The organism is Streptomyces brasiliensis (assembly GCF_014647875.1).
Lineage (GTDB): Bacteria > Actinomycetota > Actinomycetes > Streptomycetales > Streptomycetaceae > Streptomyces > Streptomyces brasiliensis.
In genome coordinates this window covers 54,712-111,475 of record NZ_BMQA01000022.1, presented here as the reverse complement: position 1 = coordinate 111,475, position 56,764 = coordinate 54,712, and the positions used below count along the sequence as shown (strand labels likewise).

Here is a 56,764-nt window from a genome sequence, read left to right as displayed (position 1 = left end):
CCCGCTCCGACCCAGCAGCCGGAGAGCAACGGGGCGAGCAGCGTCCCTGCGGCGGCCATGGCGAGCGTGGCTCGCGGCCTCCGTCGGCTCTGGGTGCGCATGGATCGCTCCTGGATAAATGGGGGGATAAGGGGCGTCGCTGGGCGCGGAAAACCCCTGGTGCGTCATTGAGTTGAGTATTCAGACCCTGATGACCTGCGGCCCGAGCAGCGAGTAGCGATGGGCCTCGGTCGCCGGAAGCAGCGTGCTCGTCACGATCGTCTCCAGCGCGCCGATCTCGGCGAACCGGCAGAAGCTGACCGCTCCGAACTTGGTGTGCACGCCCGCGAACACGGTGCGCCGGGCGGCGCGGACGGCCTGCGTCTTGACCTCGCTGACCGCCGGGTCCGGGGTGGTCAGACCGTGTTCGCGGGAGATCCCGTTGGCGCCGATGTAGGCGAGGTCGACGACGAAGCCGGCGAGCATCTTCGTCGTCCAGTGGTCGACGGTGGCCAGGGTGCCGGGGCGCACCCGGCCGCCCAGGAGCAGCACCGAGACGTTCTCGGCCTCGACGAGGGCGCCCGCGACCGGCAGGGACGCGGTGACCACGGTCAGCGGCCGGTCCGTGGGCAGGGCCTCGGCGATGAGCTGGGGGGTGAAGCCCTCGTCGACGAAGACCGTCTCCGCGTCCCCGAGCAGCTCGGCCGCGGCGGCGGCGATCCGGCGCTTCTCGGGCACGTGGCTGGTGGCCCGGAACTCGAGCGTCGTCTCGAACCCGGCGCTCTCCACGGGATACGCGCCGCCGTGGGTGCGGCGCACCAGGCCGTGGTCCTCCAGGGCGCGCAGATCGCGCCGGATGGTCTCCTTGGCCACGCCCAGCTCGGCGGCGAGCGCACTGACGTCGACCGCGCCGGTGGCGCGCGCGGCCCGCACGATCTCCCGCTGGCGTTCTTCCGCCGTCCTGGTGCTCATCTTCGTCACCCGCCTCCCTGCCGGACTGCCCGTTCGGGCCCGGTGGGGCCCTTGGGGGAAGTTCTACAGCGGGTGTGCGGGGCTGACCAGGTCTGTTGCGGGCCCGATGCTGCCCGTATGTGCCCGTTCACCGAGCGGTGTGCCCGGCTCGGACCTGCGCGGCTGCACCCGGGGAGGTGGGAGCGGGCAGTGTCCGTGCCCGAATACGAGGGCGGGCGGGCCCGTTCGGTGCCCGTCCGCCCTGCTGAACGATCGTTTTCCGCCGACCGGCGGCCTCCCGGTGTGTGCCGTCAGTACGGCCAGATCGGCGGATCGTTCACGAAGTGGCCGCCCAGGTGGCTGTGGGCCGGGTTCTCGGGGTCCGGTTCCCCCTGTTCGGCGATGAGCTTCTCGGCATACGGCTCCGAGTCGTCCCGGGACTCGTAACCGAGCGCTCGCGCGGACGTCAGGTCCCACCACAGTCGCGTGTTCGCGGAGGAGCCGTAGACGACGGTGTGGCCGACGCCCTCGGCGGTCAGGGCCGCGTGGAAGAGGCGGGCGCCGTCGGCCGGGCTCATCCACACCGAGAGCATGCGCACGCTGGTCGGCTCGGGGAAGCAGGAACCGATGCGCACGGAGACGGTCTCCAGGCCGTGCTTGTCCCAGTAGAGCTGGGCGAGGTCCTCGCCGAAGGACTTGGACAGGCCGTAGAAGGTGTCCGGGCGGCGCGGGGTGTCGATCGGGATGAGCGCGCCCGGATCGAGAGGTGTGTCGCCGCGCGGGGCAGGGGTGAAGCCGATCGCGTGGTTGGAGGAGGCGAAGACGATCCGGGGCACGCCCTCCTCGCGGGCCGCCTCGTAGAGGTTGTAGGTGCCCTCGACGTTCGACTTCAGGATCTTCTCGAAGGGTGCTTCCAGGGAGATGCCCGCGAGATGGAGGACCGCGTCGGCACCCCGTACGGCCTCGCGCAGCGCCTTCTTGTCCGAGAGGTCCGCGGTGATCGCGTCCGGCTCGCCCTCGACGGGGCGCACGTCGAACAGGCGCAGGGTGTAGCCGTACTGAGGAAGCAGGGACCGCATCAAGGTGCCTAGCCCGCCGGCGGCGCCGGTGAGCAGAACGGTGCGGGGAGCGGGCATCCTCGGTCTCCTTGAGTCAACAGCCGCGTGTGTGGACAGTATTCACATTCGTGGACACGTTAAGGACTGCCGACGCACCCGGTCAAGTGTCGCGTGGAGTGCGGGAAGGAGGGGGAGAATCCGCTCCTGTGTGGGTGTGATGTCCGCTTGACCCGTCACGAGTGGGCCACGTAGCGTGGGCGTGTTCAGAAATATAGACGCCAATCATGAACGTGCACCGCCAGGGAGCGCCCGTGACGTCAGCCCCTCTCGCCGCTCGACTCCGCGGTCCCCGCGGGCCGCTGTTCTTCCCCGTCACCGCCTACGGTCCCGACGGCTCCGTGGACCTCGACGTCTACCGGGCGCATGTACGCCGCGGGGTGGAGGCGGGCGCCGCCGCCGTGTTCGCCTGCTGCGGCACCGGGGAGTTCCACGCGCTGCTGCCCGAGGAGTTCGAGGCCTGCGTCCGGGCGGCCGTCGAGGCGGCCGGGGGACGGGTGCCGGTCGTCGCGGGCGCCGGGTACGGCACCGCGCTCGCCGTCCGCTACGCACACCTCGCACAGGCCGCCGGGGCCGACGGCCTGCTCGCCATGCCGCCCTACCTCGTGATCGCCGGGCAGGAGGGCCTGCTGCGGCATTACAGGGAGGTGGCCGCGGCCACCGACCTGCCCGTGATCGTCTACCAGCGTGACAACGCGGTGTTCACCCCGCCGACCGTGGCCGAACTCGCCCGCACGGACGGGATCATCGGCTTCAAGGACGGCCTCGGCGACCTCGACCTGATGCAGCGCATCGTCAGCGCCGTACGCACCGAAGTCCCCGGCGACTTCCTCTACTTCAACGGACTGCCGACCGCCGAGCAGACCCAGCTCGCCTACCGGGCCCTCGGCATCACCCTCTACTCCTCCGCCGTGTTCTGCTTCGCGCCCGAGATCGCCCTCGCCTTCCACCGGGCTCTGCGCGAGGGCGACGAGTCCACCGCGCGCCGTCTGCTGGACGGCTTCTACCGCCCGTTCGTCGAACTTCGCGCTCAGGGCCGCGGCTACGCCGTCGCCCTCGTCAAGGCGGGCGTACGGCTGCGCGGTCTGGACGTCGGCGAGGTCCGCCCGCCGCTGCACGAGCCGAGCGAGGACCACGTCAAGCAGCTCGCCCAGATCATCGAGCGTGGATACGCCCTGATCGAGGAGGAGGCGTGAAGGCGTCGGCGTTCGTCTACCCCTGGGACGTCAACGGGGACCCCCGGGCGGCCGGGCGGATCGCCGTGCTCGGTGTCGCCCAGGTGACCCTGGCCGCCGCCTACCACTCCACGCGCGCGCTGACCCCCCGCCATCCCCGCCACCGCATCGTCACCGCCGAGCACGCGGCCGTGCTCTACCCGGCGGGCGACCGCTGGACGGGCCGCGCGATACGCCCGTACCCGGCGGGGGACTGGGCGCCCGGCGACGCGTACGGCGAGGCCGCCGAGGCGCTCGCGGCGGCCGGCCTCGAGGTGCACACCTGGGTCGTCCTCGCCCACAACTCCCGCCTGGGCGCCGAGCATCCGCGCACCTCGGTCGTCAACGCCTACGGCGACCGCTACCCCTGGGCACCCTGCATCGCCCAGCCCGCCACACGCGCGTACCTCGTCGACCTGGCCGCCGAGGCCGCCGTACGCCCCGGCGCGAAGGGCACGGAACTGGAGTCCCTCGGCTGGTACGGACTGGCCCATCTGCATGCCCACGACAAGACCGGCGGGGTCGGTCTCGGGGACGCCGGGCAGTACCTGATGTCCCTGTGCTTCTGCCCGCACTGCCGGGCGGGGTACGCGGAACACGACCTAGACGCCGACGAGTTGGCCGTCGCCGTACGCACCGCCTTGGAGCCGCTGTGGCGGGGCGCCCCCGACGACGGCGGCTGGGCCGGCGTGGAGAAGCTCCTCGGGGAGGAGACGGCCGCCGCCACGCGCGCGTGGCGCGGCACGACCGCCCGTTCACTCCAGGAGGCGGCCGTCGCCGCGGTCCGCGCCGCCGCGCCCGAAGGCTTCCAGGTGCTGCTGCACGCGGACCCGGTGTCGTACCACTGCGGTGCCAACGCGGGCGTGGAGCCCGCGCACATCCTGTCCGTCGCGGACGGTGTGGTCGTGCCCTGTGCGGGCGGTACGGGACTGCTCGCGCCCTTCGCGGAGCAGGCGAGCGTCGACGCGGTCCTGGCCGCCAACTTCACCGTGGTCTCCGGGATGGGCGGCAGCCCGGGCACCCTGGCGGCGGACGCGGACCGGGCCCGGGACCGCGGAGCCACGGAACTACGGCTGTATCACGCGGGGTTGGCGTCGGACGGCGACCTGACGGCCGTACGGGGGGCAATCGCCCGGCTCTGAGCGAGCGCGGTGGCCGTCACCAGCAGCCCCAGGCCGAACAGGACCAACAGCAGCCGGTGGTCGACCAGTTCGACCAGGCCCGCGCCGACGGCCAGACCGATCACGTTCGGCGTGAAGACCAGCGTGCTCGCCGTGGCGGCGGTACGGCCCAGCAGGGCGCTCGGTGTCTCGCGCTGCACGGCGGTGAACGCGGCGATCAGCACGCACGGCAGCCCCAGCCCGATCGCCGCACCGCACACCAGCGCCACCGGCTCGGACGGCACCGCCCGCGCGGCCACCCCGAGCGCCGTGAGCGCGATGCCGCACACCGCGAACCGCCGCTCCCCGAGCCGCCGCAGCGCGGCCCCGGAGACCAGCCCGACCGCCACGGAACCGGCGCCCTGGACTGCGTACAGCACACCGGCGTAGGCGGGGGAGCGGCCGAGGGCGTCCACGACGGCGTAGGTCGTCGTGCCGTTCAGGGCGGCGAAGAACATCGTCGCGCCGCCCGCCCGGACGAGCGCACGCAGCACGGGATGCGCCCACAGGTGGCGCACGCCCTCTCCGGTGCGCTCCTGCCAGCTGTCGGTGGGCCGCTCGGGCCGTTCCTCGTGGACGTGGACGAGGGCGCACAGCCCCGCCGCCAGCACGAAGGTGACGGCGTCCAGGAGGGCGACGGCCGCGCCGCCGTACGCCGCGTACAGGCCCGCGCCCGTCAGCGGGGCGACCAGCTTCATGCCCTCGGTGGCGGTCGTCCGCAGTCCGTTGAAGGCGCCGAGGAGGTCCGTGTCGACGGCGGCGGCGACCAGGGCCGACTCGGCGGCCTCGGCCACGACGCCGGCCGCGCCGTACCCGAGCAGGACGGCGAACAGCAGCCACAGCCCGTCCGGGGAGTCGACGGCGAACAGGCTGGGCAGGAGGGCGGCCAGGCCCAGGTTCACGGTGATCAGGAGGGGCTTGCGGCGGACGCGGTCGGCGAGCGTGCCGAGCGCCGGTCCCGCCAGGGCCGGCGCCCACATCGCGAGCAGGCACAGCGCCGCCAGCCCGTTCGAACCGGTGAGGTCCTTGACCCACACGCCCGACGCCAGCCACAGCGAGGACGTACCGAAGCCGGACACCACCACACCCGAGAGATACAGCGCCGCGTTGCGGTCCCGCAGGACGCGCGTCACCGTCCAGGAAGTCGTCATGCCTGGTCATCGTGCGGCTAAGGCGTACGGCCGCACATCGGGCAGGTGCCTCGGACGCGAGGGTCCGGACACCGCGCGCGGAGGCCGTCGGTGCGGATTCTTCCGTAGCGATGAGTTTCGCCGCCCTCACCGGTCAACCTCCTGAAGGAACCCGAACCCTGGAGGTGGCCGGCATGAGTACCGGCACGATGTTCGACCTCGGTCCGCAGGCCCGCGTCGTGGCGCGGCTCGCCGAGGGCGTGACCGACGAGCAGCTCGCGGCGGCGACGCCGTGTCCGGAATACGCGGTGCGCAACATGCTGGGGCACCTGGCGGGGCTGTCCGTGGCCTTCCGCGACGCCGGCCGCAAGGACCTCGGCGCCACGACCGCCGGTGCTCCCGACGCCACGGCCCCGGACATCGGCCCCGGCTGGCGCGAGGAGCTGCCCAAGGCACTCGACGAGCTGGCCGAGGCCTGGCGTGACCCGGATGCCTGGACCGGCATGACCCGCGCGGGCGGCGTGGACCTGCCCGGCGCGGTCGCGGCCGCGGTCGCCGCCGACGAGCTGGTGATCCACGGCTGGGACCTGGCCCGCGCCACCGGCCAGGCCTACGACCCCGACCCGGTCGTCCTGGAGGCGTCGTTCGCCTTCCTCCGCGCCGCGGCCGACAACGACGACCGGGGCGGTGGCATCTTCGGCCCCGTCGCCCCCGTCCCGGACAGCGCGCCGCTGCTGGACCGGGCGGTCGGCCTGAGCGGTCGCGACCCCGACTGGAGGCCGTGACCTCGCACGGGCCCTCGCGTCCGGTTCACCAACTCCCTTTGCCAGAGGCATTGACGAACCCCATGCACGCTCCTACTTTCATCGCGTCGTACTTCGTACGTCATATATGAGACGCGATATCTGAGAGGCGTGCATGTCCTCCGTGCCCATCCCGATCCCGTCCCGCACGCAGTACGTGTTGGACGCGATCAAACACCGCATCCTCACCGGGCAGTTGACGCCGGGCCAGGCCCTCGTCGAGACCGAGCTCGCCGCGCAGTACGGGGTGTCCAAGACCCCGGTGCGCGAAGCGCTCAAGACCCTGGCCGGGACCGGACTGGTGGTGATGAGCCAGTACAAGGGCGTCACGGTGCGCACGGTGGACGCGGACATGGCGCGCGAGGTCTACGACGTACGGCTGCTCCTCGAGCCCGAGGCGCTGCGGCGGGCGGTGCGCCGCGGCGCCTCCCTCGACGCCGCGCGCGACGCGCTGACCCGCGCCGACCGGGCCGCCGACACCGCCGAACGTTCCCTGGCCAACCGCGAGTTCCACCGCGCCCTCTATCTGCCGTGCGGCAACCCCCTGCTCGGCCGGATGCTCGACGAGGTCCGCGACCAGGCCGCGCTCGTCTCCGCCGTCGCCTGGTCCGCCGAGCCCTCCTGGGAGCGGGAGGCCGGCGAGCACCGCGAGATCCTGCGGCTCGCGCTGGAGGGCGACGCGGACGGCGCCGCGAGCGCGCTCGACGCCCATATCGCGTCCTTCGTGCGGCGTGCTTTCCCCGAGTCCCAGCCAGCGGAAGGTCAGGCATGAGCGGCGTGTCGTTCGAGACCCAAAGGGCAGCCCTGGCCGGTGTGGTGGCGATCCCGGTGACCCCGTTCACCGCCGACGGCAGCGTCGACCAGGACGCCCACCGCGCCCTGCTGCGCCGACTGCTCGACGGCGGCATCACCACCCTCACACCGTGCGGCAACACCGGCGAGTTCTACGCCCTCACCCCCGAAGAGCGGCGCCTGGTCACGGAGTCGACTCTGGACGAGGTCGGCGACCGGGCCGCCGTGCTCGTCGGCGTCGGGCACGACATCCCGACCGCCGTCGCGGCCGCCCGCCACGCCCGCGAACTCGGCGCCGGCATGGTGATGGTCCACCAGCCCGTCCACCCCTACGTCTCGCAGCGGGGCTGGGTCGACTACCACCGCGCCGTCGCCGAGGCCGTCCCCGACCTGGGCGTCGTTCCCTACCTCCGCAACGCCCAGCTGGCCGGCGCCCGGCTCGCCGAACTCGCCGACGCCTGCCCGAACGTCATCGGCGTCAAGTACGCCGTCCCGGACGCCGCCCGCTTCGCCGCCTTCTCCCGGGACGCGGGGCTCGACCGCTTCGTCTGGGTCGCCGGCCTCGCCGAGCCGTACGCCCCCTCGTACTTCTCCGCGGGCGCCACCGGCTTCACCTCGGGACTCGTGAACGTCTCCCCGGCCGTCTCGCTGAACATGCTCGAAGCGCTGCGTTCCGGCGACTACCCGGCCGCCATGAAGGTCTGGGTGCAGATCCGCCGCTTCGAGGAACTGCGCGCCGCGAACGGCTCCGCCGACAACGTCACGGTCGTGAAGGAGGCCCTCGCCTCCCTGGGCCTGTGCCGCCGTGACGTACGCCCGCCGAGCCGGACGCTGCCCGAAGAAGCGCGCGCCGAGGTCGCCGCCATCGCCGCCGGATGGTCCGTATGAGGTCCCCGGAAGAACTGAGAAGCCACCAGTGGTACGGCACCGACGGGCTGCGCTCCTTCAGCCACCGGGCCCGCACCCGCCAGCTCGGCTATCTGCCCGAGGAGCACCTGGGCAAGCCGGTTGTTGCGATCCTCAACACCTGGTCCGACATCAACCCCTGCCATGTCCATCTGCGGGACCGGGCGCAGGCCGTCAAGCGCGGGGTGTGGCAGGCCGGCGGCTTCCCGCTGGAGTTCCCGGTCGCCACCCTCAGCGAGACCTTCCAGAAGCCGACCCCGATGCTCTACCGCAATCTGCTCGCGATGGAGACCGAGGAACTGCTGCGCTCGTACCCCGTCGACGGTGCCGTGCTGCTCGGCGGCTGCGACAAGTCGACGCCCGCCCTGCTCATGGGGGCAGCGAGCGTCGACCTGCCGACGGTCTTCGTACCCGCCGGGCCGATGCTGCCGGGGCACTGGCGGGGCGAGGCGCTCGGTTCCGGCACCGACATGTGGAAGTACTGGGACGACAAGCGCGCCGGCCTCATCGGCGACTGCGAGATGTCCGAGCTGGAGAGCGGCCTGGCCCGCTCGCCCGGCCACTGCATGACCATGGGTACGGCCTCCACGCTCACCGCCGCCGCGGAGGCGCTCGGCGTGACCGTCCCGGGCGCGTCCAGCATTCCGGCCGTGGACTCGGGGCACGACCGGATGGCCGCCGCGTCCGGACTGCGCATCGTCGAACTCGTCCACCGGGACCGGGCGTTGTCCGACATCCTCACCCGTGAGGCCTTCGAGGACGCCGTCACCACGGTCCTGGGTCTGGGCGGTTCGACCAACGCGGTGATCCATCTGATCGCCATGGCGGGCCGGGCCGGCGTACGGCTCACCCTGGACGACTTCGACCGCATCGCCCGCACGGTCCCCGTGCTGGCGAACGTCCGGCCCGGCGGACGGACGTACCTCATGGAGGACTTCCACTTCGCCGGCGGACTGCCCGGGTTCCTCTCCCGCATCACGGACCTGCTGCACCTGGACCGGCCGACGGTCTCGTACGACACCCTGCGCGAGCAGATCACCGGTGCGCAGGTGCACGACGACGACGTCATCCGGCCGCGGGACAACCCGGTTGCGAGCGAGGGCGGGGTCGCCGTGCTGCGCGGCAACCTCTGCCCGGACGGCGCCGTCATCAAGCACATCGCCGCCGAACCGCACCTGCTCAAGCACACCGGTCCGGCAGTCGTCTTCGACGACTACCGGACCATGCAGCGGACCATCGACGACCCGGGCCTCGGCATCACCGCCGACAGCGTGCTCGTGCTGCGGAACGCCGGGCCGAAGGGCGGTCCGGGCATGCCCGAGTACGGCATGCTGCCGCTCCCCGACCACCTGCTGAGGCAGGGCGTGCGGGACATGGTGCGGATCTCCGACGCCCGGATGAGCGGGACGAGTTACGGCGCCTGTGTGCTGCACGTGGCACCCGAGTCGTACGTCGGCGGACCGCTGGCCCTGGTGCGCACCGGGGACACCATCACCCTGGACGTCGGGGCGCGCCTCCTCCAACTCAACGTGGACGACCAGGAGCTGGCGCGGCGCAGGGCGGAGTGGACGCCGCCGCCCGTGCGTTACGAGCGCGGTTACGGCGCGCTCTACACCGACCAGATCACCCAGGCCGACACCGGCTGCGACTTCGAGTTCCTGGCCAGGCCGGGCAAGGTGCCGGACCCGTACGCCGGCTGAACCCGCGCATCTCCTCCGGTGAGGAGCTTCACCCATGTGTATGTAGCAAGCGCTTCCTGTGCCGGCCCGCCGCCCGACCACCGCCCCGCACGGACGCCCTTCGGGTGGCCACTCCCCCTTGCGAACGGAGAACAGTCATGGCCCAAGCCGCAGCCGTGGCGAAACCGCCCGCGTCACCCCCGCGGCGCCGTGCCTCCGCGACGCCGCGCAGCCTGCCGTACCTGCTGATCGCCCCGGCGGCCCTGCTGATGCTGGGCTTCATCGCCTACCCGGTCCTCAGCGTCTTCTCCTACAGCCTGCAGAACTACAACCCGACCAAGCCGTGGCGGAACGGCTACGCGGGCTTCGACAACTTCGTCCACGCCTTCACCGACGACCCCCAGTTCTGGGACACGCTGACCTTCAGCGCCCAGTGGGTCGTCGTCGAGGTCGGACTGCAACTGCTCCTCTGCGCGGGGTGTGGGAGTTCAACAACGTGGACCTGCTCTACACCCTCACCGGCGGCGGCCCGGCGGGCGGGACGACCACGCTCCCGCTGTACGTCGCCAACACCAGCGTCGACGCCCACAACTTCGGCTACGCCTCCGCCCTCACCACGGTGGCGTTCGTGATCCTGCTCTTCTGCTCGATCGCCTATCTGCGGCTGAGCAAGTTCGGAGGCGACCGCACATGATCACCGAGATCGCCCCCGCCCACGAAGAGGCCCTGGCCGCCCGGCCCCGGCAGCGCCGGCCCCACCGTGCCTGGGACGAAATCCCGCGCTGGCAGATCTATGTCCCCTTGTCGATCTATCTCCTGTTCACGCTGATCCCCTTCTACTGGATCCTGCCCTTCGCCCTGCGCCCGGCCGGCTCGACCTCGCTCGTGCCCTGGCCGCTCACCTTCGACCACTTCGAGAAGGTGTGGACCGAGCGCAGTTTCAGCACCCACTTCACCAACAGCGTGTACGTCGGCGTCGCCACGCTGGCGCTCACGACGATCGTCGCGCTGGCCGGCGGCTACGACCGGCATCGGGATGGAGTCCCGACTCGTCGCGGAACACAACGCGTTCACGCTCGCCGACGGGATCGGTGCGGGCTCGATCCTGAAGAAGTGGAAGGAGGCACCGCTGACGGCCGGCGACGACTACGTCAACGGCACACGGACCGACCTGATCGTCGCCCACAACGCCGAAGTGCCCGGGGAGATCCTCCAGCCGGGCGCGGGCTGGACGCCGGTGCTGCGTACGAAGGTGGATCCGGCGAGGGCCGTTCCCGGCATCGTCGACCACCGGGCGGGCGCGGGCCGACTGCGCTGACGCACCGGGTCACGCCTACCGGACGTACAAGCTGCCGAACCCGACGTACTTCGTCAGCCGAGCAGGGAGGCGCCCCGCCGGTCACCACCGGCGGGGCGCTCCGCGATTCCGTAACACCGGGAAAACCTGAAACAGGTGCGACGCGGGAACAATCCAGCCAGCAACCGCGCACCGATCACTCAGGCAACGAGGAGTCGCCCATGTCCGAGACGCAGACCGTGGCGGGCCGGCCAAGTGCCCCGCCACCCGGGGCCAACAGCGTCGACCGGTACTTCAGGATCACCCAACGGGGCTCCACCTTCGGCCGCGAGATACGCGGTGGCTTCGCCACGTTCTTCACGATGGCGTACATCCTTGTCCTGAATCCGATCATCCTGGGCAGCGCCAAGGACAAGTTCGGCCACCAGCTCGACACGGGCCAACTCGTCACCGCCACGGCCTTGGTGGCCTGTGTGATGACGATCATCATGGGTGTCGGCGGCAACCTCCCGCTCGCCATCGCGGCAGGCCTCGGCCTCAACGCCGTCGTCGCCTTCCAGTTGGCGCCGCTGATGAGCTGGGACGACGCCATGGGGCTCGTCGTCATCGAGGGCGTCGTGATCTGTGTGCTCGTTCTCACCGGACTCCGCGAAGCCATCATGAACGCGATCCCGCAGCAGCTGAAGCAGGCGATCGGCGTCGGCATCGGGCTGTTCATCGCATTCATCGGCTTCGTCGACGCGGGGTTCGTCAGCCGTGTCCCGGACGCCGCCGACACCACCGTGCCCGTGCAACTCGGCGCCGCCGGACGGCTCACCGGCTGGCCCGTCCTCGTGTTCTGTCTCGGCGTCCTGCTGACCGTCGCACTGCTCGCGCGCAAGGTGAAGGGCGCGATCCTCATCAGCATCGTCGCGATGACCGTCGTCGCGATCGTCGTCGACGCCGTCGCCGACATCAAGAGCTGGGGCCTGACCACCCCGAAGGTGCCGGACAAGGTCGTGGCCACCCCGGACTTCGGACTCTTCGGCCACTTCAGCCTGTTCGGCGGCTTCGCCGAGGCGGGTGTGCTGACCGCCGTCCTGCTGGTGTTCACCCTGGTCCTGTCGGACTTCTTCGACGCCATGGGCACGATCGTCGGGATCAGCGCGGAGGCGGGGCTGCTCGACGAGAAGGGGCAGGTACCCAACATCGGGCGGGTGCTGTTCATCGACGGGGCGGCAGCCGTCGCCGGCGGTGTGGGTTCCGCCTCCTCCAACACCGCGTACATCGAGTCGGCGGCCGGCGTCGGCGAGGGCGCCCGCACCGGGTTCGCGAACCTGATCACCGGTGGACTGTTCGGGCTGGCGCTGTTCCTCACGCCGCTGCTGACGATCGTGCCGCTCCAGGCGGCGGCGCCCGCGCTGATCGCCGTGGGGTTCCTGATGATGACGCACGTCAAGCACATCGACTGGGACCGGTTCGAGATCGCGATCCCGGCGTTCCTGACCATCGCCGCGATGCCGTTCACCTACTCGATCACTGACGGGATCGGAGCGGGGTTTCTCGCCTACGTCGTGATCAAGGCGGTGCTGGGCAAGGCGAAGGATGTCAGCCGGCTGTTGTGGGTGGTTTCCGCTCTGTTCCTGGTGTACTTCGCCATTGATCCCGTGGAGCAGATTCTCGGGGTGAAGTGAGGGACGCCGCGTGATCAGTGCGGCTTCGTCGTGGCTGGTCGCGCCCACGCGGCGGAGCCGCACATCGATACAGCCCCGCGCCCCCTCGGAGCGCTTCCCTCAAGGGCGTTCAGGAAAGCGCCGCCTTCATCATCGCCCTGGCCACCGGCGCCGCCAGGCCGTTGCCGCTCACTTCAGACCTCGCGGCATTCGACTGTTCCACCATCACCGCCACCGCAACCTCCTTGCCCGTGGTGCCGGACTTGCCGTACGACGTGAACCAGGCGTACGGCGTCTTGCTGTTGTTCTCGCCGTGCTGCGCCGTGCCCGTCTTGCCGCCCACCGTCACGCCGTCGATGCGCGCGTTCGTGCCGGTGCCGTCGTCGACCACCGTCTCCATCGCCGACCGCAACTGCTCGGCGGTGGAGGAGCTGACGATCTCCTTGGTGTCCGTGCTGTCGTCGTAGTTCCTCAGTACGTCGCCGCCGCTGTCGGTGATCTGGGACACCATGTGCGGCGAGACCAGCTTGCCGCCGTTGGCTATGGCGGCCGACACCGTCGCCATCTGGAGCGGGGTCGCGGTGACGTCGAACTGGCCGATGCCGGTCAGGGCGGTCTGCGCCTCGTCCATCCCCCGCGGGTAGACGCTGGCGTAGGCCCGCACCGGCACGTCCAGCTTGTCGTCGTCGAAGCCGAACTTCTCGGCCGTCGCCCGCGCCTTGTCCTGGCCCAGGTCGACGGCCATCTTCGCGAACACGTTGTTGCAGGAGTAGCGCAGGGCGACGCGGATCGAGGCGTTCTCGCAGGGCGCGGCCGTGTTCTCGTTGGCGAGGACCCGGGTCGTGCCCGGGAGCGTGTACGGGTCGGGGCTGTCGGTGTGCTCGTCCACGTTCGCGTACAGCCCGTCCTCCAGGGCGGCCGCGGCCACGACCAGCTTGAACGTCGAACCCGGCGGCAGCGGCTGCCGCAGCGCGCGGTTGGTCAGCGGCTTGTCGGGGTCCGCGGTGAGCTTCTTCCAGGCCGTGCCCGCCGTGTTGGCGTCGGTCAGCGAGGACGGGTCGTACGACGGGGTCGACACGGCTGCCAGGATCCGGCCGGTCTTCGGGTCGATCGCGACGGCGCCGCCCTTCTTGTCGCCCAGTGCGTCGTACGCCGCCTTCTGCACGGCCGGGTCGATCGTGGTGACCACGTCACCGGCGTCGGCGCGCTTGCCGGTGACCGTGTCCACGACCGTCTTCAGCCGGGTGTCCGTGCCGTTGAGCAGGTCCTGGTAGATGCCTTCCAGCTGGGTCGGGGCGTAGCTCTGCGAGGCGTAGCCCGTCACCGCCGCGTACAGCGGGCCGTCGGTGTACGTGCGCTTGTACGCGAGGTCGCCACCCTTCGTCCGCGCCGAGCCGGTGATCGACTCACCGGCCACGACGATGTTCCCGAGCGGAGCCGCGTACGTCTCGATCGCGCCGCGCCGGTTGTCCTTGTCGTCCGCGAGGGCCTTGCCGTCGTAGAACTGCACCCAGGTCGCCCTGACCAGCAGAGCGAGCACGAGGAGCAGCGCGAAGACGGACGCCCGCCTGATCGTCTTGTTCATCCCGCCCGAGAAGACGAGCGGGACGGGGGAAATCGTTCCCGTACGACCCGTTTTCTCATCCGGCGTTCAGGAAACCGGCGCCGTACGCCGCGCTCAGAGCCTGCGCGTGGCCAGAGTGAGACGGTCGCGTGCGTCGAACAGCGCGTCCTTGATCATCTGCTCGTGGGCGGGGGTCAGCCGGGCAACCGGCACCGAGCAGCTGATCGCGTCCCGGGCCGGGGTGCGGTAGGGGATCGCGACGCCGAAGCAGCGCAGCCCCAGCGTGTTCTCCTCGCGGTCGACGGCGAAACCCTGCTCGCGCACCTGGTGCAGCTCCTCGATGAGCTTCTCCCGGTCGGTGATCGTGTGCTCGGTCAGCGCGGGCAGCGTCTCCGGCAGCAGCTTGCGAACCTGCTCGTCAGAGTGAGTGGCCAGCAGCGCCTTGCCGAGGGACGTGGAGTGGGCGGGCAGCCGGCGGCCCACGCGCGTGAAGGGGCGCAGATAGTGCTGGGACTGGCGGGTGGCCAGGTAGACGACGTTCGTGCCGTCCAGACGGGCGAGGTGGATGGTCTCCGTGGTGTCGTCGGAGAGGCGGTCCAGGGTCGGACGGGCCGCCGCCACGACCTCGTCGCCGTCGATGTACGAGGTGCCCACCAGCAGCGCCCGCACCCCGATGCCGTACCGCGTGCCCGTCGCGTCCGTCTCCACCCAGCCCAGCTCCACCAGGGTGCGCAGCAGCATGTAGAGGCTGGACTTGGGGTAGCCGACGGCCTCCTGGACCGCCGCGAGGGAGTGCATGCCGGGCCGGCCCGCGAAGTACTCGAGCAACTCAACGGTCCGCACCGCGGACTTGACCTGCGCGCCGCCGCCTGTCTCGCCTGCCGACATCGCCCTTGACCCCTTCGTTCGACCAGAAACCGAAGATATAGTCTCCGAGAGCGTATTCATCATCAGAGACAGCGTTCAGTATATCGAACGAACCTGGTGAATGCCCCAGATACGGCAACACATGTGGAGGGACCCGCGGTGGCAGCAGCACCAGTCTGGAGTGTCGACCCGCGTACCGGGAAGCAGCGGGAACAGGTTGCGGTGGAGGCCACAGCCCAGGAGGTGGACACCGCCGTCCGCGCGGCCCACGCCGCCCGCGGCGCTCTCGCCGACCGCACGGTCCGCGCGGCCTTCCTGCGCTCCGCCGCGGCCGGCCTGGACGCGGCCCGTGACCAGCTGGTCGAGGCCGCCGACGCCGAGACCGCGCTCGGCCCGGTCCGGCTGACCGGGGAACTCGCCCGTACGACCTATCAGTTGCGGGCCTTCGCGGACATCGTCGACGAGGGCGCCTTCCTCGATGTCATCATCAACCACCCCGACGCCACCGCGGCCCCGCCGATCCCGGACCTGCGCCGGTACAAGGTGCCCCTGGGTGTCGTCGCCGTCTACTCGGCGTCCAACTTCCCCTTCGCCTTCTCGGTGGCCGGCGGCGACACCGCCAGCGCGCTGGCCGCCGGCAACCCGGTCGTCGTCAAGGCCCACCCCGACCACCCGGCTCTGTCCGAGCTGGTCGCGAAGGTGCTGCGCCGGGCCGCCGCCGGGCACCACATCCCCGACGACGCGATCGGCCTGGTCCACGGCTTCGAGGCGGGCATCGAGCTGATCAAGCACCCGCTGATCGCCGCCGCCGGGTTCACCGGTTCCGTACGGGGCGGCCGTGCCCTCTTCGACGCGGCCGCCGCCCGCCCGGTCCCGATCCCCTTCCACGGCGAACTGGGCTCCCTGAACCCGGTCCTCGTCACCGAGGCGGCGGCCGCGGAGCGCGCGGAGGCCATCGGCAGCGGGCTCGCCGGGTCGATGACCCTGGGCGTGGGCCAGTTCTGCGTGAAGCCCGGCCTGGTGCTGGCCCCGGCGAGTGCTGCGGGCGACCGGCTGGTGAAGTCCCTGACCGACGCCGTCAGCGCCACCGAGGCGGGGGTCCTCCTCGACCACCGCATGCGGGACAACTTCGTCGCCGGGATCGCCGAGCGCACCGGCCTCGACGGTGTGGAGTCCCCGGTGACGCCCGGCGCGGGCGGCGAGCACACGGTGAGCCCGGGCTTCCTGACGGTGCCGGCCAGCAGGCTGACGGAGGCGGGGGCGTACGACCTGCTGCTCGAGGAGTGCTTCGGCCCGGTGACGGTGGTCGTGCGCTACGAGGACGAGGCCGAGGCGACGGCCGTGCTGTCGCGGCTGCCGGGGAACCTGACGGCCACCGTGCAGCTCTCCGCCGAGGAGGCGGCGGGGGAGGGGCGTGGCGCGGAGATCCTGGCCGAGCTGACGCCGCTCGCGGGGCGTGTGCTGGTGAACGGGTGGCCGACCGGTGTGGCGGTCGCCCCGGCCCAGCACCACGGCGGCCCCTACCCGGCGACCACGTCGACGTCGACCTCCGTGGGGGGTACGGCGATCGAGCGGTGGTTGCGGCCGGTGACGTACCAGGGGGCGCCCGAGGCGTTGTTGCCGGCGGAGCTGAAGGATGACAATCCCTTGGGTCTGCCGCGTCGGTTCAACGGGGTTCTGGAGCGGTAGCGCCGTTGGGGTGTCGCTGGTTCGGCGGGTGCGGGATCGTCGTGGCTTGTCGCGCCCACGCGGCGGTGCCGCGTATCGATCCAGTCCCGCGCCCCTGGGCCGGCTGCCCCGCGTCGGTTGCACGGTTCGGCTGCGAGAATCCCGCCATGGACCTCGAACTTCCCGAACTTCCCTTCCCTCTGCGTACCTACGGCCCCGACGGCAACTGGTCCTACGAGGACGGTGTGCTCACCGGGTGGGCAGGGCCCCGGACCGATCGGTTCGTGCCGCCCACCGGTGAGGCCCTCGACCCCGCCTCCGACGCGGCCCGGCTGCTCGGGGCGCCCGAGGGCGACTTCCAGTTGATCGCCCGGGTCACCGTCGGGTTCGCCACCGCCTTCGACGCGGGGGTGCTCTACGTCCACGTCGGCGACCGGGCCTGGGCCAAGCTCTGCCTGGAGTACTCCCCGGACGTGCCCACCGTCTGCACGGTGGTCACCCGGGGACACTCCGATGACGCCAACTCCTTCACCGTGGACGGCAGTTCCGTGTGGCTGCGGATCAGTCGCACCGGGCGCGCCTTCGCCTTCCACGCCTCCCGGGACGGCGAGCGCTGGACCTTCGTGCGGCTGTTCACGCTGGGCTCGGAGAAGGAGACGGACGCGGCCCTGGTCGGCTTCCTGGCGCAGTCGCCGATGGGGGAGGGGTGCGTCGTGACGTACGACCACGTCGAGTTCAGGCCCGCCTGGCCGAGCGACCTGAGAGACGGCAGCTGAGGGCGAACGTCACCGCGAGCACGGCCGGGCCGACGACCAGACTCAGCCGCATGGACTCGACGCGGTGGGCGAGGCGGACACGGTGCTCGTCGCGGGCACCGGGGAGCCCTACGAACCCGACCCGAAGATCGTGGCCGCCCTCCGCGAGGCCGCCGCCGACGGCAAGCGCATCGCGTCCCTGTGCACCGGCGCCTTCCAGCTCGCCGAGGCGGCCTGCTCGAGGGCCGCAGGGCCACCACCTACTGGGCACACGCCGAGGAGCTGCGCAAGCGGTATCCGCGGGTCGACCTGTGCGGGGACGTGCTGTACGTCCAGGACGGGCGGTACGTGACCTCCTCCGGTTACGCCGCCGGCATCGACCTGTGCCTGCACGTCGTCCGCACCGACTACGGCGCCGCCGTCGCCAACGAGGTCGCCCGGCAGGCGCTGGTCGCACCCGTACGCCCCGGTGGCCAGACCCAGTTCACCCAGACCCCGCTGCCGCCCGAGCGGGGTGGGGCCTGCGGCGACACCCGCGGCTGGGCCACGCGCAACCTCGACAAGCCGCTCACCCTCACCGGCCTGGCCCGGCACGCGGGCGTCAGCGTCCGCACCCTCACCCGCCGGTTCCACGCCGAGAGCGGGGTCAGCCCCCTGCAGTGGCTCCTCCACCAGCGCGTCGAGCGGGCCAAGGAACTCCTGGAGACCATCACCCTGCCGATGGACCAGGTGGCCCAGGCCTGTGGCCTCGGCACGGCCGACTCGCTGCGCGCCCATCTGGTCCGCCGCACGGGCCTGACTCCCAGCGCCTACCGCACCCAGTTCAACCGGCTCGGAACCGGAACGGCGTCTGTCACGTCCTCGGTTGCATGATCAGTGACCGACTCACCGGACACCGCGTGATCCGCACCGTCCTGCCCGCCGAGGCGGAGACCGTCGCCGCCCTGCACGCCCGGGCCCGGTCGACGTACTACCCGAACGGCCTTCCCGACGACGGCACCGACTGGCTCGCCGCCTGGCGGGGCGCCATCGAACGGCCCGACGGACACGTGCTGTGCGTGGTCGAGCAGGGCCGGATCGTCGCTCTCGCCTCGTTCCGCACGCCGGAGGGCGCGCCCGTGGAAACGGTCAAGCTGTACCAGTTCCACGTCGACCCCGACCACTGGCGCTCCGGCGTCGGCACGGCCCTGCACGCGGCCTGCGTCGAGGAGTGGCGAGCGGACGGCAAGCGGACCGCCGTGCTCGACGTGCATGCCGACAACGCCCGCGCCCAGGCCTTCTACGCCCGGCAGGGCTGGGTACCGGACCCCGGGAGGCCGGCCGCCGAGGGCGACCACCACCGGTGCCTGCGGTACACCGTGACCGGGGAATGAAACGCGTCGCTTGAACGCTCAACAGGTTTGCGGGGAGAGTCTCCGTGCTGACAACCTGGAGAGAGCCGACATCATGCGCGTCGAGATCTGGAGCGACATCGCTTGCCCCTGGTGCTACGTGGGCAAGGCCCGCTTCGAGAGGGCGCTCGCGGCCTTCCCGCACCGTGAGCAGGTCGAGGTGGTCCACCGCTCCTTCGAGCTGGACCCCGGCCGCGCCAAGGGCGACGTCCAGCCGGTGCTGGCGATGCTCAGCAAGAAGTACGGCATGAGCGAGGCGCAGGCGCAGGCCGGCGAGGAGAACCTGGGCAAGCAGGCCGCCGCAGAGGGCCTCGAGTACAGCACGCGCGGGCGCGACACCGGCAACACCTTCGACATGCACCGCATGCTGCACTTCGCCAAGGAGCAGGGCCGGCAGGACGAGCTGATCCAGATCCTCTACCGCGCCAACTTCGCCGAGGAGCGCTCCCTCTTCGGCGAGGGCGACGAGCGGCTTCTGGCGCTCGCCGTCGAGGCCGGCCTGGACGCCGACGCCGCCCGCACGGTCCTCGCCGATCCGGCCGCCTACGCCGACGAGGTCCGCGCCGACGAGCGCGAGGCCGCGCAACTCGGCGCGAACGGCGTGCCGTTCTTCGTCCTCGACCGCAAGTACGGCGTCTCCGGCGCCCAGCCCGCCGAGGTGTTCACCCAGGCGCTCACCCAGGCGTGGGGCGGGCGCTCACCGCTGAAGCTCGTCGACCAGGGTGACGCCGAGGCCTGTGGCCCGGACGGGTGCGCGGTTCCGCAGGCCTGAGAAGCCGTACTGAGAAACGGCAGGTCGGCGCGGACGTATAAGCGGTGCTTAGCGGATCCACGTAAGAATTCGCAATGGACGGGGACCTCCCCGGGCCGCAGAGTGGTCCCATGGAGACCTTCGAGACTCTCGTCCGCGCCGAGTTCGCCCCGAAGAACACCTTCCTCAACACGGCCAGCAGCGGGCTGCTCCCGGCCCGCACCGTCGCCGCGCTGCACGAGGCCGTGGCCGTCCGGGCAGAGGGTAGGCCCCTGGGCCCACTGTGGGAGGACGTCGAGGCCGCCCGCGCGTCCTTCGCCCGGCTCGCCGGGGTCCCGGTCGCCCGGGTGGCGGCCGGACCCTCGGTGGCCGCGCAGACCGGCCTGGTCGCCGCCTCGCTGCCGCCGGGCGCCGAAGTCCTCACCGCCGAGGACGACTTCACCTCCGTCGTCAACCCCTTCCACGTCCGCGGCGACCTCAAGGTGCGCGCCGTACCACTGGAGCGGCTCGCCGAGTCGGTCCGCCCCGGCACCGCGCTCGTCGCCGTGAGCGCCGCCCAGTCCGCCGACGGCCGGATCGCCGACCTGCCCGCGCTGCGCGAGGCGGCCACCGCCCACGGGGCGCGCACCTACGTCGACTTCTCGCAGGCCGCGGGCTGGCTCCCGATGGAGGCCGAGGGGTTCGACTTCACCGTCTGTACCACGTACAAGTGGCTGCTCGGTCCGCACGGGGCCGCCGTGCTCGTCGTACCGGAGGACCACGGCGACCTGACGCCGATCCTGGCGACCTGGGTCTCGGCGGAGAAGCCCTGGGACAGCTGCTACGGCCCCGTCCAGGAACTCGCTCACTCCGCCCGCCGGTTCGACGGACCCCCGGCCCTGTTCAGCTACGCCGGACTGCGCCACTCCCTCGCCCTGATCGAGGAACTCGGCGTGGCCGCCGTACATGCCCACGACCTGGCCCTCGCCGACCGCTTCCGCGCCGGACTCGCCACGCTCGGCCGCGAGGCGCTGCCCGCGCCCGGCTCCGCGATCGTCTCCGTGCCCGGACTCGGCCACCGGCAGCCCGAGTTGGGCCGCGCGGGTATCGAGGTGTCGAACCGCGCGGGCAACCTGCGCGCCTCCTTCCACCTCTACAACACGACCGCCGACGTCGATCGCCTGCTCGACGTGCTTTCCGGCTGAACCCACTGGCGCGGTCCCGCCCGGGACGCTAGGAAGGGCACCGGGGGTGGTGACACCGGTGACGGAACCCGCACACGGCACGGAGAAGTCCTCGTCCGGCGACGCCGGCCTGCACCGGCGGCTGGTGTACGGCGACGAGCGCGCGCTGGCCGAGGTGTACGCGGAGTACGGCGGGCTGGTGCGCCGGGTCGCGCTGCGCGTCACCCGCAGCACGGGCGCCGCCGAGGACGTGGCACAGGAGGTCTTCGCCCACCTGTGGAGCAGGCCGTACGCCTACGACCCGCGCCGCGGCTCGCTGCGCACCTGGCTGTCCATGCTCGCCCACCGGCGGGCCGTGGACTGGGTGCGCGGCGAGGCACGGCACCGCAAGGACATCCGCGCCGACGACGACGCACTGCACGCCATCCCCGAGCCCGGGCCCGGCCCGGACGAGACGGTCGTCGACCGGGAGCGCTCCCTCCTGCTGCACAGTGCTCTCGCCGAACTCCCCGAGTCCCAGCGGGAGGTGGTGCACCTCGCCTACTTCGCGGGCCGCACCTACCGGCAGGCCGCCGTCGAGCTGGGCATACCCGAGGGCACCGCCAAGACCCGGCTGCGCACCGCGCTGCGCTCCTTGGCCGAGACTTTGGCCGACCCGCCGGACCCGGCACTGGAAAGGGGCGCATGATGAATGGGGAAGGAGGCGTCCGGTGACCGCTGAACACGACGACGTACGGGACCTGCTGGCCGCCTGGGCCTTCGGCGCGCTCCCGCCCGACGAACGCAGGCGGATCCCGCCCCATCTGGCTGAGTGCGAGAGCTGCGCGGCGGAGGCGGAGGAACTGCGCGAGACGGTACGACTCCTCGACGGCGCGGCCTCGGACCTGCCGGAGCGGAACGGCGGCGTGACGCACGGTACCGCTTCCGTGCTGTCGGCCGCCCGCTCCGCACGCCGGCCCGCCGCTCCGCACGTCGCCGCGCACGCCGCGCCCTACGCCGCCGCGGTCTCCGGCCTGAGCGCACTGCTCGCCGAGGCCGAGGGTCGCTGGGGCACGCCCGTCGTGCACGACTGGGACGTCCACGCCACCGTCGCCCATCTGCTCGCCGCCGACGAGCATCTGGCCGTGCTGCTCGGCCTGGACAGCCGGGTACCGGCCTCCCGCACGGACGGCGCGGACTGGGAGGCCGCGTGGGATCTGCGGACCGCCGACGTGATCGCCCACGAGTACGGCCGTGGCCCGCAGGAGACCGTCGCGGCCTGGTCCGCGCAGGCCGAGGCGCTGCTCGGGACACCCGAGGCCCGCGATCCCGCCCTAGCGGCCCGCGCCGTGACGCTGATGGGCGCGCGGCTGCCCGTCAGCGACCACTTCGTCGTGCGCGCCTTCGAGACGTGGATCCACACCGACGACATCGGCCGCGCCCTCGGCGTGCCCGTCCCGCCGCCGCCCGAGGAGCACCTGTGGCAGCAGGTCCGCCTCGCCGTCCGCATCCTCGGTGCGGCCCTCGGACCCACGGCGCCGCCGGTCCTCCTCGCGGTGACCGGCGGCGACGAATGGGTGCTTGGCTCCGAGGACGAACCGGTGCGGGCCGAACTCGCCCTGGACCCGGTCGACTTCTGCCTGCTCGTCGGCGGCCGGCACTCGCCCCGCGAGGTGCCGCGGGGCGAGTCGGGTGACACCGACGCTGTACGGAACGTACTGGAGCTTGCGGCCTCCCTGGCGTGGCTGTAGCGGACCTCGGCGCACGGGCGTGAAGTCCTGAGCCCCGGCCGGGCTCGGCTCGGCTCACGGGTGTGAAGTCCCGAGCTCCGATGCCGTGTCTGATTGCCGCTGCGCGGCGGGCCGGTCGCCGGGCTCGGCTCGGCTCACGGGTGTGAAGTCCCGAGCTCCGATGCCGTGTCTGATTGCCGCTGCGCGGCGGGCCGGTCGCCGGGCTCGGCTCAGCTCACGGGCGTGAAATCCCGAGCTCCGATGAACTCCGGTCGGCGCACGGGTGCCGCGAACGGTTCCACCGCCGTGTTCTCCACGCTGTTGAACACGATGAAAACGTTGCTGCGCGGGAACGGTGTGATGTTGTCGCCGGAGCCGTGCATGCAGTTGCAGTCGAACCAGGTCGCCGAGCCGGCCTTCCCGGTGAACAGCTTGATGCCGTACTCGCCCGCCATCGAGGTCAGCGCCTCGTCGGAGGGCGTGCCCGCGTCCTGCATCTGCAGCGACTTCTTGTAGTTGTCCTCGGGCGTGGCTCCCGCGCACCCGAGGAACGTGCGGTGCGAGCCCGGCATGATCATGAGCCCGCCGTTGGTGTCGAAGTTCTCGGTCAGCGCGATCGAGACGGACACGGTCCGCATGTTCGGCAGCCCGTCCTCGGCGTGCCAGGTCTCGAAGTCCGAGTGCCAGTAGAAGCCACTCGCCCCGAAGCCCGGCTTGACGTTGATCCGGGACTGGTGGACGTACACGTCCGAGCCGAGGATCTGCCGGGCCCGCCCGACGACCCGCTCGTCGCGCACCAGGTTCGCGAACACCTCGCTGATCTTGTGCACCTCGAAGACCGAGCGGATCTCCTTCGACTTCGGCTCAACGATCGAGCGCTCATCGGCGTGGATCGCCGGGTCGGCGACGAGCCGCTCCAACTCCCGCCGGTACACGGCGACTTCATCGTCCGCGATCAGCTGGTCGATGGCGAGGAAGCCGTTACGCTCGTACGCCTGGAGATCGGACGTCGGGATCGGGCCCGGGGTGTCCGGGGAGCCCCAGACGACCGGGTCCTTGCGCGGAACGGACACCTCGGCGGGGCCCCGGCTGGGGTAGAGGTCGGTCACGGTCATGGTGGTCACACTCCCTCCGGCTCGGTGAGCAGCGGATAGACGCCGTTCTCGTCGTGGTCCTCCCGTCCGGTCACGGGCGGGTTGAACACGCAGATGCAGCGGAAGTCCTCCTCGACACGCACCGTGTGCCGCTCGTGCCCGTCGAGGAGGTACATGGTTCCGGGAGTGATCGAGTACGTCTTCCCGGTCTCGTGGTCGGTGAGTTCGGCCCTGCCCGCCACGCAGACGACGGCCTCGATGTGGTTGGCGTACCACATCGACGTCTCCGTCCCGGCGTACATGACGGTCTCGTGGAGGGAGAAGCCGACCCGCTCCTTGGCCAGGACGATGCGCTTGCTCTCCCAGGTGCCGGACGCCGACTTGATGTGCCGGTCGGTGCCCTCGAACTCCTTGAACGAACGGACGATCACGGTGGTACAGGCCTCCTTGTGAGACGGTTACAGTCGGATTCGGATGGTTCTCAGGCGGTTTCGCGGACGGCGCGGGCGAGGACGCTCAGCCCCTCGTCCAGCTCGTCCGGGGTGATGGTGAGAGCGGGCAGCAGTTTGACGACCTCGCTCTCGGGGCCGGACGTCTCGATGAGCAGCCCGAGTTCGAACGCGCGCCGTGCCACCCGGCCGGCGCGTGCCTTGTCGTGGAACTCCAGGCCCCACACGAGCCCGCGTCCCCGGTACTCCTTGACGTCGGCCAGGTTCTCCTCGGTCACGGCGATCAGCGCCTGCTCGACCTGCTCGCCGCGCGAGCGGGTCTGCTTCTCCATGGCGGACCCGTCGGCCCAGTAGGTCTCCAGGGTGGCGGTGGCCGTCACGAAGGCGGGGTTGTTGCCGCGGAAGGTCCCGTTGTGCTCGCCCGGCTCCCAGATGTCCAGCTCGGGCTTGAACAGGCACAGCGACATGGGCAGTCCGTAGCCGCTGATGGACTTCGACACCGTGACGATGTCGGGGACGATCCCGGCCTCCTCGAAGGAGAAGAAGGCGCCGGTCCGGCCGCAGCCCATCTGGATGTCGTCGACGATCAGCAGCATGTCCTGCCGTGCGCACAGCTCGGCCAGCGCCCGCAGCCACTCCGGCCGCGCGACGTTGATGCCGCCCTCGCCCTGTACGGTCTCCACGATCACGGCGGCCGGCTTGTTGAGCCCGGACCCCTGGTCCTCGAGCAGCCGCTCGAACCACAGGAAGTCGGGGACCTGGCCGTCGAGATAGTGGTCGAAGGGCATGGGCGTGCCGTGCACGAGCGGGATCCCGGCACCGGCCCGCTTGAACGCGTTGCCGGTCACGGCGAGCGAGCCGAGGGACATCCCGTGGAAGGCGTTGGTGAACGACACGATCGCCTCACGGCCCTTGACCTTCCGCGCCAGCTTCAGCGCGGACTCCACGGCGTTGGTGCCGGTCGGCCCGGGGAACATGACCTTGTACGGCAGATCGCGCGGCCTGAGCACCAGGTCCTGGAAGGTCCGCAGGAAGGACCGCTTGGCCGTGGTCGACATGTCGAGACCGTGGGTGATCCCGTCGCGCAGCAGATAGTCCACCAGCGCCCGTTTGAGCACGGGGTTGTTGTGGCCGTAGTTGAGTGAGCCGGCGCCGGCGAAGAAATCGAGGTACCGGTGGCCGTCCTCGTCGTACATCAGGCTGCCGCGCGCGGTGTCGAAGACGGTGGGCCAGCCGCGGCAGTAGCTGCGCACCTCGGACTCCAGGGTCTCGAAGACGCTGAGGTCGGGCTGGGTGATGGTCACGATGAATCGCTCCTCAGTGGTGCGCCGGGTGGGGGGTCAACGGGCCGATCCGGAACAGGACTTCGGGTTCGTGGGGGCCGTCCGGGAAAAGGTCCGCGTCGAACAGCACCGCACGGCTGACGGAAGCGCCGTGGCGGCTGGCGTACGAGGTGAACAGGCGCTCGGAGGCGGCGTTGTCGGGCGTGATGGTCGTCTCGACGGAGGTGATCCCGCGCTCGGCGCCGATCCGCTCGGTCAGTCCGTCGAGCAGCGCCGCCGCGATCCCGCGGCCGCGGTACGCGGCGTCGACCGCCACCTGCCAGACGAGCAGGGTGTGCGGCCGCTCCGGCCGCACGTACCCGGTCACGAAACCGACGGGCTCCCCGTCCCCGTCGCGCGCCACCGCCGAGGTGCCGGCGAAGTCGCGGCACCACAGGAGATAGCTGTACGAGGAGTTCAGATCGAGGGTCCCGGAGTCCTTGGCGATACGCCAGAGCGCGGCCCCGTCCGTGACCGCTGGGCGGTCGATGAGCAGGTCTGCTTGTGCGGCAGTCATGCGGACCGAACTTAGCGAGAGAAATTCAAAAATGCAGGTCGAGGTGGGCGTGGAGGACGGAACCCCACCTCTCTGCGTGCCGAAATGCGAGGTTTGCCCCTGTTCAAATGCGGACAAATCGGAATGAGTGTGTGTTGCGTCACAGAGGTGTAACCTGCTGGAAATTCCCTGGGTTTAGGTGGGGGGAAACGGGGCAGAAGAACTCGGGAAAGCTACCGTCGAAAAGAATTCCAGAATTTCCTTGAATTCAGGCCCCGGTAACCCCGTCGATACGCTCCCGGAGAATGTCCGCGTGGCCGTTGTGCCGGGCGTACTCCTCGAGCATGTGGAGGAGCACCCAGCGCAGACTGACCTCGATCCCGGCCATGGGCCCGTCGGGGATCACCCCGGTGTCGTCCAGCGCCCGCCCGGCGCACAGCTCCTGCCCGCGCGCGACCTCGCGCCGCCACACGCCCAGTGCCTCGTCCAGCCCGCGCCCGGGGTCCAGGGCGTACCCGGTCTCCTCCTCGTACACCAGCGGTACGTCGAGCCCCGCGAACCCCCGCTGGAACCAGTTCCGTTCGACCTCGGCGAGGTGCTGGACGAGTCCCAGCAGGGTCAGCGCCGACGGCTCGGCCGACACCAGCCGCGCCTGCGCGTCGTCGAGTCCGGCGCACTTCAGCTCCAGCGTGGCGCGGTGAAAGGCGAGCCAGCTCTCCAGCATGGGCCGCTCGTCACCGGTCATGAGCGGTACGAGCCGGCCGTCGGGAAGTGTCTGGGGCGTGTGGGAGGTCATACGGGGAGCTTGGCACGGGGCACTGACATCGCCTCGGACCTCAGACGCCGGTGCTGCTCACGCCCGGGCGCTCTCGATGGCCCGGACCGCCGCGTCCACATCCACGTCCAGCCCCTTCTCCGCCAGCGCGGAGCCGATCGCCGTCACGGAGCGCCGTACCGCCTCCGCCGTCGCGTCCACCCCGTAGTGGTTGACCCGGATCATCTCCTTGGCCAGCGCGCCGCCCCCCGCCGCCAGCGGCAGCGCCCCGTCGTTCCGCAACGCGCGTGCGACGAGTTCCGAGGCCACCACTCCCGCCGGTACCCGGAGCGTCGTGGCGACCGGTGCCGCGTCCGACGTCTCGTACACGTACGGCTCCAGACCCCCGCCCAGCGCCACCGCACCCGCACGCGTGGCGAGCGCCGCCCTCCGGTGGCGGGCCATCACCCCGTCCAGGCCCACCGACTCGATCCGCTCGAGGCACGCCTCGAGGGCCAGCATCTCCAGCTGAGCCGGAGCGTGCAGCAGTGCCTTGCGGCCGGCGTCGGTCCAGCGCTCCTTCCAGTCCAGCAGCGAGAGGTACGAACGGCGCGGCGCCCGGGGGTTGGCCGCCATCCGCGTCCACGCCCGCTCGCTGACCGACACCGCCGACACTCCCGCAGGACCGCCCATCGCCTTCTGCGCTCCGATCACGCACAGGTCCACGCCCCACGCGTCCGGCAGCACCGGCTCCGCGCCGACGGACGCGACCGCGTCCAGATAGAACAGGGCGCCGTGCTCCCGCACCACCTCGCCGATCTCCGCGACCGGGTTGGTGTTGCCGGTCGCCGCCTCCGCGTGCACCAGGGACACGAAGTCGGTCTCCGGATGCTCGGCGAGGGCCTCCCGGACCTGCGCGGCGGTGACCGCCGTGTGGAAGGGCACCGACAGGTCGATCACCGTCGCGCCGCAGTCCCGCAGCCAGTCGCCGAAGGTCTGCCCGTACGGACCGGTGATCACGTTCAGCGCCGTCGTGCCGGGGCCCGCCGCCGATCGGATCGCGCCCTCCAGCGGCAGCAGCGCCTCGCCCTGCATGATCACGACGTCCTGCCGGGTGCCGAGCAGCCGGGCCACCCGGTCCTCGATGGACGCGAAACGCGCGGCGCTCAGCGGGGGCAGGTCGAGGAAGGCGTGGGTCACGGCGGTGCTCTCTTCGCTCACAAGGGGTCGACTCCCTAGATCTTAGGTCGAACGGTTCCGTAACCATCGGTTTGGTTCGGGAGACCCGGTCTCCTCCTTGGAGGAGGGTTGGGAGCTGCTTACGGTTGAGCGAGTTCACGTGAGTGCCGGCGTGCGTGGGTGAGTGCCACGGTTGTGGTCCGCGCGGGGGAGTGGACGTTTTCGCGGGTCGAATCGGGGTTTGAGTGTCGTACGCGTGACCTTGTCGAGTTCGGCTCGTTGAGGACGGTGACAGATCGATCGCGCGGGGGTGGGGGGTGTGGGCGGGTTGCGGGAGGTGGCGGCTTCGTTCGTGGTGCCCGGTCCTGCCGGTGTCGCGGTCCGTGCGCGGCTGCGTCTGTCGGACGCGGATGTGGCGGTGCTGTGCGAGGTCGGGGTGTTCCTGGGTGGACTGGCCACTGGTGATCTTGCGGTGCGTTCCCGGCAGAGGTTGGAGCACGATGGCGGGTCGTGGGCGGTGCGGAAGCGGGAGCTGACCGGGGCGTCGTCGGCGCGGTGGGCGGGCAGTATCACGAAGGCCACGTATGACCAGTGGGCGCTGGCCCGGCGCGGGCAGGCGCGGGAGCTGGTGTGGCTGCGTGGGCAGATCGCCTCGGTCGAGGCCCGGCTGGCCCGCCCGCTGGGCGCCAAGGCCGACAGGAAGGCCGGGCTGGCGCGTGGGTACGGGTCGCGGGCGGAGTGGCACGCCAAGTCCCGCCGCCTGCACCTGTTGCGGGACCGGCTTGCGCGGGTGGAGGCGGACTGGGCGGCGGGCCGGGTGCACGTGGTACGCGATGGGAAGCAGCTCGCCCGCCTGCGCCACCACCTGGACGAGGCGGGACTGGACGCGGTGGCGTGGCGGCAGCGGTGGGAGGCGGCGCGGTTGTTTCTCGCCGCGGACGGGGAGTCCGGCAAACGCTTCGGCAATGAGACCATCCGTGTCACCGGCACCGGGCAGGTCTCCATCCGGCTCCCGGCCGCGCTCACCCATCTGGCCAACGCCCCGCACGGCCGCTACCAGCTGGACGCGATCGCCGAGTTCAGGCACCGCGGCGAGGAATGGGCTGACCGGATCACCGCGAACCGGGCGGTGGCCTACCGCATCCACCCCGATCCGGTGCGCGGCCGCTGGTACGTGACCGCCTCCTGGCAGCGCACCCCAATCCCCGTGCTACCGCTGGAGACAGCCCTGTCCCGGGGTGTGGTCGCGGTCGACATGAACGACGACCACCTCGCCGCCTGGCACCTGGACGTGCACGGCAACCCGGTCGGCGAACCCCGGCGCTTCTTCTACGGCCTGTCCGGCAACGCCGCGCACCGGGACGCGCAGATCCGGCACGCCCTGACCCGGCTGCTCCACCACACCCGCCGCTGCGGCGCCGGGGCGATCGCGATCGAGGACCTCGACTTCAGCGACGGCACATCCAGGGAGAAGCATGGGCGGAACAAGCGCTTCCGGCGGCTGATCTCCCGTTTCCCAACCGCAAAGCTCAAGGCCCGGCTGGTGTCGATGGCCGCCGAGCAGGACATCGCGCTCGTCGCGGTGGACCCGGCCTACACCTCCCGGTGGGGCGCCCAGCACTGGCAACAGCCACTGACTACCGAGACTCGTAGGACCACTCGCCACGACGCCGCCGCCGTGGCGATCGGAAGACGCGCCCTCGGGCACCCGATCCGGCGACGGACGGCACCGCCCCGTACCCGCCAGAGCGATGGGCGCGGGCCTCGGACCGCCCAGGCCGGACCAGGTACCCGACGGCGTGAGGGACCCCGCCCCCGCATTCCCGGACCACGGACACGATCCGCCGGCGCTGGACGCGGAGCGAAAGCGGGCGACCAGCATGCCCGACATCGTTCGGGGCATGCGGCTGAGCATGGGTCCTGGCACCAGGCCAAGGCCCCACTCCCGCTCAGTCCCTAGGAACGGTTGGAAAGGCGACACGTCGCTTCATTAAGGTGCCGATATGAGCGATCACGCGGTGCTGCGGGTGAAGGGGCGGATCCTCGTCGGGCCGGACGAGGTCCGCGACGAGGTGTGGATCGTCGGCGGTCGGGTCTCCTACGACCGCCCGTCCGGTGCCCGTGACGTACGGACCGTGGAGGGTTGGGCGCTGCCCGGCCTCGTGGACGCGCACTGCCACGTCGGCCTCGGCACGCACGGTCCGGTCGAGGCGGACGTCGCCGAGAAGCAGGCGCTGACCGACCGCGAGGCGGGCACGCTGCTGATCCGCGACGCGGGCGCGCCCACCGACACCCGCTGGATCGACGACCGCCAGGACCTCCCGAAGATCATCCGTGCCGGGCGGCACATCGCCCGCACCCGCCGCTACATCCGCGACTTCGCCCACGAGATCGAGCCGGACGAACTCGTCGCGTCCGTCGCCCAGGAGGCCCGGCGCGGCGATGGCTGGGTCAAGCTGGTCGGCGACTGGATCGACCGCGACCTCGGCGACCTCGCCGCCTGCTGGCCGCGCGAGGCGGTCGAGGCGGGCATCGCCGAGGCGCACCGCCTGGGCGCCCGCGTCACCGCGCACTGCTTCGCCGAGAGCTCCCTGCGCGACCTGGTCGAGGCGGGCATCGACTGCATCGAGCACGCCACCGGCCTCACCGACGAGCTGATCCCGCTGTTCGCCGAACGCGGCGTCGCGATCGTCCCCACCCTCGTCAACATCGCGACGTTCCCGCAGCTCGCGGCGGGCGGCGACACCAAGTACCCGCGCTGGTCGGCCCATATGCGACGGCTGTACGAGACGCGTTACGACACCGTGCGCTCCGCCCACGACGCCGGGATCCCGGTGTTCGTCGGCACGGACGCGGGCGGTTCGCTGGCGCACGGACTCGCCGCGGCCGAGGTCGCGGAACTGGTGGCCGCAGGCATCCCGCCGGTCGAGGCGGTGTCGGCGGGCAGCTGGGGAGCGCGGGCGTGGCTCGGCCGCCCCGGCCTCGAGGAGGGCGCGCCGGCGGACCTCGTGGTCTACGAGGAGGACCCGCGGGCGGACGTACGCGTGCTGGCGGCGCCGCGCCGGGTGGTGCTCAACGGGGTTGTCATCGAGTAACGGGAACGCGTGTGCCCCGTGATTCGAAAAGAAACGCGAAACCTCCCCGATGGAGTGAAGTAGCCCAGGATTGCTGACTGTTCACCGTCAGTGCGTAATCCTTCTCGGGTCCCGAGCAAGTTCCGTCTGGGGGGCCCACCATCTTGAACAGCAACGACTTCCGCATGCCCGCACGCCGTCTCGCCACCGTCGCGACGGCCACGGCCCTGGCCGCCGGTCCCGGGGCCCTGGCCGGCGCGCACGCCGCGCACGCGACCGCCGACCACGGTCGCGCGAGCGCCGTAGTCCTGCGTACCGGACTCGACGTGTCGCTCCTCAACAAGACCGTGAACGTCCCGCTCGCGGTCTCCCTGAACGAGGTGCAGGCACCGCAGAGCGCCGAGAAGACCGCGCTGACCGCCCGCCTCGACGGGGTGGACAACGGCAACCCGTTCACCGTCCTCGGCGCGGACGTCGCTTCGGCCAAGGCCACGACGTCCGCCGACCGTGCCGAGGGCTCCGTCCACCTCGCCCACGCCAAGCTCCACGTCCCCGGCCTGCCCCTCCTCCCCCTGGTGGAGCTGGACACGGTCACGTCGAAGGCGACCTGCGAGGTGGGCAAGCAGCCCGCCGCCGACGCTGACGTCCTCGGCGCGGTGACGGCCCTGGGCAAGCGCGTCACCCTGTCCGCCGGCGGCCCGACGATCGTGAAGGTGCCGGGCGTCGGCGAGGTCCGCCTCGACCTGTCGGAACGCGAGACGACGTCCCGCACGGCCGCCGCCACCGCGCTCGAACTCAAGGTCTCCGTCAACCCCTTGAAGCTGAACGTGGCGGAGGTGGAGGGAACGGTGACCCTGGCCAAGGCGACCTGCGAGACCCCGCCGGCCCCGGCCGGCCGGTCGGCCCCGCCCGAGAACGTCAAGCCCCAGGGCGCCCCCGCGAAGGCCGACCTGGCGGAGACGGGCGGCAGCTCGACGACGCCGTACATCGCGGGTGGCGCGCTGGCGCTGGTCGTGGTGGGCGGGGGAGCGCTGGTGCTGGTACGCCGGAAGGGCTGAGGAGACCCGTCAACCGTCCCGGTCCGGACGCAGGGCCCGCTGCAGAGCGCTCAGGAAGCCGTCCGTCGTCTCCCGGTCCCGCACCGCCACCCTGAGCCACTCCTCGTCCAGACCCGGGAAGGTGTCGCCGCGCCGGACGGCGTACCCGAGGTCGCGCAGGCGGCGGCGTACGGTCGTGCCGTCCGGCACCCGGACGAGGACGAACGGGCCCTGCGCCGGACCCGTCACCCGCACGCCCGCCGGGGCCAACTCCTCGAGTCCCGCGACGAGACGGTCCCGGTCCAGCATGATCCGGTGGGCCGCGGACGTCGCCTCCGCGACGGCGTCCCGGCCCATGCAGTCCCGTGCGGCGACCAGCGCGGGAGTCGACACCGGCCACAGCGGCTGCGCCCGCTCCAGCTCCCCGACCGTCTCCGGCGCCGCCAGGACGTACCCGATCCGCAGCCCGGCCAGCCCCCATGTCTTGGTGAGGCTGCGCAGGACGACGAGCCCGGGTACGTCCGTCCGCCCGGCCAGCGCCTCCCGCTCACCCGGCACCGCGTCCATGAACGCCTCGTCGACCACCAACGTCCGCCCCGGCCGGGCGAGGTCGACCACGGCCGACGCCGGATGCAGCACCGACGTGGGGTTCGTCGGGTTCCCGATCACCACCAGGTCGGCTTCCTCGGGCACCGCCGCCGGATCGAGCCGGAACCCGTCCTCCGCTCGCAACAGCACCCGGTCCACCGTGTGCCCCGCGTCCCGCAGCGCCGCCTCCGGCTCCGTGAACTGTGGGTGCACGACGACCGGACGCCGTACCTTCAGTGCGCGCGCCAGCAGCACGAACGCCTCGGCCGCGCCCGCCGTCAACAGCACCCGCTCCACCGGAACCCGGTGCCGGCGCGCCACCGCCAGCCGTGCCTCCCGCCCGTCCGGGTAGGCCGCGAGCCCGGTCAGCGACGCGGCGATGCGTTCCCGCAGCCACTTCGGCGGCGTACCGGCCCGCACATTGACCGCCAGGTCCACCAACTCGGCACCGTCGTCCCGTACTTCGGCGTCTCCGTGGTGCCGCAGATCGTGGCCGTCGTCAGTGCGCATGCGCATGTCCGCCGTGCTGGTGCCCGTGGCCGTGCCCGTGGTGACCGTCGTCGTGCGGGTGGAAGTGCGGCTGCTGCGGCAGGCCCACCTTGTCCTCGAAGCCGGGGAGGGCGATGCGGTAGACGCACGAGTCGCAGTTCATCCGCAGATCGCCCTCGACGGCCTCGGTGTACCGCTCCATCACCAGGTCGAGCAGCTCGGGCTCCGGCCCGATCACATCCGCCGAGCGCACCTCGACCTCGGGATGCGCGGCGGCCCAGCCCTCGGCCTGCTGCCGCACCCGCTCCGGCAGGACCCCGGTGAACAGGAAGTACGGCAGCACGACGATCCGGCGAGCGCCCAGCCGCGCACACCGGTCCAGGCCGCTCGGCACGTCCGGCGCCGCCAGCGACACGAACGCGGTCTCCACGCCCGCGTATCCGCGTCCCTCCCACAGCAGCCGGGCCGCCTTGGACACCTCGGCGTTGGCGTCGGGGTCGGTCGAGCCGCGGCCCACCAGCAGCACGGTCACGTCGGCCCGGTCGTACGGCGTCCGCGCGGTGTCGCCGAGCGCCTCGTCGAGCCGCCGCTCCAGCACGCGCAGCAGCGCCGGATGTGGGCCCAGCGGGCGGCCGTAAGCGTACGAGATCCCGGGGTGGCGCTTCTGCTCACGGGCCAGCGCGGCCGGTATGTCGCCCTTGGCGTGCCCGGCGGACACCAGCATCAGCGGGACGGCGGCGAACCGGCGCACCCCCCGCTCCACCAGTTCGGTGACGGCGTCGCCGAGCGGCGGCGGGGACAGTTCGATGAAGCCGCCCGCGACGGGCAGTTCGGGGTGGCGGCGCCCCAGCTCCCGTACGAAGTCGCGGAATGCCTCGGCTCCGGCCTCGTCCCGGGTGCCATGGCCGGCGATGAGCAGGGCGGGCGGCGGGGTGGTCACTGGTTCTCCTCTGCGGAAACGGGGTGGTACAGCAGGGCGTTGAGCGCGGCGGCGGCGACCGCCGAGCCGCCCTTCTCGGACACGTTGCTCACGGCGGGCAGCCCGCTCTCGCGCAACGCGGCCTTGGACTCGGCCGCGCCGACGAACCCGACGGGCAGCCCGATGACGAGCGCGGGGTCGGCGTCCAGCTTCAGCAGCTCCTCCAGGGCGGTCGGCGCACAGCCGATCACCCACAGAGCGCCGGTGCCGACCTCCTCGTACGCGAGCCGCACCGCGTGTGCCGAACGGGTCATTCCCGGCCCCGACCTGGCGTCCTTGAGCCGGCACACGGTAGCCCGGCGCGTGATCCCGGCGGCGACCATCTCGACATCCACGACGACCGGCGCGCCGGAGTGCAGCGCGGCGTGCGCCCGCACCAGATCGACCTCGTCCAGGACGAGGTCGCTCGCGTACTCCAGGTCGGCGGCGGAGTGGATCACCCGCTCCACCACGGCCCGGGTCAGCGGCGGGAAGCGCGAGGTGTCCAGGCGCGCGCGCAGCCGCCGGAAGGACTCCTGCTCGATGGGGTGCACCACGCGATTCATCGGTCGCCCTCCTGCCAGCGGTATCCACGCGGTGTCACCATGCGTCCCGCGATCTCGCGGGTCGCCGTGTTGCCCACGGTCACGACGGTCATCATGTCGACCGTCTGCGGGTCGAGCGCGGCCAGCGTCGTCAGACGGCTGGACTCGTCGGCCCGCGAGGCGTTGCGTACGACCCCGACGGGTGTCGTCGGCTCCCGGTGGTCCGCGAGGATCGCGAGGGCTTTCGGCAGCTGCCAGTCGCGGCCCCGGGAACGGGGGTTGTAGAAGGTGACCACGAGATCCGCCTCGGCCGCCGCCCGCACCCGCCGCTCGATGACCTCCCACGGCGTGTGCAGGTCGGACAGGCTGATCGACACATGGTCGTGGCCCAGCGGCGCGCCCAGGATCGCCCCGGCCGCGAGCGCCGCCGTCACGCCCGGCACCCCGACCACGTCGATGTCGTCGGACGCCTCGGCCAGCGCGGGCGAGGCCATGGCGTACACGCCCGCGTCCCCGCTGCCGATCAGCGCGACCGCGTGCCCCTTCCGGGCCTCGGCGACCGCCGTCCTGGCCCGCTCCTCCTCGGCGCCAAGGCCCGACTCCAGGATCCGGGTGCCGGGTCGCAGCAGATCGCGGATCTGGTCGACGTACTGGTCCAGCCCGACGAGCACGGAGGCCCGCCGCAGTTCCGCGCGTGCGCGCGGGGTGAGCAGATCGCGGGCGCCGGGTCCGAGCCCGACCACCGCGAGCCGGCCGCGCCCGGGCCGCCGTACGACGGCACAGGTCGCCATGGCCGGACGTGCGCCCGACTTCCGCTTGGGCACGAGGAGTTCACCGCCGCCGAGCAGCGCCGCCGCCTCGGCCACGGACGGCGTGCCGACCGCCGCAAGGGGCGCGGCGGAGGGGTTCGGCACGTCGACGGCCGCCAACCGCTCGGCGGGGTACGTCACCAGCGGCACCCCCAGCCGCTCGGCGGCGCCCACGACGCCGGGCTCCTCCGACTTGGCGTCCACGGTGGCGAGTTCGGCGACGGACCGGACCGAGAGCCCCGCGTCCTGCAGCGTGTCCTCGACGAGCCCGAGAACCTCGTCCACGGGCGCCCCCTTGGAGGCACCCACGCCCACGACGAGGGACGGCGGCCGCAACAGCACCTCGCGCTCGCCCGGTTCGACGTCCCGGTCGGTCAGCCGGATCGTGTACGGCCCCTGCGGCGCCGTCGGCAGTGGAGGCAGCGGCCACGCCGACTCTGCCTCCAGCACCACGGGTTCACCGTCCAGCAGGGCCCGCGAGACGGTCGCGACGGCACCCTCGAAGGGGAACCCGAGCGTGTCCAGGCCGGGCAGCCCGACGGCGTCGGTCGCGGTCGTCACCACGGGCTCGGCACCGATCAACCCGCCCACCTCCCGGGCGAGTTCATTGGCCCCGCCGCCGTGCCCGCCGACCAGCGACACGGCGAACCGCCCGCCCTCGTCGACACACACGACACCCGGGTCGGCCGCCTTGCCGGCAAGGAGCGGGGCGAGCAGCCGTACCACGGCCCCCGTCGCCAGGAAGCACACCAGCTGCTCGCACTCCACGAACGCGGCCCGTACCGCGTCCCCGACGGGACCCTCGTACACCCGCGAGCGGTCCGGCCACGCGGCCGCCAGCCGGTCCCGCGCCGCCGCCCCCGCCACCGTGGCGGAAATGAGGCCGATCAATCGACTACTCCTTCGATACGCGCCTGAGGCCTCACGCCCCACAGCAGAAAGACCGGATTGGCCGCCGCGAGCCGGGTCACGTCCCCCGGCAGCGGAGCGAGCCGCGACGACTGCAGCAGCACCCCGTCGCACGACAATCCGGCACCGGTGAGCGCCGCGCGTGCCGCGGGCACCCGGTCGAGCGCGGCCAGCGCCACTACGACCGTGCGCCGGGCGCGCCGCGCGCACGCCGTGACGACTGCGGGCAGTTCCGCGCCCCCGCCGCCGACGAACACCGCGTCGGGCTCGTCCAGACCGGACAGCACGGTCGGCGCCGCCCCGTGCACCACGTGCACGTCGACGCCGTGCGCGGCGGCGTTGGCACGGATCCGCTCGACGCCGTCGGGCGTCTTCTCGACGGCGACCACGGCCGCGCCCAGCCGTGCGCACTCGACGGCCACCGACCCGGAGCCCGCGCCGACGTCCCACACCAGGTCACCGGGCCGGGGCCCGAGCCGGGCGAGGGCCAGCGCCCGCACCTCGAACTTGGTGATCATCGAGTCCCGGTGCGTGAATGCGGCCTCGTCCAGCGCCCATCCGGCGGGCCGCTCCCGCCCTCCCGCCACGGTCCGTACGGCGCCCGTCGCCCGCGCCTCGTCCAGACACAGCACCACGCTCACCGCCGTACCCCAGTCCCGGGCGGCGGCCTCGGCGGGCGTGATCCGCTCGACGCGCTCGCGCACGGGATCGCCGAGCGCGCTCGCCACGACGAGCACCCGGTCCGCCGGGACCGCGGCAGCCAGCTCGGCCGGACCGGCACCGGGCCCGGTCAGCACGGCGACCTTGGGATGCGCCCGGCACACGTTGACGGCCGTCCGCAGCTCCCGCCCGTGCGCGCTGACCACCACGGCGTCGTCCCAGGGCAGCCCCAGCCGCGCGAACGCCGTGGCCACGGAGGAGACGCCGGGCCGCACGTCCAGCAGCGCCGACCCGAACCGCTCGGCCAGCGCCCGCACAATCCCGAAGAACCCGGGATCCCCGGAGGCCAGCACGACGACCTTCCGCTCCTTGCCGACGTACTCCTCGATCGCGTCCAGGGCGGGTGCCAGCGGCCCGAGGACGATCCGCTCGGCCGGCCGCGGCAGCCGTACGGCGTCCAGATGGCGCCGCCCGCCCACGACCAGCTCAGCCCCGGACAGCACCTCGGGGTCGACCGGCGCACCGGTCCCCGTGCCGACGACCGTGATCACGTGCTCGCCCCGCGCTCACGCAGCGCCTTGCGGGCCTCTGGGTCCGCCTTGCGGAAGCCGTGGAAGTGGCCGGGGTGGTAGAGGTGCGAGCGGGTGCCGTGCGCGGCCAGCGCCGGGCCGACCAGGAAGAGCGTGTGCTTCCAGAGCCGGTGCTCCTTGAGCGTCTCCTCCAGCGTGCCGATCGTGCAGCGCACCACCAGCTCCTCCGGCCAGGTCGCCTGGTACGCCACGACGACCGGCGTGCTCGTCGGATAGCCGCCCTCCAGCAGCTCCCGCACCAGCTGCCCGCTGCGCGCCGCCGACAGGAAGACCGCCATGGTGGTGCCGTGCCGGGCGAACTCGCGCACCTCCTCACCGGGCGGCATGGGTGTCTTGCCGCCGCCGAGCCGGGTGAGCACGACGGACTGTGCGACCTCGGGGATGGTCAGCTCACGTCTGGCGAGCGCCGCGACGGCGGAGAAGGACGAGACCCCGGGCACGACCTCCGTGTCGAGGCCCAGCTCGGCGCACCGGTCGAGTTGCTCCTGCGTCCCGCCCCACAGCGCCGGGTCGCCGGAGTGGACACGGGCCACCTTCAGACCCTCCGCGCCGGCCCGTTCGTACACGGCGACGACGTCCTCGAGCGACATGGCCGCCGAGTCCAGGATCTCGGCGCCCTCGCGCGCGTGGTCGAGAACCTCCGCCTGGACCAGGCTGGCCGCCCAGATCACCACGTCGGCCTCGGCGATGGCGCGCGCGGCACGGAACGTCAGCAGGTCGGCGGCGCCCGGACCGGCACCGACGAAGGTCACCTTGCCGGTGGGGGCATCGGCCATGGGGAGGGGTCCTCTCGTGCGAAATGTCATGGTGTGTACCGGTTGAGGTGCGGCCCGATGTGCGCGAACAGGGCCTGATCGGATAGCAAGGGCCCATGGCGGTGTTCGTCGCGCTCGGCGCGTTCCTGATGACGTTGGCCGGCGGCTGGACGGCGCAGCGCGTGACCGACCGCCGCCACCTGGTCCTGGGCCTGGCCGGCGGCCTGATGCTCGGTGTGGTCGGCCTCGACCTGCTCCCGGAGGCGCTTCGGGCGGCGGCCCGCGAGGTGTTCGGCGTACCTGCGGCCCTGCTGCTGTTCGTGGCCGGCTTCCTGCTGGCGCACCTGGTGGAACGCCTGCTGGCCGCCCGCCGCGCGGCGCACGGCGGCGACGAACACAACCACCGGGCACCCGAGGTCGGGCTCACGGCGGCGGCCGCGATGGTCGGCCACAGCGCCATGGACGGCGTGGCGATCGGCGCGGCCTTCCAGGTGGGCGGCGGCATGGGCGCGGCGGTCGCGCTCGCCGTGATCGCCCACGACTTCGCGGACGGCTTCAACACGTTCACCATCACGAGCCTGTACGGCAACGCCCGCCGCAAGGCCGTCGCGATGCTCGTCGCCGATGCCTGCGCCCCGGTGGCGGGCGCGCTGTCGACGGCGTTCTTCACCATCCCGGAACAGCTGCTCGGCGGCTATCTCGGACTCTTCGGCGGTGTGCTGCTCTACCTCGCCGCCGCCGAGATCCTCCCCGAGGCCCACCATGAACACCCCGCCCGCTCGACCCTGCTGTGCACGGTCGCCGGAGTGTCGTTCATCTGGCTGGTGGTGGGCCTGTCCGGCACAGGCTGACGGACTCACAGCTTGCCGCCCCGGCCACCGTCGCGCCGCGCGGGAGCGATGAGCGTGGAGAGGTACGGCAGGGAAGCGTCGCCGAGTTCGGCGGCCGGCCGGATCGACTCCTCCTCGAGCCCCAGGGCCGACCCCCATACCGCGTCGTCGATCCGCCCGGTCTCCCGGAGCGCCTCGGCGACCTCCCGCGCCTGCCGCCCGAACTTGTACGCCACGACCGTCCCGGGCCCGTTGAGCGCGTCCTTGAGCACGCCGGCCCCGGCGGTCACCGGCACCAGCGTGAGCGGCTCGGTCCCCTCGGTCAGCACGGCACCCGAGCGGGCCGCGAGGTCCTGCATGGCGGTGATACCGGGCACGGTCTCGACCGAGACCCCCGGCACAGACTCCGCGATCGTCTGGGCGAGATAGGTGAAGGTGGAGTAGACGTTCGGGTCGCCGATGGTCGCGAACGCGACGGAGCGGTGCCGTGCGAGCAGCTCGGCGACACGCTCCCCGGCCGCGTCCCAGGCCGCCTCGCGGCGCGCGCGGTCCGTCCGCTCGTTGAGCGCGAACACGACCCGGACGACCTTCTCCCCGGGCACGTAGTGCAGCACGGTCGCCTCGGCCCGCCCGCGCTCGCCGCCGTCCTTTCCATCAGATGCAGCCATCACCGGTACCACGACGACGTCGGCGGAACGCAGCGCGTTGACGCCCTTGACGGTCACCAACTCGGGGTCGCCGGGCCCGACCCCGACCCCGATCAGCCTGCTGTTCATGACGTCCGGCACCTCTCCACGAACCGACGGGCCACACCGGGCTCGGACGCCCAGTGCGTATGCAGATAGCTCGCGTGCACGCCCTGCTGGACAAAACCTTCGACACGCGGTGTGGGGGCCCTCATGCCCCAGGCCGGGGCGGCACCGGCGCCGGGCTCGACGACGGTCCGGTGAAACTCGTGCCCGCGCATCCGCGCTCCGGCGACGGCGAGCGAACTGTCCCCGACGGCCACGGCGTCCCGGTACCCGAGCGTGAGCCGCTCACTCATCCGGCCGCCGGCATCGAGCACCCCGCACATGGGCAGCCCGTCCAACTCCCGGCTGAGGTAGAGCAACCCGGCACACTCGGCGGCGACGGGGGCACCGGACTCGGCGAGAGCGGCGACGGCTTTACGGAGCGGCTCGTTGGCGGACAACTCGGCGGCGTACACCTCCGGGAACCCGCCGCCGATGACCAACCCCACGGTTTCGTCGGGGAGTTGCTCGTCACGCAGGGGGTCGAAGGTGACGACATCGGCACCGGCGGCGGTGAGCAGCTCGGAGTGCTCGGCGTAGGAGAAGGTGAAGGCGGGGCCGCCGGCGACGGCGACGACGGGGGCACGCCTTTCGACCGACGGAGACCGGCGGGTGGCGATGGCCTGCGGGCCCGGTGGGGCCGTGGTGGTCGCGCGCTCGCCGTCGGAACGGGCCGGGCGTGCGGCGGCGGGTTTCGAGTCCGGTCGGGCACCTGGGGCCGCCGACCTCTCAACCCACCGAGACGGGTTGCCGTAGGTGGGCAACTCCACGGCCTCAGCCACATCCCATGCCGCGCCCGACAATGCGCCGGCACCCCGCGCCAGCCTCACCAACGCTTCCAGATCACACCCGTCGGAGACCAACGTCGCCATCGCAGCAACCGCGTCCACAGCTGCGGAGCGCCGTTCGGCGACCGGCACCAACCCCAGATGCCGCGACGGCGACTCCACAGGCGCCGCCCGTCGCAGCGCACCGAGCACCGGCACCCCCACGGCGTCCAACGCCTCCCGCAGCAGCTCCTCATGCCGATCGGACGCGACCTTGTTCAGGATCACGCCCCCGATCCGCACCCTGGTGTCCCAGGAAGCGAACCCGTGCACCAGCGCCGCCACCGACCGCGACTGCGACGACGCGTCCACGACGAGCACCACCGGCGCCCGCAGCAACGTGGCGACCTGGGCCGTGGACGCCAGTTCTCCCTCGCCCGCGGCCCCGTCGTACAGCCCCATCACCCCCTCGACGACCGCGATGTCACACCCTCGTGCCCCGTGCAGGAACAGCGGCCCGATCAACTCCGGCCCGCACAGATACGCGTCGAGATTCCGCCCCACCCGCCCGGTGGCCAGCGCGTGATACCCGGGATCGATATAGTCCGGCCCGACCTTGTGCGGAGACACGGCGAGCCCCCGCGAGGCCAACGCGGCCATCAGCCCCGTGGCGACGGTCGTCTTGCCGCTCCCGGAGGCCGGCGCCGCGACCACCAGCCGTGGCATGGTCGAGGACGTCACCACTCGATGCCCCTCTGCCCCTTCTGGCCCACGTCCATGGGGTGCTTGACCTTGGACATGTCGGTGACGAGATCGGCCGACTCCACCAGCTTCGCGGGTGCGTTCCGCCCGGTGATCACCACATGCTGCGTGCCCGGCCGCCCGCGCAGCACGTCCACGACCTCGTCCGTGTCGACCCAGCCCCAGTGCATCGGGTAGGCGAACTCGTCGAGTACGTACAGCTTGTACGTCTCGGCGGCGAGGTCACGCTTGACCTGCTCCCAGCCCTCCCGGGCCTTCTCCTCGTTGTCCAGCTGCTCGTCCCGCTGGACCCAGCTCCAGCCCTCGCCCATCTTGTGCCAGTCGACGCTCCCGCCCTGCCCGGACGCCCCGAGCACACGCAGCGCGTTCTCCTCGCCGACCTTCCACTTCGCCGACTTGACGAACTGGAACACCCCGATCGGCCACCCCTGGTTCCAGGCACGCAGCGCGAGCCCGAACGCGGCGGTCGACTTGCCCTTCCCGATCCCCGTGTGCACGACGACCAGCGGACGGTTGCGCCGCTGGCGGGTCGTCAGCCCGTCATCGGGTACGACACTCGGCTGTCCCTGAGGCATTACGCGGCCCTCCTGCTGCTGCCCTGCACATCCCGCACCAGACCGGCGATCGAGTCCGCCCGCAACTCGTCGAGCGTCACCGCCGTACCTCCCAGCTCACCCGCGAGCTGCCCGGCCAGCCCCAGCCGTACCGGCCCCGACTCGCAGTCCACGACCACCGAGGCGACACCTTCCGCCGCGAACAGCCGTGCCGCACGCCCGGCCAGTGCGACCGGTTCGGGGCCACCGGTGGCCCGTCCGTCGGTCACCACGACCACCAGCGCGCGCCGCGCCGGGTCCCGCAGCCGCTCGATCCGCAGGACGTCGTGCGCCTTGAGGAGCCCGGCCGCCAGCGGTGTACGCCCGCCCGTCGGCAGCGACTCCAGGCGGGCCGCCGCCGCGTCGACGGACGAGGTCGGCGGCAGCGCGACATCGGCCGAGGCGGCCCGGAACGTCACCAGCCCCACCTTGTCCCGCCGCTGATAGGCATCGAGCAGGAGCGACAGCACAGCCCCCTTCACGGCGCTCATCCGCTGCCGGGCCGCCATCGACCCGGACGCGTCCACCACGAACAGCACGAGGTTGCCCTCACGCCCCTCGCGCGTCGCCTGCCGCAGATCGTCCCGGCGTACGACCAGCCCGGGACCGGACCGCCCACGCCCCCGCTGGTGGGGTGCCGCAGCCCGCACGGTCGCCGCCAAGTGCAGCTTGGTGAGCTGCCCTCGGGGCCTGCGCGCACCCGTGGTCCGCCCGTGCTCGGTCCGCGCCCGCGAACGCCGCCCGGCGGCGCCCTCACCGATCCCGGGCACGCTCAGCACCTTGGTGCGGAAGGGCTCGGAAGCCCGTACGGCGGACTGCTCGCCGGCCCCTGAGACCTGCGGCTCCCCGCCCTCACCGGCCTCGGGCCGCGCACCGGAGTCGCCGCTCACGGGCCCCTCCCCGGGGTCGGGCCGTCCACCGCCACCAGGCCCGCCCGGACCGTCCGGATCCGGATCGTCGTCGCTCTCCTCCTCGCCGAACTGCTCCAGCGTCTCGTCCAGCTTGTCCTCGTCGAGGCCCGGCGCGTCGAACGGGTTGCGCCGGCGGCGGTGCGGCAGCGCGAGCAGCGCGGCCTGCCGTACGTCCTCGGCGAGTACGTCGGTCCGGCCGGCCCAGGCAGCCAGCGCGGTCGCCGTGCGCGCCATCACGATGTCGGCGCGCATCCCGTCCACCTCGAACGCGGCACAGGTCGCCGCGATCTGCCGCAACGCCCCGTCGCCCAGTTGCACCGACGGCAGCAACTCCCGTGCCGCCACGATCCGTTGCCGTACGCCGGCCTCCTCGCCGGCCCACCGTGTGGCGAAACCGTCGGGATCGTCGTCGTACGCGAGCCGTCGCCGTACGACCTCCACCCGCTGGTCCGGCTCCCGCGAGGCCGCGACCTCGACGGTCAGCCCGAACCGGTCGAGCAACTGCGGCCGCAGCTCGCCCTCTTCGGGGTTCATGGTGCCGACGAGCAGGAAGCGGGCGGCGTGCCGCACGGAGACACCCTCGCGCTCGACGTACGAGGCGCCCATCGCGGCGGCGTCAAGGAGCAGGTCGACGAGGTGGTCGTGGAGCAGGTTGACCTCGTCGACGTACAGGATGCCGCGATGCGCGTCGGCGAGCAGGCCCGGCTCGAAGGCCTTCACGCCCTCCGCAAGGGCCCGCTCGATGTCCAGGGCGCCGACCAGCCGGTCCTCGGAGGCACCGACGGGCAGTTCGACCATCCGCGCCGGACGGGACTCGAAGGCCCCCGGCGGGTGCGGACCGTCCGGGCACGCGGGATCGGGCGCCCCGGGGTCGCAGGAGAACCGGCACCCGGAGACGACGTCGACCTCCGGCAACAGGGCCGAAAGGGCCCGCACGGCCGTCGACTTGGCGGTGCCCTTCTCGCCGCGCACCAGCACACCGCCGACCGCCGGTGAGACGGCGTTCAGCAGCAGCGCGAGCCGCAGGTCGTCCTGGCCGACGACGGCCGTGAACGGAAACGGGGTACTCACTTCTCGTCGCCCTCCAAGTCGCCCTCGAGCTCCAGATAGGTGGCTCGCAGCCGCTCCAGCGTGTCCGCGTCCGGCTCGGCCCAGAGGCCACGGTCGGCGGCCTCCAAAAGCCGCTCCGTGATCCCGCGCAGGGCCCACGGGTTGGACTTCTTCATGAAGTCCCGGTTCTCGGCGTCGAAGACGTACTCGGCGCTGAGCTTCTCGTACATCCAGTCGTCGACCACGCCCGCCGTCGCGTCATAGCCGAAGAGGTAGTCCACGGTCGCCGCCATCTCGAAGGCGCCCTTGTAGCCGTGCCGCCGCATGGCCGCCATCCAGCGGGGGTTGACCACACGAGCCCGGAAGACCCGGTGCGTCTCCTCGCCGAGCGTGCGGGTCCTCACCTGGTCCGGTACGGCGGAGTCGCCGACGTACGCCTCGGGGCTCGCACCGGTCAGGTGCCGCACCATGGCCACCATGCCGCCGTGGTACTGGAAGTAGTCGTCGGCGTCGACGAGGTCGTGCTCGCGGGTGTCCACGTTCTTCGCGGCCACGGCGATCCGCCGGAACGCGGTCTCCATGTCCCCGCGCGCCGCGCGTCCGTCGAGCCCACGCCCGTAGGCGTAACCGCCCCACACCGCGTACACCTCGGCGAGGTCCGCGTCGGAACGCCAGTTCCGCGCGTCGATCAGCGGCAGCAGCCCGGCGCCGTACGCCCCCGGCTTGGAGCCGAAGATACGGGCCGTCGCGCGCCGCCGGTCCCCGTGCTCGGCGGTGTCCTGCTCCACGTGCGCCCGCACGTAGTTGGACTCCGCCGGCTCGTCCAGCTCGGCCACCGCCCGCACCGCGTCGTCGATCAACCCGACGACGTGCGGGAAAGCGTCGCGGAAGAAGCCGGAGATGCGGACCGTGACGTCGATGCGCGGCCGGCCCAGCTCCGCAGGCGCGACCACCTCGAAACCGGTCACGCGGCGGGAGGCTTCGTCCCACACCGGACGGCAGCCGAGCAGCGCCAGGATCTCTGCGATGTCGTCGCCCTGGGTGCGCATGGCGGACGTACCCCAGACCGTCAGGCCGACCGACTTCGGGTACTCGCCGGTGTCCTGGAGATAGCGGGCGATCAGCGAGTCGGCGAGCGACTGGCCGACCTCCCAACTCAGCCGAGACGGAATGGCTTTGGGATCGACCGAGTAGAAGTTGCGGCCGGTCGGCAGCACGTTGACCAGGCCGCGCGTCGGTGAGCCCGACGGGCCCGCCGGGACGTAACCGCCGTCCAGTGCCCGCAGGATGTGGCCGATCTCGTCCGTGGTGCGGGCGAGCCTCGGGACGACCTCGGTGCAGGCGAACTCCACCACGTCGACGGCGCCGGGGAGTTCGGTGCCGAGGACGTCACGGACGAGGCCGGCGCTCTCGGACGCCGTCCAGTCGCGGGCTTCCGATCCCTCCGCGATCCGGCGGCACAGCTGCTCCAGCAGGTCGATGGCGTCCGCCGCCGTCCGGGACGGCCCTGCGACCAGGTCCGACAGCTCCACCGGAACCTTCACAGGCGCGCCGGGCTCGGCCAGCAACTCCCTTTCGTCGAGCCCGAAATGAGCAGCCAGGCACGCCCTGAGCCCCGGCAGCGCGTTCGCCCGCCCGCCCCAGACCTGCGCGGCGCGCAGCACGGCGAGCACCAGGTTCACGCGCGGCTCGCCGACCGGCCCGCCGCCGAGAATGTGCAGCCCGTCCCTGATCTGCACGTCCTTGATCTCGCACAGATAGCCGTCGATGTGCATGACGAACTCGTCGAACGCGTCGTCCTCCGGCTGCTCGGCCACATGCAGGTCGTGGTGCAGCTCGGCCGCCTTGACCAGCGTCCAGATCTGCGCTCGCACGGCCGGCGCCTTCGTCGGGTCCAGGTCGGAGACGAGCGCGTACTCGTCGAGCAGCTGCTCCAGCTTGGCCAGGTCGCCGTAGGTGTCGGCGCGGGCCATCGGCGGCACCAGGTGGTCGACGACCGTGGCGTGCCCGCGCCGCTTGGCCTGCGTCCCCTCGCCGGGGTCGTTGACGATGAACGGGTAGACGAGAGGCAGGTCGCCGAGGACGGCATCCGGCGCGCACCCCCGCGACAGTCCCAGCCCCTTGCCCGGCAGCCACTCCATCGTGCCGTGCTTGCCCATGTGCACGATCGCGTCGGCGCCGAAACTGTTCTCCAACCACCGGTAGGCCGCCATGTAGTGGTGCGACGGCGGCATGTCGGGGTCGTGGTAGATCGCGATCGGGTTCTCGCCGAAGCCGCGCGGCGGCTGGATCATCACGACGACGTTCCCGAATCGCAGGGACGCGAGCACGATGTCGTCGCCGTCCACGTAGAGACCGCCCGGCGGTTCGCCCCATGCCGCCACCATCGCGTCCCGCAGCTGCGGGTCGAGCTTGTCGAACCACCTCCGGTAGTCGGCCAGCGGCACCCGCGCGGGCGCGGCGGCCAGCTGCTCCTCCGTGAGCCACTCGACGTCATGGCCGCCGGCCTCGATGAGCCGGTGGATCAACTCGTCGCCGCCGGAGGGGTATTCGGTGAGCGAGTAGCCCGCGTCTCGCAGCGCGTCCAGGATCCGTACGGCGGACGCCGGGGTGTCAAGGCCCACCGCGTTGCCGACCCGCGAGTGCTTGGTCGGGTAGGCGGTGAAGACGAGCGCGATCTTCTTGTCGGCGTTCGCCTTGTGCCTCAACTCCGCGTGGCGCACGGCGATTCCGGCCACACGACCGGCACGCTCGGGGTCGGCGACGTACACCGGTACGTCGTCCGGGCCCTGCTCCTTGAAGGAGAACGGCACGGTGATCAGACGGCCGTCGAACTCCGGGATCGCGACCTGCATCGCCGCGTCCATGGGGGAGAGGGCGGCGTCGGAGGCCTCCCAGGCGGCCCGCGAGGAGGTGAGGCAGAGCCCTTGCAGCACGGGGATGTCCAGCTCGGCGAGCGCACCGATGTCCCAGGCCTCCTCGTCGCCGCCGGCCGAGGCCTGCGAGGCGTGGGTGCCGCCCGCCGCCAGGACCGTCGCCACCAGGGCGTCGGCCCGGCCGAGGATCTCGTACAGACCGGCGTCGGCACCGCGCAGCGAACCGCAGTACACCGGAAGGGCGTTGGCCCCGCGTGCCTCGATCACGTCGCACAGCGTGTCGACGAAGGCGGTGTTGCCGCCGAGTTCATGGGCCCGGTAGAAGAGCACGCCGACCGTCGGGCGGTCCTCGGCGAACGCACGCTCGCCGTGGACGCCGTACCCGGGCATCTTCCGCGGCTCGACGAATCCCTCGCCGGTCAGCAGCACGGTGTCGGAGAGGAACCGGGCGAGTTCCGTGAGGTTGGCGGGCCCGCCCTCGACCAGGTAGCGCAGCGCCTCCGCGACGACACCGGCCGGCACCGACGACTCGGCCATCAACTCGGCGTCGGGTACGGCCTCGCCGCCCAGCAGCACGGTCGGCACGCCCGAGGCCTTCAGCCGGGCGAGCCCGTCCTCCCAGGCACGCCTGCCGCCGAGCAGCCGTACGACGGCGATGTCCGCGCCCTCGATCAGCCCCGGAAGCTCCTCGGCGACGTCCACCCGGCTGGGATTCCCGATCCGGTACGCCGCACCGGAGGCCCGGGCGGCCAGCAGATCGGTGTCGGCGGTCGACAACAACAACACTGTGCTCATGCGGGCGCTCCCGGTGGTATGAAGGGCAGTCCTTGCGGCGCGCCCGACTCGATGAGCCGCCACAGCGCGTCCGTGTCCGCGTGCTGTTCGACCAGATCGCCGAGCCGGTCGAGCTGCTCCTCGCGGAGCGTGGCGAACGAGGTGTCGGGCGCGGGCACGAACCGGCGGCCCGCGGCGGCGGCCACCTCGCGCAGGAAGGCCCGCCGGAAACCGTCCGACTCCAGGGAACCGTGCCAGTGCGTGCCCCAGGTGCGGCCGACCCGACAGCCGTCCAAGAAGGCATACCCGCCGGTCACTTCGGCGACCCCGTGATGGATCTCGTATCCCTCGACACGCTCGCCGAGGGCCTCGCCGGCGGGCCGGGTGAGGGTCTTCTCGCGCGCGAACCGCACCCGCACGGGCAGGATGCCGAGCCCGTCCACCCGCCCCCGGCGGCTCTCGACGTCGTCCTCGATGTATTCGCCGAGGAGCTGGAAGCCACCGCAGATGCCGAGGATCGGCCGGTCGTCGGCGGCCCTGCGGTGCAGCGCCTCCGCCAGGCCCCGCTCGTGCAGCCACTCCAGGGCGCGGACCGTGCCCCGCGTGCCCGGTACGACCACGAGATCGGCGTCGGCCAGTTCCTCCGGCCGGTCCACGAACCGTACGACGACGCCCGGTTCGGCGGCGAGAGCATCCACGTCCGTGAAGTTGGACATCAGGGGGACCGCGCAGACGGCGACACGCAGCACGTCCTCGCCGACCGGCGCGGCGACCGCCGACTCCCGTACGGCGCCCCGCAGAGACACCCGCAGCCCGTCTTCCTCGTCGATGCCGAGGCCGTGCCGGAAGGGCAGCACGCCGTACGTCCGCCGCCCGGTGAGCCCGTGCAGCATGTCGAGGCCGGGCTCCAGCAGCGAGACGTCCCCACGGAACTTGTTGACCAGGAACCCGGCGACCAGTTCCTGGTCCTCGCGCGAGAGCAGCGCGACCGTCCCGAAGAAGGAGGCGAAGACGCCGCCGCGGTCGATGTCACCGACGACGAGCACGGGCAGCCGCGCGTTGCGCGCGATCCCCATGTTCACGATGTCGGTGCGCCGCAGATTGATCTCGGCGGGCGAACCGGCCCCCTCGCAGATCACCGCGTCATACGTGCCCCGCAGCTCCTCGAGACACTCCAGCACGGTCCCCAGGAGCGCCTGCGCGCGCCCGCCGTGATAACCGCGCGCACTCAGCTCACCCACCGGCCTGCCGAGCAGCACCACTTGGCTGCTCTGCTCGCCGCCGGGCTTGAGCAGCACGGGGTTCATCAGCGCGGTCGGCTCGACGCGGCACGCCTGGGCCTGCATGGCCTGCGCCCGCCCGATCTCCGCGCCCTCCCGCGTGACGAACGAGTTGAGGGACATGTTCTGCGCCTTGAACGGCGCGACCTTGACCCCCTGCCGCACCAGCCACCGGCAGATCCCGGCGGTCACGACGCTCTTGCCGGCGTCGGAGGTGGTGCCGGCGACGAGGAGACCACCGTTCATGACGTACGTCCCTTCACGACGAGACCGACGGCGACGGCGGCGCCCAGCGCCAGCAGGCCGACGCGCCGGGAGAGCCGTACGGCCCGCTCGATGTCCCCGGTCGTCACGGCCCGCCCCTCCCGGTTCAGCACGGGCCGGTGCTCGACCCGTCCCCCGTACGACAAGGTCCCCCCGAGCCGCACCCCGAGCGCGCCCGCGAACGAGGCCTCCACGGGACCGGCGTTGGGGCTCGGATGCTTCCCGGCATCGGCCCGCCAGGCCCGTGTCGCGCCACGGGGGTCGTCCCCGGCGAGCGTCGCCAGTACGGCGGTCAGTCGCGCCCCCGGCCAGCCCGCCAGGTCGTCGAGGCGGGCCGAAGCCCAGCCGTAGCGGCGGTACTTGGGCGACCTGTGCCCGACCATGGCGTCCAGGGTGTTGACGGCCCGGAACCCGAGCAGCCCGGGCACCCCGGCCACGGCTCCCCACACCAGGGCGCCCACGACGGCGTCGGAGGTGTTCTCGGCGACGGACTCCACGACGGCGCGCGCGATCCCCTCCCCGTCCAGGGTCTCGGGGTCCCGCCCGCACAGATGCGGCAGCCGCGCCCGCGCCGCCGCCACGTCCCCCGCCTCCAGGGCGGACCCGATGGCCCGGGCCTCCCGGGCGAGCGAAGTCCCGCCCACGACGGCCCAGGTGGCGACGCCGGTCAGTGCGACGGAAGCGGCGGGGGAGGTGCGTACGGTCCGCTCGGCCGCGGCCCCGAGCGCGGCGGCGCCCCCGACGCAGACAGCGGTGTGCAGGGCGCCCCAGCCCCGGTGGTCGCGCCACAGCGCCCGCTCGACGACGCCGGCGGTCCGGCCGAACGCTGCCACGGGATGACCGCGGCGCGGATCGCCCAGGAGCAGATCGCCGAGGAGGCCGAGGGTGGCGCCGTACGCGAAGACGCGATCGGCACGCATCGGCTCAGCCGGCCGTGGGGTCGGGAAGCGACCTGGTGCTGTACCTCAATCCGCAGCCGCGCATGGCGATATGTCCTCACTCAGGGTGTCCACGCCCTGGTTCGACGAGACCGGCGGTGAGAGTTCCTGGCTCCCGGGGGGTTCTTCCCCGGTGACAGTGGCGGGACCGCGCCGGATTCGCACCGGCTTCCTCTCTTGCCGCCGTACATGGCTCAGGAAGTCCACCACGCCCCTGGAAGAGCCGTCAACTCGCTGTTGACCTGCGCGGGGAGAGTGTGCCGAGGTTCATATCGGCGCCGCGCACGCCGGCTGACGGCATGCGAAAGGCTCCTTCCCGAACCGGAACGGAGACGGTCGGGGAGGAGCCTTGCGCGGTTCGCCGAGGTCGGCAGGGCCACGGCCCTGCCCAGGGTCGAACGTTGGCCGTGAGCGGCGTCAGGCCTTGGCCATGATCAAGTAGATGCCGTAGGCCACCGCCGCCGCGCACGCCGCGAAGCAGACGTACGCGCCGGTCACGGCGAGCGCCGCGGAGTTGCCCTGCGCGGCGGCCCGTTCGCGGCGGGAGAGACCGGCCACGCCGAGCGTGAACACGGCGACGAGGGCCACGGTGGCCACGAGGCTGACGCCGAAGACGGATCCGATGGCCGCCCAGTCGATCTTCATGCTGATGCTCCTTCGCTTACCGGGTGGGCGGACTCAGACGGCGGGGGCCGAGTCGGAGGCCGGAGCCGGGGCAGGGGCCGGGATCGTGGCCGTCAGCTCCTCGGTCACCGTGCCGGCCGGGGGCGGCGTCACCGCGGCGATGGCCGCGGTCACCACACCGGTCGGCTGCTCCACGTCGTTGACGTTGCTGTGGTCGACGACCTCGCGGCGGGAGATCCGCCAGATCGCGACACTGGCCGCGACCAGAAGGACGGCGACGACCGCGGTGCCCCAGTCGCCCAGGTCCGTCACGCTCTCGGCGAGCGCGGCGACCAGCGCGGCGGCCGGCAGGGTCAGCGCCCACGCGACGACCATGCGGGTCGCCGTGGACCAGCGGACCGCACCGCCCTTGCGGCCGAGGCCGGCGCCCATCACGGAGCCGGAGACGACGTGCGTGGTGGAGAGGGAGAAGCCCAGGTGGGAGGAGGCCAGGATGGCCGTGGCCGCGCTGGTCTGGGCGGCGAAGCCCTGCTGCGGCTGGAGGTCGGTCAGGCCCTTGCCCATCGTGCGGATGATGCGCCAGCCGCCGATGTAGGTGCCGAGCGCGATCGCGAGACCCGCGGAGAGGATCACCCAGGTGGGAGGGTTCGAGTCGGGGGCGATGACGCCTCCGGCGATCAGGGCGAGGGTGATGATGCCCATCGTCTTCTGGGCGTCGTTCGTGCCGTGCGCGAGGGAGACCAGGCCGGCCGAGGCTATCTGGCCGGCGCGGTAGCCCTTGCGGGTCGCCTCGCCGTCGGCGTTCTTGCTGATGGAGTACGAGAACCGGGTCGCGAACATCGCCGCCAGACCCGCGACGAGCGGGGCAGCGATCGCGGGGAGAAGGACCTTGGTGACGAGCGCGTCGCCGTGGACCGCGCCGGTGCCGGCGGAGGCGATGGTGGCGCCGATCAGACCGCCCATGAGGGCGTGGGAGGAACTGGAGGGCAGGCCCACGAGCCAGGTCAGCAGATTCCAGAGGATCGCGCCGACCAGGGCCGCGAAGATGACCTCGGGACGGATGCCGGTCTCGTCGACGAGACCTTTGGAGATCGTGTTGGCGACCTCCACGGAGAGGAAAGCTCCCACAAGGTTGAGTGTGGCGGACATGGCCACCGCGACCTTGGGCTTGAGCGCGCCGGTCGAGATGGTCGTGGCCATCGCGTTGGCGGTGTCGTGAAAACCGTTCGTGAAATCGAACGCGAGTGCGGTTACCACCACAATCGCGAGGATCAGCGAGAAGTTTTCCATTTACCCAGGCAATCGTTCGAAGTCATTGGCTGGTTGACCGTAGGCAACCTGGATGAACGGAAGGTGAACTGAGGTGGGCGTCACGGTTGCGGCGATCGAAGGTCGCTGGTCCGTTCCGGCATGGCGGCCCAGGCGTCCCTTGACCGTCGGTCCTGCGCGAAGGTCTTGAGGCGGGTCGAGGAACCGCCGAAGAGATTCTGGTCACCCGGCAGGCGGCCGCCGTTGTCGTACTGCCGGAACGTCCGGTACGACCACCCCGCGGGCGGCGATCTCGCGTACAGTGCCCCGCTCCGCCGACCGGTCCGAGCGCCGGCTGGCAGGATCGCGGCATGGCTGAACAGCGGCGGGACCAACAGGACGCGGGGGATGGCCGGGAGGGTGCACGGGGTGTACCGGAGCCGGGGAGGAGGGGTGTGTTCGGCGCGGAGGTCCGGGCGTGGGAGGCGCTCGTCGAGACGGCCCGCCGGACGGTGCGGGACGGGCTGGTCGTCGGCACGTCGGGCAACGTGTCCGCGCGGGTCGGGGACACCGTGCTGGTCACGCCGTCGGGCGTGCCGTACGACCGGCTGACACCGCGGGACGTGACGGGGGTGGACCTCGACGGCCGTCAGGTGCTCGGTTCGCTGGTCCCGACCAGCGAACTGCCCATGCATCTGGCGATCTACCGAACGACGGCCGCCGGTGCGGTGGTCCACACCCACGCGGTCCACGCGACGGCTGTCTCGACGCTCGTCACCGAACTCCCGGCGATCCACTACATGGCCGCCGCGCTCGGCGGCCCGGTCCGGGTTGCCCCGTATGCGACATACGGCACGCCGGAGTTGGCCGAGAACATGCTCCGGGCCCTGGCCGACCGCTCTGCCTGCCTCCTCCAGAACCACGGTGCGATCACCTACGGCGCAACCCTCGACCAGGCCTATGACCATATGTCCCAATTGGAGTGGATGTGCCAGGTATGGCTGAAGGCGTCGTCGACCCCCCACCTGACACCGACGCTCCTGTCGGAAGCCCGGATGAGGGAGGCGGGGGAGCGGTTGAGGGGGTACGGGCAGCGGGGGTAGGAGGCGACCGGGCCCTGCTTTCACCCCACTGCCAGGCCCTGCTCTCACCCCACTTGTGTCATGCCGCCTTCCTGTATGACGCCGCCTTTGTCTCCGCCCGCCGCAACGGTGCCGAGCCACTACGCACGTCTCCGACGGTGCCGAACTCGTCCGGACCACCCGCACACCCGATCCGCACCGCACGCCGAAACGTGCACCCGCCCCCACCTCCCGCTGGCCGACCGCGGGGTCCGCCAGGACACTGGACCCGTGCGCACTGTCACAGCGACGGCCGCCGCCGTCACCGCGGTCCTGGCAGCCGGCGCGGCGAGCGTGGCCGCCGGGCGGATGGCCAGCGACGCCGCGCTGAAGGCGCCCGCCGGACGGCCCCTGCCCACCGAACCCCGGCTCACCGTGCACGGCACGGCCGCCGGCCGGATCACCCTCACCCGCGACCTGGCCTCCCTGCGCCCCGGCACCTACGGCCTCGCCGGCAACGGCTCGCACGCGGTGGTGGGCCCGGTCGTGGAGTCCGCCTCGCATACCGCCGACACCGCCGTACGCCGCCTGGAACGCGTCACGCACGGCACCCTCGAACCCGGCGACAAGGTCTGGCTCACCCCGAACGTGCACGTCGGCAACCCGGGCGCCGCCCTCGGTCTCGAGTACGCCGACATCGACGTGCCGGGCGAACTGGGCCCCCTGCCCGCCTGGTTCGTGCCCGGCCACCGGGACACCTGGGTGATCGCCGTGCACGGCCTGGGCACCACCCGCGAGCAGGCCATGAACGTCATGGGGTTCCTCCACAGCAGGCGCCTGCCCGTGCTCGCCCTCGCCTACCGCGGTGACCTCGGTGCACCCCGCCCGCTCGACGGCCTGAACCACCTCGGCGAGACCGAGTGGCGCGACCTGGACGCGGCGATCCGCTACGCCGTCCGCTACGGCGCCCGCCGCGTCGTCCTGCTCGGCTGGTCCACCGGCGCCACCATGGCCCTGCGCGCCGCCACCCACTCCGCCGTGCGCGACCGGGTCGCCGGTCTCGTCCTTGACTCGCCGGTGCTCAGCTGGGAGACCACGCTGCGCGCCCTCGCCGCGGCCCGCCACACCCCGGAGGCCGTCCTGCCGCTGGCCGTGCGCGCCGCCCAGGGCCGCACCGGACTGCCGGCCGAACGCCTCGCCGAGTCCGCGGACCCCTCGCTGCTCGACGTGCCCACCCTGATCGTCCACGGCCCCGACGACAGGGTCGCCCCCTGGTACCTCTCCCGCCGTCTTGCCGCCCTCCGCCCGGACCGGGTCGCCCTGCACACCGTGCCGGACGCACCGCACGCGGCGATGTGGAACGCCGACCCCGAGGAGTACGAGGAACGGCTGCGCCGCTTCCTGACCCCGCTCATGTGACACCTCCGGCGTGCCTCGGCCCGCCGCGGCGGGCCCCGACAGTAAACGGTTCCATCCATTCCGTTTAAGGCCGTACGGCTGGCCGGATCCGGCCTGTTCGCCCCCCTCAGCACCCCGTGCGTTGGCCAGCCCCGTCGCCCGCCGTGACATTCCGTTTGGGTTTTCGGACCGTCAACCGGAAGACTGCACCCGTGACGTCCCGTATCCCGCGCGACTCCAGGCTCCGACTCGTCCGACCGCGACCCCTGGCCGCCGCCCCCCGAGCGATGAACCAGCGGCGCTCGCGCCGCCCCGCACCCCGGCCGCCGGAGGGCACCCCCGCCCCCGCCGAACTGGCCAGAATGGCGCGCTCCGGCCTCGCGGACGCCGCGCGCGTCGCCCACTGGGCCGACGCCGCCCTAGGCCCCGGCCGTGACGGCGCGACCGACGACGGCAAAGCCACCCTCTCCGACGCGACCGCCGAACGCGCGGCCCTCGATCTCGGCCTGACCGTCGCTCACGTCCGTGCGGACTGGGACATCGCCCGCCTCGCCGGCCTCGTCGAGGTGCACGGCGACATCGCCCGCCCCGGCTGGCGCCTGCGCGCCTGGGACCGCGACGAGAGCGCGGTGCTGCGCGGCTGGGTCGCCCTGTTCGACGCCTGGTCCCTCGCCCATCCGGAACCCGCGGAGCACGAGCCCGCCGCCGTCGCCGAGGTCGTCTCGGCCATGCCCCAGGTGCTCTCCTTCCTGCAGCTCTCCGCCGGTCCCGTCCCGGTCGAGCAGCTTCTCGACCTGCTCCAGCAGCGGGTCACCGAACTGCGCACCGAGCGCTGCGAGATCCCCTACGGCCCCCAGCCCGAGCCTCTGCGGCAGCCGCAGCCCGACGACGACACCCCGCTCGCGCCCCTCCTCGACTGGGCCCTGCACGCCCTCGCCTCTGTCGGCGCCCTCACCTGCGGCGACGGTCAGGCCACGCTCACCCCGCTCGGCAGCTGGGCGGTGTGGGTCAAGCTCGAGCAGATCTGCGTCGCCGCGCAGAGCCCCGCCGGCAACATCGAGCAGTCGGCCGAGGACATGCTCCGCGGTTGCGCACAGCTCCGCCCCAACGCCGCCCGCGCCGAGTACCGCGCCTGGCTCGCCGCCCGCACCGTCGGCAGCGCCGTCACCGAACTCGTCGACGCCGCCCGGGGCGAGGACGCCCTGCTGCGCGGCCTGGCCTTCGAGGCGCTGCGCGTCGTCGGCGCCCCCGCCGAGCCCGACGTACGCGCCGTCCTGGACGAGCCGACCCTGCGGCCGTACGCGCTGTTGTGGCTGGCCGAGCACGACGGTGTCGACCCCGAGGACGCCCACGAGATCCTCACCCGGGAGGAGGCCACCTGGCTGTGGGTGGACACGGCGGCCGCCGTCACCGACCACGGTGAAGGACCCCTGCTCGTCCGGCACCTGGAGTCCGCGGTACAGCCGACCGTGCCGCAGCTGCTCGAGGAGGTGCGCGCGGTCGGTCACCCCCGCACCGTGCAGGTCCTGGTCGCCCTCGCCGCAGCCCACCCGGACCCGGCACTGGCCAAGGCCGTGCGTCGCGCGGCCTTCCAGGTGCACACCGGGGGATAGCCCCCGGGGTCAGGCTCCTATCTCGGGGCCGTACGTGCCGAAGCTCCAGATGTTGCCCTCGGCGTCCCGGGCCATGTAGTCCCGCGAGCCGTAGTCCTGGTCCGTCGGGGGCATCAGGATCTCCACGCCGTGGTCGACGGCCCGCTGGTGGTGTGCGTCCACGTCGTCCACCACCACGTACACCCCCGCCGGGCCCGCGTCCTTCATCGCCGCGTCGAAGACGCCGCCGCGGCCCTTGGAGCCGAGCATCACCGCGCCGTTGCCCTGCACCAGCTCGGCGTGCAGCACCGAGCCGTCCTGGCCCTCGTACACCGACAGTTCAGTGAATCCGAAGGCCTCCGTGAGCTGACTGATCGCCGCCTTCGCGTCGGCGTACAACAGCGTCGGAAAGATGCTCGGCCGCCCGCCGCCCGTACCTGCCATGCCGATCACTCCCTCGTGGACCGCCGGACCCGTCCCCCGGATCCGACCCATCGCTCAGTCTGGCACCCGGCACCGACAACGGGCCGTGACTGTGCTCCGCCGCTCACCGGAACGTGTTGCACTGCGCCATGTCGCCGGTCCGGTAGCCCTGGTAGAACCACTGCTGCCGCTGCTGCGCCGACCCGTGCGTCCAGGTCTCCGGCGTCACCCGCCCCTGGAACCGCTCCTGGATGCGGTCGTCGCCCACGGCCGCCGCCGCGTCCAGACCGTCCTGGATGTCGGCGGCCGTGAGGCTGGTGATCAGCGG

The 56,764-nt window shown here is 72.2% G+C and carries 51 protein-coding genes, 3 pseudogenes and 1 riboswitch (2 of these 55 running past the window's edge); of the genes and pseudogenes, 24 read left to right on the top strand and 30 right to left on the bottom strand.

Going from position 1 to position 56,764, the window contains the following annotated elements; translation table 11 throughout:
- From IEZ19_RS28310 to IEZ19_RS28300, 3 genes are all read right to left on the bottom strand, one after another.
- Window positions 1-101, bottom strand: partial view of an ABC transporter substrate-binding protein gene (locus IEZ19_RS28310; RefSeq protein WP_189314147.1) — the 5' end (the start) only. Its footprint begins 1,270 nt before the window's first position; 101 of the gene's 1,371 nt are visible here — the first part of the coding sequence; the start codon lies at window positions 99-101; its stop codon lies off the left edge, out of view.
- 79 nt (window positions 102-180) lie between these two features.
- Window positions 181-951 (bottom strand): DeoR/GlpR family DNA-binding transcription regulator, encoded by a 771-nt coding sequence (locus tag IEZ19_RS28305; protein WP_189314146.1) that lies wholly within the window; start codon window positions 949-951, stop codon window positions 181-183.
- Window positions 952-1,241: 290 nt separating this feature from the next.
- The gene (locus tag IEZ19_RS28300) at window positions 1,242-2,066 is read right to left on the bottom strand and encodes an NAD-dependent epimerase/dehydratase family protein (RefSeq protein ID WP_189314145.1); all 825 of its coding nucleotides are present in this window, start codon (window positions 2,064-2,066) and stop codon (window positions 1,242-1,244) included.
- Between the two features lie 233 nt (window positions 2,067-2,299).
- Here IEZ19_RS28300 and IEZ19_RS28295 point away from each other — a divergent pair, with 233 nt between their 5' ends.
- A complete protein-coding gene (locus tag IEZ19_RS28295) occupies window positions 2,300-3,241 on the top strand; it encodes a 5-dehydro-4-deoxyglucarate dehydratase (RefSeq protein ID WP_189314144.1) in 942 nt (313 codons plus the stop codon).
- Window positions 3,238-4,401 carry a hypothetical protein gene (locus IEZ19_RS28290; protein ID WP_189314143.1) on the top strand — a complete coding sequence of 388 codons (1,164 nt, stop codon included), beginning with the start codon at window positions 3,238-3,240 and terminating at the stop codon, window positions 4,399-4,401. The genes IEZ19_RS28295 and IEZ19_RS28290 overlap by 4 nt, the downstream gene beginning before the upstream one ends.
- Here the strand turns inward: IEZ19_RS28290 and IEZ19_RS28285 are convergent.
- Entirely contained in the window at window positions 4,338-5,570 is a 1,233-nt protein-coding gene (locus tag IEZ19_RS28285; protein ID WP_189314142.1) for an MFS transporter, read from the bottom strand. The genes IEZ19_RS28290 and IEZ19_RS28285 overlap by 64 nt on opposite strands.
- A gap of 173 nt (window positions 5,571-5,743) precedes the next feature.
- Here IEZ19_RS28285 and IEZ19_RS28280 point away from each other — a divergent pair, with 173 nt between their 5' ends.
- The 5 genes and pseudogenes from IEZ19_RS28280 to IEZ19_RS28260 all read left to right on the top strand — a co-directional run bounded on the left by IEZ19_RS28280 (window position 5,744) and on the right by IEZ19_RS28260 (window position 10,423).
- Window positions 5,744-6,334, top strand: coding sequence for a TIGR03086 family metal-binding protein (locus IEZ19_RS28280; RefSeq protein ID WP_189314141.1), 591 nt, complete (start codon window positions 5,744-5,746; stop codon window positions 6,332-6,334).
- 133 nt (window positions 6,335-6,467) lie between these two features.
- Entirely contained in the window at window positions 6,468-7,124 is a 657-nt protein-coding gene (locus IEZ19_RS28275) for a GntR family transcriptional regulator (RefSeq protein ID WP_189314140.1), read from the top strand.
- On the top strand, window positions 7,121-8,032 hold the full coding sequence (locus IEZ19_RS28270) for a dihydrodipicolinate synthase family protein (protein WP_189314139.1): 912 nt from the start codon (window positions 7,121-7,123) through the stop codon (window positions 8,030-8,032). The genes IEZ19_RS28275 and IEZ19_RS28270 overlap by 4 nt, the downstream gene beginning before the upstream one ends.
- Entirely contained in the window at window positions 8,020-9,750 is a 1,731-nt protein-coding gene (gene araD, locus IEZ19_RS28265; protein WP_189314138.1) for an L-arabinonate dehydratase, read from the top strand. The genes IEZ19_RS28270 and araD overlap by 13 nt, the downstream gene beginning before the upstream one ends.
- A 137-nt stretch (window positions 9,751-9,887) precedes the next feature.
- Window positions 9,888-10,423: pseudogene (locus IEZ19_RS28260) on the top strand (hypothetical protein).
- A gap of 142 nt (window positions 10,424-10,565) precedes the next feature.
- Here IEZ19_RS28260 and IEZ19_RS28255 read toward each other — a convergent pair.
- Complete coding sequence (locus IEZ19_RS28255) at window positions 10,566-10,724, bottom strand: hypothetical protein (RefSeq protein WP_189314137.1); 159 nt, start codon at window positions 10,722-10,724, stop codon at window positions 10,566-10,568.
- A 32-nt stretch (window positions 10,725-10,756) separates the two neighbouring features.
- On the opposite strand from IEZ19_RS28255, the pseudogene IEZ19_RS28250 reads away from it, so the two are divergent.
- A pseudogene (locus tag IEZ19_RS28250) lies at window positions 10,757-11,047 on the top strand (pectate lyase); the annotation flags it as partial.
- Between the two features lie 200 nt (window positions 11,048-11,247).
- Complete coding sequence (locus IEZ19_RS28245; RefSeq protein ID WP_189314136.1) at window positions 11,248-12,699, top strand: NCS2 family permease; 1,452 nt, start codon at window positions 11,248-11,250, stop codon at window positions 12,697-12,699.
- Window positions 12,700-12,808: 109 nt separating this feature from the next.
- Here the strand turns inward: IEZ19_RS28245 and IEZ19_RS28240 are convergent, their stop codons facing one another.
- Both IEZ19_RS28240 and IEZ19_RS28235 read right to left on the bottom strand, forming a co-directional pair.
- Window positions 12,809-14,263: a peptidoglycan D,D-transpeptidase FtsI family protein gene (locus IEZ19_RS28240; protein ID WP_189314135.1), complete on the bottom strand. Its 1,455-nt coding sequence runs from the start codon at window positions 14,261-14,263 to the stop codon at window positions 12,809-12,811.
- Between the two features lie 93 nt (window positions 14,264-14,356).
- A complete protein-coding gene (locus IEZ19_RS28235) occupies window positions 14,357-15,130 on the bottom strand; it encodes an IclR family transcriptional regulator (protein ID WP_189314134.1) in 774 nt (257 codons plus the stop codon).
- A 138-nt stretch (window positions 15,131-15,268) separates the two neighbouring features.
- Here IEZ19_RS28235 and IEZ19_RS28230 point away from each other — a divergent pair, with 138 nt between their 5' ends.
- The 8 genes and pseudogenes from IEZ19_RS28230 (at window position 15,269) to IEZ19_RS28195 (ending at window position 22,567) form a co-directional block, all read left to right on the top strand.
- On the top strand, window positions 15,269-16,798 hold the full coding sequence (locus tag IEZ19_RS28230) for an aldehyde dehydrogenase (NADP(+)) (RefSeq protein WP_189314133.1): 1,530 nt from the start codon (window positions 15,269-15,271) through the stop codon (window positions 16,796-16,798).
- Between the two features lie 146 nt (window positions 16,799-16,944).
- Complete coding sequence (locus tag IEZ19_RS28225; protein WP_189314132.1) at window positions 16,945-17,553, top strand: DUF1349 domain-containing protein; 609 nt, start codon at window positions 16,945-16,947, stop codon at window positions 17,551-17,553.
- Window positions 17,554-17,602: 49 nt separating this feature from the next.
- Window positions 17,603-18,405, top strand: a pseudogene (locus IEZ19_RS28220) (GlxA family transcriptional regulator); the annotation flags it as partial.
- Window positions 18,402-18,905, top strand: coding sequence for a GNAT family N-acetyltransferase (locus IEZ19_RS28215; protein WP_189314131.1), 504 nt, complete (start codon window positions 18,402-18,404; stop codon window positions 18,903-18,905). The pseudogene IEZ19_RS28220 and the gene IEZ19_RS28215, both read left to right, overlap by 4 nt.
- Before the next feature lie 73 nt (window positions 18,906-18,978).
- Window positions 18,979-19,695, top strand: a complete 717-nt coding sequence (locus tag IEZ19_RS28210; RefSeq protein ID WP_189314130.1) for a DsbA family oxidoreductase — start codon at window positions 18,979-18,981, stop codon at window positions 19,693-19,695.
- Between the two features lie 110 nt (window positions 19,696-19,805).
- Complete coding sequence (locus IEZ19_RS28205) at window positions 19,806-20,858, top strand: aminotransferase class V-fold PLP-dependent enzyme (RefSeq protein ID WP_189314129.1); 1,053 nt, start codon at window positions 19,806-19,808, stop codon at window positions 20,856-20,858.
- 58 nt (window positions 20,859-20,916) lie between these two features.
- Window positions 20,917-21,525 (top strand): RNA polymerase sigma factor, encoded by a 609-nt coding sequence (locus IEZ19_RS28200; RefSeq protein ID WP_189314128.1) that lies wholly within the window; start codon window positions 20,917-20,919, stop codon window positions 21,523-21,525.
- Window positions 21,526-21,547: 22 nt separating this feature from the next.
- A complete protein-coding gene (locus IEZ19_RS28195) occupies window positions 21,548-22,567 on the top strand; it encodes a maleylpyruvate isomerase family mycothiol-dependent enzyme (protein ID WP_189314127.1) in 1,020 nt (339 codons plus the stop codon).
- 209 nt (window positions 22,568-22,776) lie between these two features.
- Here the strand turns inward: IEZ19_RS28195 and thpD are convergent, their stop codons facing one another.
- The 6 genes from thpD to IEZ19_RS28165 form a co-directional block, all read right to left on the bottom strand.
- A complete protein-coding gene (thpD, locus tag IEZ19_RS28190) occupies window positions 22,777-23,661 on the bottom strand; it encodes an ectoine hydroxylase (protein WP_189314126.1) in 885 nt (294 codons plus the stop codon).
- Window positions 23,662-23,666: 5 nt separating this feature from the next.
- The gene (locus IEZ19_RS28185) at window positions 23,667-24,071 is read right to left on the bottom strand and encodes an ectoine synthase (protein ID WP_189314125.1); all 405 of its coding nucleotides are present in this window, start codon (window positions 24,069-24,071) and stop codon (window positions 23,667-23,669) included.
- Window positions 24,072-24,121: 50 nt separating this feature from the next.
- Window positions 24,122-25,393, bottom strand: coding sequence for a diaminobutyrate--2-oxoglutarate transaminase (gene ectB, locus IEZ19_RS28180; protein WP_189314124.1), 1,272 nt, complete (start codon window positions 25,391-25,393; stop codon window positions 24,122-24,124).
- Window positions 25,394-25,406: 13 nt separating this feature from the next.
- On the bottom strand, window positions 25,407-25,928 hold the full coding sequence (ectA, locus tag IEZ19_RS28175; protein WP_189314123.1) for a diaminobutyrate acetyltransferase: 522 nt from the start codon (window positions 25,926-25,928) through the stop codon (window positions 25,407-25,409).
- Between the two features lie 247 nt (window positions 25,929-26,175).
- Window positions 26,176-26,703, bottom strand: coding sequence for a DinB family protein (locus IEZ19_RS28170; RefSeq protein ID WP_189314122.1), 528 nt, complete (start codon window positions 26,701-26,703; stop codon window positions 26,176-26,178).
- A gap of 57 nt (window positions 26,704-26,760) precedes the next feature.
- Window positions 26,761-27,861, bottom strand: a complete 1,101-nt coding sequence (locus IEZ19_RS28165; RefSeq protein WP_189314157.1) for a pyridoxal-phosphate-dependent aminotransferase family protein — start codon at window positions 27,859-27,861, stop codon at window positions 26,761-26,763.
- A gap of 298 nt (window positions 27,862-28,159) precedes the next feature.
- Between IEZ19_RS28165 and IEZ19_RS28160 the strand changes: the two genes are divergently transcribed.
- The 3 genes from IEZ19_RS28160 to IEZ19_RS28150 all read left to right on the top strand — a co-directional run bounded on the left by IEZ19_RS28160 (window position 28,160) and on the right by IEZ19_RS28150 (window position 31,972).
- Window positions 28,160-29,800 (top strand): transposase, encoded by a 1,641-nt coding sequence (locus IEZ19_RS28160; RefSeq protein ID WP_189314121.1) that lies wholly within the window; start codon window positions 28,160-28,162, stop codon window positions 29,798-29,800.
- Window positions 29,801-29,843: 43 nt separating this feature from the next.
- Window positions 29,844-30,935, top strand: coding sequence for an amidohydrolase family protein (locus IEZ19_RS28155; protein WP_189314120.1), 1,092 nt, complete (start codon window positions 29,844-29,846; stop codon window positions 30,933-30,935).
- A gap of 143 nt (window positions 30,936-31,078) precedes the next feature.
- Window positions 31,079-31,972, top strand: a complete 894-nt coding sequence (locus tag IEZ19_RS28150) for an SCO1860 family LAETG-anchored protein (protein ID WP_189314119.1) — start codon at window positions 31,079-31,081, stop codon at window positions 31,970-31,972.
- 9 nt (window positions 31,973-31,981) lie between these two features.
- On the opposite strand, the gene cobC is transcribed toward IEZ19_RS28150, so the two are convergent.
- The 6 genes from cobC to cobM are packed head-to-tail and all read right to left on the bottom strand — an operon-like array spanning window position 31,982 to window position 38,275.
- The gene (cobC, locus tag IEZ19_RS28145; protein WP_229840891.1) at window positions 31,982-33,049 is read right to left on the bottom strand and encodes an Rv2231c family histidinol phosphate aminotransferase CobC; all 1,068 of its coding nucleotides are present in this window, start codon (window positions 33,047-33,049) and stop codon (window positions 31,982-31,984) included.
- Window positions 33,039-33,968 (bottom strand): sirohydrochlorin chelatase, encoded by a 930-nt coding sequence (locus IEZ19_RS28140; protein ID WP_189314117.1) that lies wholly within the window; start codon window positions 33,966-33,968, stop codon window positions 33,039-33,041. Before IEZ19_RS28140 ends, cobC begins: the two co-directional genes overlap by 11 nt.
- Window positions 33,965-34,552, bottom strand: coding sequence for a precorrin-8X methylmutase (locus IEZ19_RS28135; RefSeq protein ID WP_189314116.1), 588 nt, complete (start codon window positions 34,550-34,552; stop codon window positions 33,965-33,967). The genes IEZ19_RS28140 and IEZ19_RS28135 overlap by 4 nt, the downstream gene beginning before the upstream one ends.
- A complete protein-coding gene (gene cobJ / locus IEZ19_RS28130; RefSeq protein WP_189314115.1) occupies window positions 34,549-36,231 on the bottom strand; it encodes a precorrin-3B C(17)-methyltransferase in 1,683 nt (560 codons plus the stop codon). The genes IEZ19_RS28135 and cobJ overlap by 4 nt, the downstream gene beginning before the upstream one ends.
- Window positions 36,228-37,460 carry a precorrin-6y C5,15-methyltransferase (decarboxylating) subunit CbiE gene (gene cbiE / locus IEZ19_RS28125; RefSeq protein WP_189314114.1) on the bottom strand — a complete coding sequence of 411 codons (1,233 nt, stop codon included), beginning with the start codon at window positions 37,458-37,460 and terminating at the stop codon, window positions 36,228-36,230. Before cbiE ends, cobJ begins: the two co-directional genes overlap by 4 nt.
- Window positions 37,457-38,275 carry a precorrin-4 C(11)-methyltransferase gene (gene cobM / locus IEZ19_RS28120; RefSeq protein ID WP_189314113.1) on the bottom strand — a complete coding sequence of 273 codons (819 nt, stop codon included), beginning with the start codon at window positions 38,273-38,275 and terminating at the stop codon, window positions 37,457-37,459. The genes cbiE and cobM overlap by 4 nt, the downstream gene beginning before the upstream one ends.
- 95 nt (window positions 38,276-38,370) lie before the next feature.
- On the opposite strand from cobM, the gene IEZ19_RS28115 reads away from it, so the two are divergent.
- Entirely contained in the window at window positions 38,371-39,105 is a 735-nt protein-coding gene (locus IEZ19_RS28115; RefSeq protein WP_189314112.1) for a ZIP family metal transporter, read from the top strand.
- A 5-nt stretch (window positions 39,106-39,110) separates the two neighbouring features.
- On the opposite strand, the gene cobI is transcribed toward IEZ19_RS28115, so the two are convergent.
- The 9 genes from cobI to IEZ19_RS28070 form a co-directional block, all read right to left on the bottom strand.
- Window positions 39,111-39,860: a precorrin-2 C(20)-methyltransferase gene (cobI, locus tag IEZ19_RS28110; protein WP_189314111.1), complete on the bottom strand. Its 750-nt coding sequence runs from the start codon at window positions 39,858-39,860 to the stop codon at window positions 39,111-39,113.
- The gene (locus IEZ19_RS28105; protein ID WP_189314156.1) at window positions 39,857-41,368 is read right to left on the bottom strand and encodes a cobyrinic acid a,c-diamide synthase CobB; all 1,512 of its coding nucleotides are present in this window, start codon (window positions 41,366-41,368) and stop codon (window positions 39,857-39,859) included. The genes cobI and IEZ19_RS28105 overlap by 4 nt, the downstream gene beginning before the upstream one ends.
- Window positions 41,369-41,379: 11 nt before the next feature.
- Complete coding sequence (gene cobO, locus IEZ19_RS28100; RefSeq protein ID WP_189314110.1) at window positions 41,380-41,979, bottom strand: cob(I)yrinic acid a,c-diamide adenosyltransferase; 600 nt, start codon at window positions 41,977-41,979, stop codon at window positions 41,380-41,382.
- Window positions 41,979-43,979: a putative cobaltochelatase gene (locus IEZ19_RS28095; RefSeq protein WP_189314109.1), complete on the bottom strand. Its 2,001-nt coding sequence runs from the start codon at window positions 43,977-43,979 to the stop codon at window positions 41,979-41,981. Before IEZ19_RS28095 ends, cobO begins: the two co-directional genes overlap by 1 nt.
- A complete protein-coding gene (gene cobN / locus IEZ19_RS28090; protein WP_189314108.1) occupies window positions 43,976-47,629 on the bottom strand; it encodes a cobaltochelatase subunit CobN in 3,654 nt (1,217 codons plus the stop codon). Before cobN ends, IEZ19_RS28095 begins: the two co-directional genes overlap by 4 nt.
- On the bottom strand, window positions 47,626-49,134 hold the full coding sequence (locus IEZ19_RS28085) for a cobyric acid synthase (protein ID WP_189314107.1): 1,509 nt from the start codon (window positions 49,132-49,134) through the stop codon (window positions 47,626-47,628). Before IEZ19_RS28085 ends, cobN begins: the two co-directional genes overlap by 4 nt.
- Entirely contained in the window at window positions 49,131-50,072 is a 942-nt protein-coding gene (locus IEZ19_RS28080) for a cobalamin biosynthesis protein (RefSeq protein WP_189314106.1), read from the bottom strand. Before IEZ19_RS28080 ends, IEZ19_RS28085 begins: the two co-directional genes overlap by 4 nt.
- 100 nt (window positions 50,073-50,172) lie before the next feature.
- Window positions 50,173-50,314, bottom strand: a riboswitch (cobalamin riboswitch).
- Between the two features lie 193 nt (window positions 50,315-50,507).
- Window positions 50,508-50,735, bottom strand: a complete 228-nt coding sequence (locus tag IEZ19_RS28075; RefSeq protein ID WP_189314105.1) for a hypothetical protein — start codon at window positions 50,733-50,735, stop codon at window positions 50,508-50,510.
- Window positions 50,736-50,768: 33 nt separating this feature from the next.
- A complete protein-coding gene (locus tag IEZ19_RS28070; protein ID WP_189314104.1) occupies window positions 50,769-52,004 on the bottom strand; it encodes an inorganic phosphate transporter in 1,236 nt (411 codons plus the stop codon).
- Between the two features lie 329 nt (window positions 52,005-52,333).
- On the opposite strand from IEZ19_RS28070, the gene IEZ19_RS28065 reads away from it, so the two are divergent.
- The 3 genes from IEZ19_RS28065 (at window position 52,334) to IEZ19_RS28055 (ending at window position 56,034) form a co-directional block, all read left to right on the top strand.
- Window positions 52,334-53,065, top strand: a complete 732-nt coding sequence (locus IEZ19_RS28065) for a class II aldolase/adducin family protein (protein WP_189314103.1) — start codon at window positions 52,334-52,336, stop codon at window positions 53,063-53,065.
- A gap of 249 nt (window positions 53,066-53,314) precedes the next feature.
- On the top strand, window positions 53,315-54,442 hold the full coding sequence (locus IEZ19_RS28060) for an alpha/beta hydrolase (protein WP_189314102.1): 1,128 nt from the start codon (window positions 53,315-53,317) through the stop codon (window positions 54,440-54,442).
- 191 nt (window positions 54,443-54,633) lie between these two features.
- A complete protein-coding gene (locus IEZ19_RS28055) occupies window positions 54,634-56,034 on the top strand; it encodes a hypothetical protein (protein ID WP_189314101.1) in 1,401 nt (466 codons plus the stop codon).
- Window positions 56,035-56,043: 9 nt separating this feature from the next.
- Here IEZ19_RS28055 and IEZ19_RS28050 read toward each other — a convergent pair whose 3' ends face one another.
- A complete protein-coding gene (locus tag IEZ19_RS28050) occupies window positions 56,044-56,457 on the bottom strand; it encodes a VOC family protein (protein WP_189314100.1) in 414 nt (137 codons plus the stop codon).
- 103 nt (window positions 56,458-56,560) lie between these two features.
- Window positions 56,561-56,764: the 3' end of a KPN_02809 family neutral zinc metallopeptidase gene (gene ypfJ, locus IEZ19_RS28045; RefSeq protein WP_189314099.1), read on the bottom strand. Its footprint extends 681 nt past the window's final position; 204 of the gene's 885 nt are visible here — the last part of the coding sequence; its start codon lies off the right edge, out of view; the stop codon is at window positions 56,561-56,563.

What these genes read in the sequence shown, in the direction of transcription:
- cobI (WP_189314111.1), bottom strand. Translation starts at nt 39,860, where the DNA reads ATGAACAGCAGGCTGATCGGGGTCGGGGTCGGGCCCGGCGACCCCGAG.
- IEZ19_RS28235 (WP_189314134.1), bottom strand. Translation starts at nt 15,130, where the DNA reads ATGTCGGCAGGCGAGACAGGCGGCGGCGCGCAGGTCAAGTCCGCGGTG.
- IEZ19_RS28115 (WP_189314112.1), top strand. Translation starts at nt 38,371, where the DNA reads ATGGCGGTGTTCGTCGCGCTCGGCGCGTTCCTGATGACGTTGGCCGGC.
- IEZ19_RS28070 (WP_189314104.1), bottom strand. Translation starts at nt 52,004, where the DNA reads ATGGAAAACTTCTCGCTGATCCTCGCGATTGTGGTGGTAACCGCACTC.
- ectA (WP_189314123.1), bottom strand. Translation starts at nt 25,928, where the DNA reads ATGACTGCCGCACAAGCAGACCTGCTCATCGACCGCCCAGCGGTCACG.
- cobC (WP_229840891.1), bottom strand. Translation starts at nt 33,049, where the DNA reads ATGCGCACTGACGACGGCCACGATCTGCGGCACCACGGAGACGCCGAA.
- IEZ19_RS28305 (WP_189314146.1), bottom strand. Translation starts at nt 951, where the DNA reads ATGAGCACCAGGACGGCGGAAGAACGCCAGCGGGAGATCGTGCGGGCC.
- IEZ19_RS28050 (WP_189314100.1), bottom strand. Translation starts at nt 56,457, where the DNA reads ATGGCAGGTACGGGCGGCGGGCGGCCGAGCATCTTTCCGACGCTGTTG.
- IEZ19_RS28225 (WP_189314132.1), top strand. Translation starts at nt 16,945, where the DNA reads ATGGACCTCGAACTTCCCGAACTTCCCTTCCCTCTGCGTACCTACGGC.
- thpD (WP_189314126.1), bottom strand. Translation starts at nt 23,661, where the DNA reads ATGACCGTGACCGACCTCTACCCCAGCCGGGGCCCCGCCGAGGTGTCC.
- IEZ19_RS28205 (WP_189314129.1), top strand. Translation starts at nt 19,806, where the DNA reads ATGGAGACCTTCGAGACTCTCGTCCGCGCCGAGTTCGCCCCGAAGAAC.
- IEZ19_RS28080 (WP_189314106.1), bottom strand. Translation starts at nt 50,072, where the DNA reads ATGCGTGCCGATCGCGTCTTCGCGTACGGCGCCACCCTCGGCCTCCTC.
- IEZ19_RS28245 (WP_189314136.1), top strand. Translation starts at nt 11,248, where the DNA reads ATGTCCGAGACGCAGACCGTGGCGGGCCGGCCAAGTGCCCCGCCACCC.
- IEZ19_RS28215 (WP_189314131.1), top strand. Translation starts at nt 18,402, where the DNA reads ATGATCAGTGACCGACTCACCGGACACCGCGTGATCCGCACCGTCCTG.
- IEZ19_RS28075 (WP_189314105.1), bottom strand. Translation starts at nt 50,735, where the DNA reads ATGAAGATCGACTGGGCGGCCATCGGATCCGTCTTCGGCGTCAGCCTC.
- IEZ19_RS28135 (WP_189314116.1), bottom strand. Translation starts at nt 34,552, where the DNA reads ATGAATCGCGTGGTGCACCCCATCGAGCAGGAGTCCTTCCGGCGGCTG.
- IEZ19_RS28105 (WP_189314156.1), bottom strand. Translation starts at nt 41,368, where the DNA reads ATGCCACGGCTGGTGGTCGCGGCGCCGGCCTCCGGGAGCGGCAAGACG.
- IEZ19_RS28155 (WP_189314120.1), top strand. Translation starts at nt 29,844, where the DNA reads ATGAGCGATCACGCGGTGCTGCGGGTGAAGGGGCGGATCCTCGTCGGG.
- IEZ19_RS28275 (WP_189314140.1), top strand. Translation starts at nt 6,468, where the DNA reads ATGTCCTCCGTGCCCATCCCGATCCCGTCCCGCACGCAGTACGTGTTG.
- IEZ19_RS28065 (WP_189314103.1), top strand. Translation starts at nt 52,334, where the DNA reads ATGGCTGAACAGCGGCGGGACCAACAGGACGCGGGGGATGGCCGGGAG.
- cobM (WP_189314113.1), bottom strand. Translation starts at nt 38,275, where the DNA reads ATGGCCGATGCCCCCACCGGCAAGGTGACCTTCGTCGGTGCCGGTCCG.
- IEZ19_RS28085 (WP_189314107.1), bottom strand. Translation starts at nt 49,134, where the DNA reads ATGAACGGTGGTCTCCTCGTCGCCGGCACCACCTCCGACGCCGGCAAG.
- IEZ19_RS28285 (WP_189314142.1), bottom strand. Translation starts at nt 5,570, where the DNA reads ATGACGACTTCCTGGACGGTGACGCGCGTCCTGCGGGACCGCAACGCG.
- IEZ19_RS28170 (WP_189314122.1), bottom strand. Translation starts at nt 26,703, where the DNA reads ATGACCTCCCACACGCCCCAGACACTTCCCGACGGCCGGCTCGTACCG.
- IEZ19_RS28300 (WP_189314145.1), bottom strand. Translation starts at nt 2,066, where the DNA reads ATGCCCGCTCCCCGCACCGTTCTGCTCACCGGCGCCGCCGGCGGGCTA.
- IEZ19_RS28210 (WP_189314130.1), top strand. Translation starts at nt 18,979, where the DNA reads ATGCGCGTCGAGATCTGGAGCGACATCGCTTGCCCCTGGTGCTACGTG.
- cobO (WP_189314110.1), bottom strand. Translation starts at nt 41,979, where the DNA reads ATGCCTCAGGGACAGCCGAGTGTCGTACCCGATGACGGGCTGACGACC.
- cobN (WP_189314108.1), bottom strand. Translation starts at nt 47,629, where the DNA reads ATGAGCACAGTGTTGTTGTTGTCGACCGCCGACACCGATCTGCTGGCC.
- IEZ19_RS28240 (WP_189314135.1), bottom strand. Translation starts at nt 14,263, where the DNA reads ATGAACAAGACGATCAGGCGGGCGTCCGTCTTCGCGCTGCTCCTCGTG.
- araD (WP_189314138.1), top strand. Translation starts at nt 8,020, where the DNA reads ATGGTCCGTATGAGGTCCCCGGAAGAACTGAGAAGCCACCAGTGGTAC.
- IEZ19_RS28280 (WP_189314141.1), top strand. Translation starts at nt 5,744, where the DNA reads ATGAGTACCGGCACGATGTTCGACCTCGGTCCGCAGGCCCGCGTCGTG.
- IEZ19_RS28270 (WP_189314139.1), top strand. Translation starts at nt 7,121, where the DNA reads ATGAGCGGCGTGTCGTTCGAGACCCAAAGGGCAGCCCTGGCCGGTGTG.